Origin of the sequence: Paraburkholderia sp. BL27I4N3 (genome assembly GCF_003386115.1) — a bacterium.
Taxonomy (GTDB): domain Bacteria; phylum Pseudomonadota; class Gammaproteobacteria; order Burkholderiales; family Burkholderiaceae; genus Paraburkholderia.
The window spans coordinates 6,609,234-6,665,175 of the sequence record NZ_QREJ01000001.1 but is presented as its reverse complement, the minus strand read 5'-3'; the positions used below and the strand labels follow the sequence as shown (position 1 = coordinate 6,665,175).

The 55,942-nt window shown below is 62.3% G+C and carries 54 protein-coding genes and 1 pseudogene (2 of these 55 only partly in view); 28 read left to right on the top strand and 27 right to left on the bottom strand.

Translation table 11 applies throughout. The annotated features are described in order from the left end of the window. Together B0G71_RS30290 and B0G71_RS30285 are read left to right on the top strand one after the other, a co-directional pair. A protein-coding gene (locus B0G71_RS30290) for a nucleoside 2-deoxyribosyltransferase (RefSeq protein WP_309546276.1) crosses the window boundary here: on the top strand, window positions 1-42 show its final stretch. Its footprint begins 603 nt before the window's first position; the window shows 42 of its 645 coding nt (coding positions 604-645); its start codon lies off the left edge, out of view; it ends in the stop codon at window positions 40-42. Window positions 43-418: 376 nt separating this feature from the next. Further along, window positions 419-907 carry a hypothetical protein gene (locus B0G71_RS30285; protein WP_116146397.1) on the top strand — a complete coding sequence of 163 codons (489 nt, stop codon included), beginning with the start codon at window positions 419-421 and terminating at the stop codon, window positions 905-907. A 24-nt stretch (window positions 908-931) separates the two neighbouring features. Here B0G71_RS30285 and B0G71_RS30280 read toward each other — a convergent pair whose 3' ends face one another. After that, entirely contained in the window at window positions 932-1,378 is a 447-nt protein-coding gene (locus B0G71_RS30280; RefSeq protein WP_116146395.1) for a Fur family transcriptional regulator, read from the bottom strand. A gap of 617 nt (window positions 1,379-1,995) precedes the next feature. On the opposite strand from B0G71_RS30280, the gene B0G71_RS30275 reads away from it, so the two are divergent. Further along, a complete protein-coding gene (locus tag B0G71_RS30275) occupies window positions 1,996-3,156 on the top strand; it encodes a porin (protein ID WP_116146394.1) in 1,161 nt (386 codons plus the stop codon). Window positions 3,157-3,249: 93 nt separating this feature from the next. Here the strand turns inward: B0G71_RS30275 and B0G71_RS30270 are convergent, their stop codons facing one another. Next, window positions 3,250-3,915, bottom strand: a complete 666-nt coding sequence (locus B0G71_RS30270) for a DsbA family oxidoreductase (protein WP_116146392.1) — start codon at window positions 3,913-3,915, stop codon at window positions 3,250-3,252. A 229-nt stretch (window positions 3,916-4,144) separates the two neighbouring features. Here B0G71_RS30270 and B0G71_RS30265 point away from each other — a divergent pair, with 229 nt between their 5' ends. Next, entirely contained in the window at window positions 4,145-4,438 is a 294-nt protein-coding gene (locus B0G71_RS30265) for a DUF1330 domain-containing protein (RefSeq protein ID WP_116122916.1), read from the top strand. A 62-nt stretch (window positions 4,439-4,500) separates the two neighbouring features. On the opposite strand, the gene B0G71_RS30260 is transcribed toward B0G71_RS30265, so the two are convergent. From B0G71_RS30260 to B0G71_RS30250, 3 genes are all read right to left on the bottom strand, one after another. Continuing rightward, complete coding sequence (locus B0G71_RS30260; RefSeq protein WP_106278890.1) at window positions 4,501-5,352, bottom strand: carbohydrate ABC transporter permease; 852 nt, start codon at window positions 5,350-5,352, stop codon at window positions 4,501-4,503. After that, complete coding sequence (locus B0G71_RS30255; protein ID WP_116146391.1) at window positions 5,349-6,239, bottom strand: carbohydrate ABC transporter permease; 891 nt, start codon at window positions 6,237-6,239, stop codon at window positions 5,349-5,351. The genes B0G71_RS30260 and B0G71_RS30255 overlap by 4 nt, the downstream gene beginning before the upstream one ends. 143 nt (window positions 6,240-6,382) lie before the next feature. Continuing rightward, window positions 6,383-7,615, bottom strand: a complete 1,233-nt coding sequence (locus B0G71_RS30250) for an ABC transporter substrate-binding protein (RefSeq protein WP_012428989.1) — start codon at window positions 7,613-7,615, stop codon at window positions 6,383-6,385. A 281-nt stretch (window positions 7,616-7,896) separates the two neighbouring features. On the opposite strand from B0G71_RS30250, the gene B0G71_RS30245 reads away from it, so the two are divergent. From B0G71_RS30245 to B0G71_RS30235, 3 genes are all read left to right on the top strand, one after another. After that, complete coding sequence (locus B0G71_RS30245) at window positions 7,897-8,670, top strand: SDR family oxidoreductase (RefSeq protein WP_116146389.1); 774 nt, start codon at window positions 7,897-7,899, stop codon at window positions 8,668-8,670. Between the two features lie 65 nt (window positions 8,671-8,735). Further along, a complete protein-coding gene (locus tag B0G71_RS30240; protein ID WP_116146388.1) occupies window positions 8,736-9,818 on the top strand; it encodes an ABC transporter ATP-binding protein in 1,083 nt (360 codons plus the stop codon). A 173-nt stretch (window positions 9,819-9,991) separates the two neighbouring features. After that, a complete protein-coding gene (locus B0G71_RS30235) occupies window positions 9,992-10,855 on the top strand; it encodes a MurR/RpiR family transcriptional regulator (protein WP_012428992.1) in 864 nt (287 codons plus the stop codon). 12 nt (window positions 10,856-10,867) lie between these two features. Here B0G71_RS30235 and B0G71_RS30230 read toward each other — a convergent pair whose 3' ends face one another. Both B0G71_RS30230 and B0G71_RS30225 read right to left on the bottom strand, forming a co-directional pair. Further along, on the bottom strand, window positions 10,868-11,755 hold the full coding sequence (locus B0G71_RS30230; RefSeq protein WP_116146386.1) for an IclR family transcriptional regulator: 888 nt from the start codon (window positions 11,753-11,755) through the stop codon (window positions 10,868-10,870). After that, window positions 11,752-12,639: an IclR family transcriptional regulator gene (locus B0G71_RS30225; protein ID WP_116146385.1), complete on the bottom strand. Its 888-nt coding sequence runs from the start codon at window positions 12,637-12,639 to the stop codon at window positions 11,752-11,754. Before B0G71_RS30225 ends, B0G71_RS30230 begins: the two co-directional genes overlap by 4 nt. A 239-nt stretch (window positions 12,640-12,878) precedes the next feature. Here B0G71_RS30225 and B0G71_RS30220 point away from each other — a divergent pair, with 239 nt between their 5' ends. From B0G71_RS30220 to B0G71_RS30200, 5 genes are all read left to right on the top strand, one after another. Continuing rightward, window positions 12,879-13,838: an MBL fold metallo-hydrolase gene (locus B0G71_RS30220; protein WP_116146383.1), complete on the top strand. Its 960-nt coding sequence runs from the start codon at window positions 12,879-12,881 to the stop codon at window positions 13,836-13,838. Between the two features lie 54 nt (window positions 13,839-13,892). After that, window positions 13,893-15,602: an FAD-dependent oxidoreductase gene (locus B0G71_RS30215; protein ID WP_116146382.1), complete on the top strand. Its 1,710-nt coding sequence runs from the start codon at window positions 13,893-13,895 to the stop codon at window positions 15,600-15,602. A 54-nt stretch (window positions 15,603-15,656) separates the two neighbouring features. Then, complete coding sequence (locus B0G71_RS30210; RefSeq protein WP_116146380.1) at window positions 15,657-15,893, top strand: DUF2783 domain-containing protein; 237 nt, start codon at window positions 15,657-15,659, stop codon at window positions 15,891-15,893. A gap of 312 nt (window positions 15,894-16,205) precedes the next feature. Continuing rightward, window positions 16,206-16,682 carry a hypothetical protein gene (locus tag B0G71_RS30205; protein ID WP_116146379.1) on the top strand — a complete coding sequence of 159 codons (477 nt, stop codon included), beginning with the start codon at window positions 16,206-16,208 and terminating at the stop codon, window positions 16,680-16,682. Window positions 16,683-16,769: 87 nt separating this feature from the next. Beyond that, window positions 16,770-17,471 (top strand): 4'-phosphopantetheinyl transferase superfamily protein, encoded by a 702-nt coding sequence (locus B0G71_RS30200; protein WP_116146377.1) that lies wholly within the window; start codon window positions 16,770-16,772, stop codon window positions 17,469-17,471. A 14-nt stretch (window positions 17,472-17,485) separates the two neighbouring features. On the opposite strand, the gene B0G71_RS30195 is transcribed toward B0G71_RS30200, so the two are convergent. The 3 genes from B0G71_RS30195 to B0G71_RS30185 form a co-directional block, all read right to left on the bottom strand. Next, the gene (locus tag B0G71_RS30195) at window positions 17,486-18,322 is read right to left on the bottom strand and encodes a hypothetical protein (protein WP_116146375.1); all 837 of its coding nucleotides are present in this window, start codon (window positions 18,320-18,322) and stop codon (window positions 17,486-17,488) included. A 12-nt stretch (window positions 18,323-18,334) separates the two neighbouring features. Continuing rightward, on the bottom strand, window positions 18,335-18,814 hold the full coding sequence (locus tag B0G71_RS30190) for a hypothetical protein (RefSeq protein WP_116122927.1): 480 nt from the start codon (window positions 18,812-18,814) through the stop codon (window positions 18,335-18,337). Window positions 18,815-18,954: 140 nt separating this feature from the next. Continuing rightward, complete coding sequence (locus B0G71_RS30185) at window positions 18,955-19,617, bottom strand: nitroreductase (RefSeq protein ID WP_116146374.1); 663 nt, start codon at window positions 19,615-19,617, stop codon at window positions 18,955-18,957. A 274-nt stretch (window positions 19,618-19,891) separates the two neighbouring features. Here B0G71_RS30185 and B0G71_RS30180 point away from each other — a divergent pair, with 274 nt between their 5' ends. Further along, the gene (locus B0G71_RS30180) at window positions 19,892-21,127 is read left to right on the top strand and encodes a YbfB/YjiJ family MFS transporter (RefSeq protein WP_116146373.1); all 1,236 of its coding nucleotides are present in this window, start codon (window positions 19,892-19,894) and stop codon (window positions 21,125-21,127) included. Between the two features lie 34 nt (window positions 21,128-21,161). Here B0G71_RS30180 and B0G71_RS30175 read toward each other — a convergent pair. The 3 genes and pseudogenes from B0G71_RS30175 to B0G71_RS30165 all read right to left on the bottom strand — a co-directional run bounded on the left by B0G71_RS30175 (window position 21,162) and on the right by B0G71_RS30165 (window position 23,895). Further along, window positions 21,162-21,591, bottom strand: a pseudogene (locus B0G71_RS30175) (Lrp/AsnC family transcriptional regulator). A 436-nt stretch (window positions 21,592-22,027) separates the two neighbouring features. Beyond that, on the bottom strand, window positions 22,028-22,399 hold the full coding sequence (locus B0G71_RS30170; RefSeq protein ID WP_116146371.1) for a hypothetical protein: 372 nt from the start codon (window positions 22,397-22,399) through the stop codon (window positions 22,028-22,030). Between the two features lie 440 nt (window positions 22,400-22,839). Next, window positions 22,840-23,895, bottom strand: coding sequence for a LacI family DNA-binding transcriptional regulator (locus B0G71_RS30165; protein WP_116146370.1), 1,056 nt, complete (start codon window positions 23,893-23,895; stop codon window positions 22,840-22,842). A gap of 201 nt (window positions 23,896-24,096) precedes the next feature. Here B0G71_RS30165 and B0G71_RS30160 point away from each other — a divergent pair, with 201 nt between their 5' ends. From B0G71_RS30160 to B0G71_RS30140, 5 genes are all read left to right on the top strand, one after another. Continuing rightward, window positions 24,097-25,122 carry a TRAP transporter substrate-binding protein gene (locus tag B0G71_RS30160; RefSeq protein WP_116146368.1) on the top strand — a complete coding sequence of 342 codons (1,026 nt, stop codon included), beginning with the start codon at window positions 24,097-24,099 and terminating at the stop codon, window positions 25,120-25,122. A gap of 62 nt (window positions 25,123-25,184) precedes the next feature. Continuing rightward, window positions 25,185-27,071: a TRAP transporter large permease subunit gene (locus B0G71_RS30155; RefSeq protein ID WP_116146367.1), complete on the top strand. Its 1,887-nt coding sequence runs from the start codon at window positions 25,185-25,187 to the stop codon at window positions 27,069-27,071. Window positions 27,072-27,174: 103 nt separating this feature from the next. Further along, complete coding sequence (locus tag B0G71_RS30150; protein WP_116146365.1) at window positions 27,175-27,714, top strand: VOC family protein; 540 nt, start codon at window positions 27,175-27,177, stop codon at window positions 27,712-27,714. Continuing rightward, a complete protein-coding gene (locus tag B0G71_RS30145; RefSeq protein ID WP_116146364.1) occupies window positions 27,711-29,009 on the top strand; it encodes a ribulose-bisphosphate carboxylase large subunit family protein in 1,299 nt (432 codons plus the stop codon). Before B0G71_RS30150 ends, B0G71_RS30145 begins: the two co-directional genes overlap by 4 nt. Before the next feature lie 26 nt (window positions 29,010-29,035). After that, window positions 29,036-30,382 carry a four-carbon acid sugar kinase family protein gene (locus tag B0G71_RS30140; protein ID WP_116149002.1) on the top strand — a complete coding sequence of 449 codons (1,347 nt, stop codon included), beginning with the start codon at window positions 29,036-29,038 and terminating at the stop codon, window positions 30,380-30,382. Here B0G71_RS30140 and B0G71_RS30135 read toward each other — a convergent pair. The 13 genes from B0G71_RS30135 to B0G71_RS30075 form a co-directional block, all read right to left on the bottom strand. Beyond that, complete coding sequence (locus B0G71_RS30135) at window positions 30,379-31,179, bottom strand: SDR family oxidoreductase (protein WP_116146362.1); 801 nt, start codon at window positions 31,177-31,179, stop codon at window positions 30,379-30,381. The two genes, B0G71_RS30140 and B0G71_RS30135, sit on opposite strands and share 4 nt — an antisense overlap. 149 nt (window positions 31,180-31,328) lie before the next feature. Then, window positions 31,329-31,484 (bottom strand): DUF3309 family protein, encoded by a 156-nt coding sequence (locus tag B0G71_RS30130; RefSeq protein ID WP_012429014.1) that lies wholly within the window; start codon window positions 31,482-31,484, stop codon window positions 31,329-31,331. A 166-nt stretch (window positions 31,485-31,650) separates the two neighbouring features. Next, a complete protein-coding gene (locus B0G71_RS30125) occupies window positions 31,651-32,865 on the bottom strand; it encodes a YbfB/YjiJ family MFS transporter (RefSeq protein WP_116146360.1) in 1,215 nt (404 codons plus the stop codon). A gap of 89 nt (window positions 32,866-32,954) precedes the next feature. Next, window positions 32,955-33,569 carry a TetR/AcrR family transcriptional regulator gene (locus B0G71_RS30120; RefSeq protein WP_116146359.1) on the bottom strand — a complete coding sequence of 205 codons (615 nt, stop codon included), beginning with the start codon at window positions 33,567-33,569 and terminating at the stop codon, window positions 32,955-32,957. Window positions 33,570-33,688: 119 nt separating this feature from the next. Beyond that, complete coding sequence (locus tag B0G71_RS30115) at window positions 33,689-35,326, bottom strand: MFS transporter (RefSeq protein ID WP_116146357.1); 1,638 nt, start codon at window positions 35,324-35,326, stop codon at window positions 33,689-33,691. Window positions 35,327-35,333: 7 nt separating this feature from the next. Further along, window positions 35,334-35,621, bottom strand: a complete 288-nt coding sequence (locus tag B0G71_RS30110; protein ID WP_116146356.1) for a DUF3303 domain-containing protein — start codon at window positions 35,619-35,621, stop codon at window positions 35,334-35,336. Between the two features lie 409 nt (window positions 35,622-36,030). Continuing rightward, window positions 36,031-36,240, bottom strand: a complete 210-nt coding sequence (locus B0G71_RS30105) for a hypothetical protein (RefSeq protein WP_116146354.1) — start codon at window positions 36,238-36,240, stop codon at window positions 36,031-36,033. A gap of 183 nt (window positions 36,241-36,423) precedes the next feature. Continuing rightward, window positions 36,424-36,708, bottom strand: coding sequence for a hypothetical protein (locus B0G71_RS30100; protein ID WP_116146349.1), 285 nt, complete (start codon window positions 36,706-36,708; stop codon window positions 36,424-36,426). 88 nt (window positions 36,709-36,796) lie between these two features. After that, on the bottom strand, window positions 36,797-37,075 hold the full coding sequence (locus B0G71_RS30095; protein ID WP_012425894.1) for a hypothetical protein: 279 nt from the start codon (window positions 37,073-37,075) through the stop codon (window positions 36,797-36,799). A 376-nt stretch (window positions 37,076-37,451) separates the two neighbouring features. Beyond that, entirely contained in the window at window positions 37,452-37,658 is a 207-nt protein-coding gene (locus tag B0G71_RS30090; protein ID WP_116146352.1) for a hypothetical protein, read from the bottom strand. A gap of 317 nt (window positions 37,659-37,975) precedes the next feature. Further along, the gene (locus B0G71_RS30085) at window positions 37,976-38,185 is read right to left on the bottom strand and encodes a hypothetical protein (RefSeq protein ID WP_116146351.1); all 210 of its coding nucleotides are present in this window, start codon (window positions 38,183-38,185) and stop codon (window positions 37,976-37,978) included. A 183-nt stretch (window positions 38,186-38,368) separates the two neighbouring features. Then, entirely contained in the window at window positions 38,369-38,653 is a 285-nt protein-coding gene (locus B0G71_RS30080) for a hypothetical protein (RefSeq protein ID WP_116146349.1), read from the bottom strand. 88 nt (window positions 38,654-38,741) lie between these two features. Beyond that, window positions 38,742-39,020 (bottom strand): hypothetical protein, encoded by a 279-nt coding sequence (locus B0G71_RS30075; protein ID WP_012425894.1) that lies wholly within the window; start codon window positions 39,018-39,020, stop codon window positions 38,742-38,744. 415 nt (window positions 39,021-39,435) lie between these two features. Between B0G71_RS30075 and B0G71_RS30070 the strand changes: the two genes are divergently transcribed. After that, complete coding sequence (locus B0G71_RS30070; protein ID WP_116146348.1) at window positions 39,436-41,559, top strand: serine/threonine protein kinase; 2,124 nt, start codon at window positions 39,436-39,438, stop codon at window positions 41,557-41,559. A gap of 85 nt (window positions 41,560-41,644) precedes the next feature. Here B0G71_RS30070 and B0G71_RS30065 read toward each other — a convergent pair whose 3' ends face one another. Further along, window positions 41,645-43,609: an SUMF1/EgtB/PvdO family nonheme iron enzyme gene (locus B0G71_RS30065; protein WP_116146346.1), complete on the bottom strand. Its 1,965-nt coding sequence runs from the start codon at window positions 43,607-43,609 to the stop codon at window positions 41,645-41,647. Window positions 43,610-43,956: 347 nt separating this feature from the next. Between B0G71_RS30065 and B0G71_RS30060 the strand changes: the two genes are divergently transcribed. The 9 genes from B0G71_RS30060 to B0G71_RS30020 all read left to right on the top strand — a co-directional run. Beyond that, window positions 43,957-44,460 carry a DUF4399 domain-containing protein gene (locus B0G71_RS30060; protein WP_116146345.1) on the top strand — a complete coding sequence of 168 codons (504 nt, stop codon included), beginning with the start codon at window positions 43,957-43,959 and terminating at the stop codon, window positions 44,458-44,460. Window positions 44,461-44,507: 47 nt separating this feature from the next. Beyond that, window positions 44,508-44,942: a DUF4399 domain-containing protein gene (locus tag B0G71_RS30055; protein ID WP_116146343.1), complete on the top strand. Its 435-nt coding sequence runs from the start codon at window positions 44,508-44,510 to the stop codon at window positions 44,940-44,942. A gap of 302 nt (window positions 44,943-45,244) precedes the next feature. Continuing rightward, window positions 45,245-45,526 carry a hypothetical protein gene (locus tag B0G71_RS30050; RefSeq protein WP_116146342.1) on the top strand — a complete coding sequence of 94 codons (282 nt, stop codon included), beginning with the start codon at window positions 45,245-45,247 and terminating at the stop codon, window positions 45,524-45,526. 225 nt (window positions 45,527-45,751) lie between these two features. Then, a complete protein-coding gene (locus B0G71_RS30045; RefSeq protein ID WP_116146341.1) occupies window positions 45,752-47,206 on the top strand; it encodes an efflux transporter outer membrane subunit in 1,455 nt (484 codons plus the stop codon). A 229-nt stretch (window positions 47,207-47,435) separates the two neighbouring features. Beyond that, on the top strand, window positions 47,436-50,018 hold the full coding sequence (locus tag B0G71_RS30040; RefSeq protein ID WP_116146339.1) for an FHA domain-containing protein: 2,583 nt from the start codon (window positions 47,436-47,438) through the stop codon (window positions 50,016-50,018). Next, window positions 49,996-51,369 (top strand): HlyD family efflux transporter periplasmic adaptor subunit, encoded by a 1,374-nt coding sequence (locus B0G71_RS30035; RefSeq protein ID WP_116146338.1) that lies wholly within the window; start codon window positions 49,996-49,998, stop codon window positions 51,367-51,369. The genes B0G71_RS30040 and B0G71_RS30035 overlap by 23 nt, the downstream gene beginning before the upstream one ends. A gap of 37 nt (window positions 51,370-51,406) precedes the next feature. Then, on the top strand, window positions 51,407-52,159 hold the full coding sequence (locus B0G71_RS30030; RefSeq protein ID WP_106278795.1) for a peptidylprolyl isomerase: 753 nt from the start codon (window positions 51,407-51,409) through the stop codon (window positions 52,157-52,159). Window positions 52,160-52,225: 66 nt separating this feature from the next. Beyond that, entirely contained in the window at window positions 52,226-55,282 is a 3,057-nt protein-coding gene (locus B0G71_RS30025; protein WP_106278792.1) for a peptidase domain-containing ABC transporter, read from the top strand. Continuing rightward, a protein-coding gene (locus B0G71_RS30020) for a sigma-54-dependent Fis family transcriptional regulator (RefSeq protein WP_116146336.1) crosses the window boundary here: on the top strand, window positions 55,282-55,942 show its start. Its footprint extends 695 nt past the window's final position; only the first 661 of its 1,356 coding nucleotides appear in the window; it begins with the start codon at window positions 55,282-55,284; the stop codon falls past the right edge of the window. Before B0G71_RS30025 ends, B0G71_RS30020 begins: the two co-directional genes overlap by 1 nt.

Sequence of the window (55,942 nt, the reverse complement as noted above, 5' to 3'; positions counted from 1 at the left end):
GCGCTTGCAAAGACGCTGTACAGCGCTTTCAAGAAAACCTGAGCCTCGTTGCGCCGATGCAGATATCTCTGCGCTAGTTAAGACGAGCCGCACTCACAGAAAGAAACGGGTCCCGAGTCGCAACGCAATTCATCACACGAAAGTGGAGGTGATACCCCCACTTGACGGTGCATCTTCCGAGTGCGAGTATCGCCGCCCAATGAGCATGAATTGCTGATTCGCAGCAGGCTCCGCGCGCTGCAACACAATTGCTGAACGCTGCGGGTGCATGTGCCGCGTGCACGGATGACTGGCGAAATGGCCAGCCGCGGCACGCGTCGGCACACAAGAAAACTAAATAGAGCGGTTTGAAAAAGACCGCCTTTGGAACGTATACAAGGACCGATCCCTCACTATAGATTTTCGACGGAGGTCACTCATGCTGTTTCATGCTTCCATCCCGGCACACAATCCGGAACACGTCGCACGTGTCATTGCCGAACTGTGGGGCGGATTTCACGCACCGTTCCCTTCCTTTCCCGATTCTTGGATGGCGATTGCCGGCGACGACCGTGGCTCGATCATCGAGACTTATCCCAACGAACGCGTGCTTAGCCCCGGCGGCGAACAGGGCTCGTTTGTTGCGGAGGCGGGCACCGCCTCGCGATACAGCGCATTTCACATTGCCATCGCGAGCAAACTGTCCCCCGAGGAAGTATTGGCGATCGGCGACCGGGAGGGCTGGCGTGCGGTGCGCTGCACGCGCGGTCACGACTTTTTCGATGTGATCGAGTTGTGGATCGAAAACGTTCTGCTGATCGAAGTGCTGACGGAAGAGATGCAGAAACAGTATCTGGCCTTTGCCACGCCAGCGAACTTCCGCGCGTTTGCGGCTGCTGCGGCAGAAGCTTCAGCGGCGCAAGTATGAGTCGAGAAGCGGTGTCGCGGGTCTCTAGCTCCTGACTACGGCTTTTGCCCGCGCGCCGCTCTTTCTGCAACTGGCACACATGCCGAACAGAACCAACTGACGTCCCGTCACCGCGAAGTCGAGGCTGCTCGCGATAGACTGCTGTCGCGCCTCGATTTCCGCGTCAAAGAACTCATAGATTCGACCGCAGACCGTGCAGACGAGATGGTCGTGCCGGGTCCCGTCATTCAGTTCGTAGACCATGCGGCCGTCGCCAAAGGCCACGCCGGACAATAAATCCGCATCCACGAGTTGACCGAGCACGCGATAGACCGTGGCAAGACTCATGTTGCGCACGTCTTCGTTGAGAAGCTTATAGACCTGTTCAGCTGTGAAGTGGTCGCGAGCGTGCTCGTGAAAAAACTCCAGCACCAGGACTCGCGGGAACGTCGGCCGCAGGCGGGCTCGCTCCAGAATACGATGAATGTGCATGGATGTCGTGGCAATGGAGAACCGGCGGCTGCCCCGTAGGATTCCAGGTCGCCGCCATGAAGAAGTCGTCGGGGATCACGTCGTGCTGTTTCGGCAAGACGAACCGCGAGTGGCCGAACTATGTAAGCCGCGTCCTTAAGAGAACCTTAAGCGGCAGTTTCGGGACGCATTGGACGACCGCGGATCGATGTGCCGAAACGAGTTCTTCCCGATAAATTACGTAATCCTTTCGCGCGATTGTTGTCGTTAATCCCGCACCACACTTCCGTCACACGCCGCAACACGTTAAGCTCCCGCCCCTCATTGTTCCTTTGACGCCACGCCGCTTATTTTTTTGACGACGCATTTATTTTCATCGTCCTATGATCGGGGGGCTCGTTTCCGCCGCGCTAGCTAGCACGCGCCGACTGAGCCGACTTGAAAACCATGCAATAGATAAGCGCACACTTTGGCATAGCCATTGAAATGACGTGTCGCGCAATAAACATCCAATAATTAATTATGCTTCTCGCAGTTTGCGCAACAACCGTTTCGAATGTATTGCATGCGTGTTTACGGCGTTGGTGGAAAGAGCAATTGATACCCTCAATTACCGCTTGATCACGGAGCCAACAAGTATGAAAAAGTCTTTACTCGCGGCCGCGCTCTTCGGCGCATTTACGATGTCGGCGCATGCGCAAAGTAGCGTGACGCTCTACGGCCTCATCGATACGGGATTGGTTTACACGAACAATCAGTTTGGGCACAGCAACTGGCAGGTATTGAGCAGTTCGACCCAGAACACGGTGTTCGGTCTCAAGGGCTCGGAGGATCTGGGCGGCGGCTTGCACGCGATCTTCAAGCTCGAACAAGGGTTTCTGCTGAACAACGGGGCGCAGGCATTCTCCGGTAATGGTTTCGGTTCTCAGGCATGGGTCGGCCTGCAAAGCGATCCTTACGGCACCTTGACGTTCGGCCGCCAGTTCGACGTGATGAACGACCTCGTCGGACCGCTTACCGCAGAGTTCAACACGTGGGGCGGCAGCATGGCCGCGCATCCGTTCGAAAACGACAACCTTGCTGCGAATTCCGTCGTGATCAACAACTCGGTCAAGTACGCGAGCCCGACTTACCGCGGCGTTACGTTCGAAACGATGTATTCGTTCAGCAACAAGGCGGGCGACTTCGGGAATAACCGGTCTTACGGTTTCGGCGTTTCGTATGCGCAAGGTCCGCTGAATCTTGCCGCCGGCTATCTGCAACTGAACAACGCGGGCAATGGCAGCGGCGCGGTGACTTCGAGCGATACCAGCGCGAACTTCCTCGCAGAACGCCAGCGTATCTGGTCGCTGGGTGGTAACTACACGTTCGGGCCGGCTACGGTCGGGCTGGTTTGGAGCCACACTCAGATCGACAACGCGTCGGGCGTGTTCTCGTTCGGCACGGGCAGCTATCTCGGTTCGGGCGATACCTCCGCGGGATCGCTGGGTGGTTCGCTGCGTCTCGACAACTACGAGGTGAACGCAAAGTACGCGCTCACGCCGGCGTTGAGCGTTTCCGGCGCGTACACGTACACACATGGCGCGTATAACGGTTCCTCGCCGGGATGGAACACGGCCATGCTGCAAACCGACTACTCGATCAGCAAACGCACGGACTTCTATCTCGAAGGCGTCTATCAGAACGTGCATGGCGCGCCTGCGGACTCCGTGCTCTCGCATGCCATGATCAACACGTTGTCGCCGTCCGCGACCAACACGCAAGTGGCGGTCACCGTGGGCATGCGTCACGCGTTCTAAGCAGGCTCGCTTCAAGTGAGGTGAACACGCATGCCCTGTTTTTGCAGGGTATGCGTCGTCATGCTCGGAACGATCAGGGCACGACGTTCAGCGTTACGTGTTCTGTGAACCTTCGTCCTTCGCTTCAGCCAGAATCTGCTGGATGGCTTGCTCGAAAGTTTCGACAGGCTGTCCGCCACTCACCAGGTAGCGACGGTTGAAGATAATGGCCGGCACCGACTGAATACCCATTGCCTCGTTATTCCGTTCCTCTGCGCGAACTTCAGCGGCATAGGTTCGGTTTTGCAGTACGTCACGCGCCTTCACGGCATCGAGCCCGACGGACTGCGCTGCCTCGATTAACACTTCATGATCGCTTGGGTCTTTGCCGTCAGCGTGATACGCCTGCAGCAGCGCCAACTTGAGCGGCAACTGCTTGCCCTCGATGCCCGCCCAATGCAGCAGACGGTGCGCGTCGAAGGTGTTGTACACGCGGTTGCGCGGGCCAAAAGTAAAACCGACGCTCGCGCCGCGCTCGCGGATCGCGGCCTGCGTTTCGGCGATCTGCTCCGGCGTGCGGCCGTATTTTTTGCCGAGGTAGTCGACAATGGCCTCGCCGTCCGGTCCCATGTCGGGATTCAATTCGAACGGATGCACGACGATTTGCGCGTCGACGGCGTCGCCGAGACGCGAAATCGCGCGTTGGAGCGAGGAGAGGCCGATCGCGCACCACGGGCATGCGATATCGGAGACAAAATCGATAGTGAGCGCTTGAGTCATTGCTGTGTTCCGGTCGTGTGTCAAAGCGAAATCCGCAGACAGCGTAACCGGTATTGCCATTATTTGCAGGACCGCCCTCGTGACGTAACGCGAGCCGGCGCCTTACAATTCACCAGCCGCAGTTGAGCGATTGACCGTGCGGGCGATGGGGACGCCGCGAGGCGTCATAATCCTCGTTCGCCGTCGTGCACGACAACGACTGCTTTTCCAACGTTGAAAGGAGCCTCAAATGAGCAAGGGATACTGGGTGACGTCATATCGCGCGACGAAAGACGCGGAAAAACTGGCCGCGTATGCGCAGCTCGCCGCGCCCGCCGTGGCGGCTGCCGGCGGCAAGTTCATCGTGCGCGGTGTGGCCGAGGAGGCTCGCGAGCAGGGCTTGAAGGAGCGGACGGTCGTGATCGAATTTCCGACCTATGAGGCGGCCGTCGCCGCCTACGAGAGCGAGCCCTACAAGAAAGCGCTGGCCGCATTGGGCGACGGCGTTGAGCGCGATCTGCGGATTGTGCGCGGCACGGATTAACCCGAAAGCGAATGAAACGGCGAGCGCGAGCTGCTCATGCAGTTGTGCGCTCGCCCCAACATCTATTTCACGGCCCCTAGCGCGAGCCCCTTCACCAGATACCTCTGCAACCACGCGAACACCACAGAGACCGGCAACGTCGCGCAGAGTGTAGCGGCCATCACCAGATGCCACTGGACCACGTATTTCCCGGCAACCATGTCGGTCACCTGCACGGTCAGCGTTTTGTTCTCAGGTGAGCGGATCAAGGTGTAGACCACGGCAAACTCGTTCCACGCGTTGATGAACGTGAAGATCGCGGTGACGACGATCGCGGGCACCGCGAGCGGCAGGAACACTTTGAAGACCGCCTTGGTCCGTCCGCATCCTTCGAGCCACGCCGATTCTTCCAGATCCCGCGGCACCGTCTGAAAGTACGAAGACAGCATCCACACGGCAAACGCGATATTGAATGCAGCGTAGGACACGATCACGCCGATCTTGGAATCGACCAGGTTCCCGTCGCCGTAGGGAATCATCGCTGCCAGCCGGAACAGGCCGACCACCAGCAGAATCGGCGACAGCATCTGTGTGACGAGCAGAAACTGACGGTAGAGCCCGCGTCCGCGAAACGGGAATCTCGCCAGGGCGTAGGCCGCGGGCAAGCTGACGGCCAATGCAAGCGCGGTCGACAGCAAGCTGATCACCGTGCTGTTGCGCAGCGCCACGCCGAAATTGGCCGCCACCCACATATCGGAGAAATTGCTCCACTGCCAATGCACGGGCAGCCAGCGCGCCGGATACACAAAAATCTCGGAAGCCGGCTTCAACGCGGTGAACAGCATGACGGCAAACGGAAACAGCACCACTACGATCAGTGGCGACAACGCGAGCCAGCACCACAGCGTGCGCTTCATCTTGACGCTGAGACTCATGACGGATCCCCTTCTTTCGCGGGCTGCAGGCGCAGATAGGCGATCGAGAAAATGAACAGCATGACGAGCATGATCAGCGACACCGCCGCGGCTTCGCCGGGACGCCCGAGCCGGAAGCCGAGCTCATAAAGATACGTGACGAGAATGTGCGTGCTGTTGTCGGGGCCGCCCTGCGTCATCACCCAGATGATCGGAAACGAGTTGAACACGTAGATCACGTTCAACAGAATCGTCATGTTGATGAACGGCCGCAACAGCGGCATGGTGAGTTTGCGGAACTGCTGCCAGGCGCTTGCGCCGTCCATGCGTGCGGCTTCGTAAATATCGCCGGGCACCGAAGACAAGCCGCCCAGCAGAATCGTCACGGTAAACGGAACCGACACCAGAATGCCGACCGCGATTTCGACCGGAAACGCGAGTTCCGGCGTGGCCAGCCAATGAATCGGTCCGCTGATCAGGCCGAGCCTCTGCAACGTGACGTTGACCATGCCGTAGTCGTCGTTGAAGGCCCAGCGCCAGACCACGGCGGTCATGGTCAGCGAGACGGACCACGGCAGCATCACGATCGTACGCGCCACGCCGCGCCCATAGAAATCCTGGTTCAGCACGAGCGCAACGGGCACGGAGATCAGCACCGTGCCACCCACCACGCAGATGGTCCAGACAATGGTCCGCCTGGCTGCCGCAAGAAACGCGGGATCGCCAAAGATCGTGTAGAAATTCTGCAGACCAGTGAACTCGCGAATGGCACCGAAGCGTGAGACCTCGTGCAGCGATTGCCACACGATGTTGAAAATCGGATAGCTGATGATGAAGAGCGCCAGTACCAGGCTCGGCGCTATCAGCAACCAGGGCGCTTGCAGGCGCGAAGAAGCGGAGCGGCTCATGCGTGCTCGATCGTAAGACGCGTCCGCATCAAGGGGCGGGCGCGACGGGATGGGCCGGATAGTGCATTACGACCGAAACGCGCACCGCCTTTGCAATGACGGTGCGCGTTCCGGGTTCAGCAGATCGTTACGAGACAGCGCGATTACTTGCCAAGCGACTTGTTCGCTTGGGCGGCCGCCGCGTTCAATGCGTCGGCCGGCTTCGCCTTGCCCAAATAAATCGACTGCATTGCGTCGGTCACGGCCTTCGCGGTGTCTTCCCAGCCGGTCACGGTCGGCGCAAAGTGAGCGGTCGGCAGCAGCGCGACGAAGGCCTTGGTGTCGGGATCGTTGAACGCCGGGTCGGTCGCCTCAGCCTTGGTGGTCGGCAGGAAGCCTTCGGTCGTGGTGAACTCCACGCGCGGTTCCTTCGTGAACAGATAGTCGAGGAACTTCCACGCCGACTTCTTCACCTTCGAGTTCTTGAACATCACGATCGAGTCGGTCACGGCGTACGTAGCGTGCGTCGTGCCCATCGGAATCGGATCGATGCCGTACTTCAGGTTCGGCGCTTCCTTCTTGATCTGTTTGGCGAGGAACGGTGCGGAGATCATCATCGCAACGCGGCCTTGCTTGAACAGGTTCTGCACGTCTTCACGGCTATAGCCGGTCACGCCCGGTTGCGTCAGGCCCTGGTCGATCATCGTCTTGTACAGCGTGGCTGCCTTGATGCCGGCCGGCGAATTGAAGGCAGCCTTGCCGTCCTTGCCGACCACGTCGCCGCCGTTGGTCCACAGGGCGTAGTAATAGTAGACGTCGGTTTCGATTTCCTTGCCTTGCAGACCAAAGCCGGCAATGCCCTGCGCCTTCAGTTTCTTCGACGCTTCGATCACGTCGTTCCAGGTCTTCGGGCCGTCGGGATAGCCGACCTTGGCGAGCAGGTCTTTGTTGTAGTACAGCCCACGCGCGGACGCGGCGATCGGCAGGCCGTACACCTTGCCGTTGATCTCACCCGGTGCGAGGAATGGGCCGATGAAGCGGCTTTTGAAGTTCGCGTCCATGTAGCCGTCGAGCGGCTCGGCGACGTCGTCCTTCACGAAGTCGAGCAGCCAGCGCGTGCCGACGATCGCGAGATCGGCGTTGGCGTTGCCGGAAATGTCTGTCTGCAGTTTCTGCTGCAGCGTGTCCCAGTTCACGTCTTCGATCTTGATGGTCGTGCCGGGATTGGCCTTCTCGAAGTTGCGGGCCATTTTTTCGAAGTACGGCGCGGTCGCGTCGCTGTAGTGTGCGACGGTCACGCGAACCGTGTCGGCGTGAGCCGCGACGGCGATACCTGCAAACGCGAGCGCCACGGCAACTTTGCCTAGCGCGAGGGAAGCACGGGCATGCAACGACATTTCTCTCTCTCCTGGATGGTTTGCTGCCGTCGCCGGCCGCTTCGGGTTGAATTGTTTGTAAAAATCCTACATGACGCAAAATTGCTTGTCACGTAGGGTCTGCCATATTTTTTCCCGGCTGGTTTTGTGCATAAGATGCTGTAAAGCAGGGATATTCTGCACAACGCGATGTCACGGATACCCAATCTTCGGGATGACTAGACAACTGTATCGCGTATGGATTTGTAGGAAATTTACACGCTAATCCGGGCTGATGGCGTGGTCGAACAGCGAGGCGGACAATGAATCGTGTGGTGTTGGTAACGGGCGCTTGCGGCGGCATCGGCAGCGTGTTGTGCAAGCGCTTCGTGGAGCAGGGCGATACGGTTCTGGCGCTCGACATCGACGCCGCCGCGCTGCAGGCGTTGGGCGCGCAACTCGGCGAGGCGCACGTCACGCCGATCGCCGTCGATCTCGGCGACGCCGCCGCAGTGCAGCAAGCGGTGGCCGCTGCGGTCGAACTGCGCGGTCCGGTGGATGTGCTGGTCGCCAACGCGGGCGCCGCCGAAGGTCTGACGCTTGCCACGACCGACGTCGCGAGCTGGCAGCGCGACATTCATCTAAATCTGAACGGCACGTATCACGCGGTTGAAGCGGTGCGCGCGTCGATGATCGAGCGGCAGCGAGGCGCGCTGGTGCTGATCGGCTCGGTGAACGGCATGGCCGCGCTCGGTCATCCGGCGTACAGCGCGGCGAAGGCCGGGCTCATCAGTTACACGAAAGCGCTCGCGCTCGAACTCGGCCGCTACGGCATTCGCGCGAACATCGTGTGTCCGGGCACGGTAAAGACGCAGGCTTGGCAGGCGCGCGTCGACAAGAATCCGCAGGTCTTCGAGGATCTGAAGAAGTGGTACCCGTTGCGCGACTTCGCGACGCCTGACGACATCGCCGACGCGGTGCTGTTTCTGGCCTCGCCGATGGCGCGCGTGATTACCGGCGTCGCGCTGCCGGTCGACGGCGGCCTGATGGCCGGCAACCGTTTGATGGCGGAAGAACTGACACTCGAGTCGCTCTGACCCGCCCGCAGCGGCATTGCAAGCAGCACGAGATCGAGTCAACCAGGCAAGACGATGAGGACAGCATGGCAGCAGTGCAACTGAGCGGCATCTTCAAACGCTATGGCGACACGCAGGTGGTGCACGGCATCGATCTCGACATCGACGACGGCGAGTTCGTCGTGCTGGTCGGCCCGTCGGGCTGCGGCAAGAGCACGTTGATGCGCATGGTGGCCGGGCTCGAGGAAATCAGCGGCGGCGATCTGCTGATCGGCGGCACGCGCGCGAACAGTCTCGCGCCGCAGCAGCGCAATATCTCGATGGTGTTCCAGAGCTACGCGCTGTATCCGCATCTGTCCGTCTACGAAAACATCGCGTTCGGGCCGCGGATTCGCAAGGAGTCGTCGGCGAGTTTCAAGCCTCGGATCGAGGCCGCGGCGAAGATGCTGAACCTCGGCGGCTATCTGGACCGCTTGCCGCGCGCGCTCTCGGGTGGCCAACGGCAACGCGTGGCGATGGGCCGCGCGGTGGTGCGCGAGCCGTCGCTGTTCCTGTTCGACGAACCGCTATCCAATCTCGACGCCAAACTGCGCGTGCAGATGCGCACCGAAATCAAGGCGCTGCATCAGCGGCTGAAGAACACGGTGATCTACGTCACGCACGATCAGATCGAAGCCATGACGATGGCGGACCGCATCGTCGTCATGAACGCGGGGCGCATCGAGCAGATCGGCCGGCCGCTGGAACTGTACGACCATCCGGCGAATCTGTTCGTGGCGAGCTTTCTCGGCTCGCCGTCGATGAACTTTGCCGAAGGCGTGATCGCGAGCCGCGCGCAAGGGCAGGGCCTCGCGTTGAATCTCACGGATGGCGGCGAGATCGTGCTGGAAGGTGCGCCCGCTTCGGCGGTGATCGGCGCGAAGGTCACGCTCGGCGTGCGGCCGGAACACATCGAAACCATGACTCCTGCGCCCGACGCGACGATGGAAGTCGAAGTGGTCGAGCCGACTGGCGCGGAGACTCACTTGTACGGGAAAATAGGCGGCAGCACGTGGTGCGTGACGACACGTCAGCGCTCGAAAATCGAGCCCGGCCAGCGCGTCACGCTGCGCTTGCCGGCCGAGCATATTCATCTGTTCGATACGGAGAGTGGACGCAGGCTGGTCTGAACCGCGTGTTGCCGTTTGAGGCCGATACGAGCTTGCCTCAGGCGCACTGACGCTGCGACGCGACGCGGATTTATTTAACGCATGAGAATGCGCCGGGCCGCCCCAGGTTTTCTCACCCCATCGGGGGCCTGGCGCGAAGCGACAGGTCTGGGGGCGCTTTGAAGGAACACCGGGTGTCCGCACCGAACTTGATTCCCCACATCCGCAGCGCACTCGCCAATTTGCGGCCCGCCGAGCGCAAGGTCGCCGAGATGGTGCTGAGCGACGTCGACTTCGCGATGCGAGCGAGCATTACCGAACTCGCACAGCGCGCCGAGGTGTCCGAGCCTTCCGTCACGCGCTTTTGCCGCGCCATCGGCGCGCATGGTCTGCGCGACTTCAAGATGCAACTGGCGCAGAGCGTGGCGGGCGGGCTGCCGTATGCATCCACGGCGGTGGCGCGCGACGACGACGTGCAGACGCTCATGGACAAGGTGGGCGAGGCGGCGGTCGACGGCATCACCCATGCGCGTGGCGCGCTGGATCCGGCGGTGGTCGAGAGTGCGATCGCGGCGTTGTCGAGCGCGCGGCGGGTGTTTTTCTTCGGTGTGGGTTCAGGCTCGGGGCTCGTCGCGCAAGATGCGGCGCTGCGGTTTCTGCGGCTCGATATTGCATCCACGGCGTTTACGGATGGGCATTTGCAGCGTCTTTACGCAGGCCTGATGGAGCCCGGCGATGTGGCTTTCGCGATTTCGCATTCGGGCCGCAGTGTCGAAGTCAACGAGAGCATCCAGATTGCCAAGGAGCGTGGCGCGACTACGATCGCGCTGACCAATGTCGGCTCGCGGTTGGCGTGGCTAGTGGATATACCGCTACTGCTGCGCGTGCCGAGCCCGATCGATCCGAACACGCCGGGCGTGTCGCGGCTCGTGCATCTTTGCATCATGGACGCGCTGGCGATCGGCGTCGCGCTCAAGGCCGGGCCGAAGACGCTCGAGAAGATGCGGCACGCGAAGGCGAGGCTGGCGTCGCATGAGCCGGAGGCGGCGGGGGATTGAGAGGCCGCGGGGCTATGCCATCCATCCAAACCGCCGCGACAACCTCGAGGTCGCGGCGCGCAAAGTCTGCGCCGGACCACCCGCCAATTCACTGTCGAAGCTGCCGCTCGGGCCCATCAACGCAAGAACGAGGCAGATGCTGCCCGTATGATCCAGCACCGGCGCGGCGAGCGTATCAATGCCCGGGACAGGCCGGCTGAGCGCCGTATCGATCCCATCCGCGCGGATTTGCGCAAGACGCTGCGCGTACGCTTGCGTTAGTGGCGGCAATGCCGACGCCGTGTCCGTGCCGCTCGCCGCTTTACCTCTGCTCGCAGGCACAGGCTTTCCTGCAAAAACCTCCGCCGCGTCCGCGCCCGCCAACCGCAGATGATCCTGCACCAGCAAACCCGCGCGCACATCGTCCGCGACATAGGCGGCGAACACGCGGCCGATCGCCGTATTCGCCAGCGACATCACCGTGCCGACACGCAGGCTCACATGCAGCGGCCGCGCCGATTCCTCCAGACGCACGACGGTCGGCCCGAGCGGACCGAGCACGGCCATCGCGACGCTCATGCCCGTCGACGTCGCCAGTTCGACCACCTCGGGCTCCGCTTCACGCGTCGGCGACAAGCGCTGCAAGCCGATCAAACCCAACTCCAGCGCGAGCGGCCCGGCTTCGAAACAGCCCGATGCATCGCGATTGAGCAAGCCGATTTTCAGCAGGCTCACCAGATGCGGAAACGCCTTTGCCGGCGGCATGCCCGCCGCGCCCGCAAGATCGCGCAGGTTCAACGGCCGCGCCGCCGCGACCAGCGCCGCCAACAATTCGCCCGTGCTATCGAGCGACTGGATGCCGCGCTGCGGTTTCGCATCAGCGGAGGAATAAGCTTGAGAAGTGTCGAGCGAATCGGTCACGATGCGGAAGAAGCCAGCAAGGAAGGGGCGATAGCCAGTTCAGCGCCGATGTCGCGCGCCGTCGCAAGCAGTGCACGCGCGATCGGACCGTCGGCGGCGACGTCGATCGCGCCGGTCGAGCCGATCACCGTCAGCGCCAGCGCCAAGCGGCCGTCGGCATCCAGCACGGGCGCGCTCAGGCTGCTGATGCCCGGACTCGGCACATCCACGCTGCACTCCAGCCCGCGCGCGCGGATCGCGTCCAGCGTGGCTTCAAAGACGGCGCTTTCGTCGGGCTGCGTCATGGCATTGCCGATCGCGCCCGATTGATTCGCCCACATTGCGTCAAGCACCTCGCGTCGCGAATAAGCGCAAAACACCCGCCCCGTCGACGTAGCCGGCAGCGACATCACCGTGCCCACATGCAAATTGACGTGCAACGGAAAGCCCGCATGTTCATAGCGAACGATAGTCGGCCCTTGCGGCCCGGCAATACAGATCGCGACGCTGAAGCCGACCGCTTCGGCCAACGCGGTCACGCGCGGCACTGCGGCGCGAAATGCCGGCTGGTTTTCCAGATGCAGCAAACCGAGCCGCAACGACAGCGGGCCGGGCTCGTAACGGCCCGACAGTTCGTCGCGCTTGATCAAACCCAGCCGGCTCAAGCTCACCAGGTAGGCGTGCGCCTGCCCCGGCGCGATCTGCGCCGCGCCGGCGAGGTCGGAGAGAGCGAGCGGCGTGCGCGCCTGCGCCAGCGCCAGCAACACGCGGCCGCCCACTTCGACGCTCTGAATGCCGCGCTGCGTCTTGCCGCCGTCCGCCGTCTCACTGCCGCCCGCGCCTTTGCCCGTGGCCGATTTCGCTGCTTTGCTCACACCCGCGCTCGTCCGTGAAAAAGGGTCCATGTTAACCGAAGGCCTGTGCCTTCCAGTCCTCATCTTAGGCTTCGCAAGATTTGCGTATAGCGATACATTTCGCTATTGACAAATAATCGGACGCCGTCCTAATATGCATTCACCCCGACATACCGGCGCAGTTATAGAGTCAAGAAACGGGGCGAGACAATCCTGCAATACCGTCAGCCCGCGCGGCCTTCGCGCAGCCGGCCGTCTCGCCTCACGTCCAATTTTTGAGGGAGACAAGCATGGCAAAGGCATTCGCATCCCAGGCCGATCTGGAAGTCAAGAAAGTCACGTGGACCAAGCTGTCCGAGAACGCCTACGCGTACACCGCCGAGGGCGATCCGAACTCGGGCGTGATCATCGGCGACGACGGCGTGCTGATCGTCGACACCACCGCCACGCCGGCCATGGCGCAAGACCTCATCGCGAAGATTCGCAGTGTCACGGATAAGCCGATCAAATATGTCGTGCTGTCGCATTACCACGCGGTGCGCGTGCTCGGTGCATCGGCGTATTTCGAGGAAGGCGCGCAGGAGGTGATCGCGAGCCGCGGCACGTACGAGATGATCGTCGAGCGCGGCGAAGCGGACATGAAGTCGGAAATTGAACGCTTCCCGCGTCTGTTCGCCGGTGTCGAAACGGTGCCGGGCCTGACGTGGCCCACGCTCGTGTTCGAAAAGGAAATCACGCTGTTCCTCGGCAAGCTCGAAGTGCGCATCGCGCATCTCGGCGCGGGTCATACGAAGGGCGATACGGTAGTGTGGCTGCCGTCGCAGAAGGTGCTGTTCTCCGGCGATCTGGTCGAATACGACGCGGCCTGCTATTGCGGCGACGCGCAGCTCGAACAATGGCCGGCCACGCTCGAGGCATTGCGCGCGCTGAAGGCCGACAAACTCGTGCCGGGCCGCGGCCCCGCGCTGACCACGCCGGAAGATGTCGAAAAAGGTCTGGACTACACGAAAGATTTCGTCACCACGCTGCTGCAACAAGGCCGTGAAGCCGTCGAACAGAAGCTCGATCTGAAGGCCGCGATGGAACACACGCGCAAGGCCATGGACCCGAAGTTCGGTCACGTTTTCATCTACGAGCACTGTCTGCCGTTCGACGTGTCGCGCGCTTTCGATGAAGCAAGCGGTATCACGCATCCGCGCATCTGGACCGCGCAGCGCGACAAGGAAATGTGGGACGCACTGCAAGCCTGATAAGAACAGACGCACAGCAAGACGAGGCAAAGCGGAGAAGGACGGAGACACAAGATGAGCATCAACTACCAGACGCTGTCGTTCGAATACCGGCCGTGCCGTGAGCAGAGCGCACAGGGCGGCGCGAACCAGGCGGCCTATCCGGTGATTGTGGTCGGCGCGGGCCCGGTGGGTCTCGCCACCGCGATCGATCTCGCGCAGCAGGGCGTGCCGGTCGTGCTGGTCGACGACGATTGTTCGTTGTCCACGGGATCGCGCGCGATCTGCTTTTCGAAGCGTTCGCTCGATATTTTCGATCGCCTGGGGTGTGGTCAGCGGATGGTGGACAAGGGCGTCAGCTGGAATGTCGGCAAGGTGTTCCTGAAAGACGAGTTGGTGTACACGTTCAATCTGCAACCGGAAGCGGGCCACAACCGGCCCGCGTTCATCAACCTGCAGCAATACTACGTTGAAGGTTTCCTGCTCGAACGCGCGCAGGAGATGCCGAACCTCGAGATCCGCTGGAAAAGCAAAGTGGTCGGCGTGCGGCAAGATGGTGCGCCCGGCACGCGCGACGCCGGCGTGACGCTGACAGTCGACACGCCCGATGGCGAGTACGCATTGCGCGGCCGCTACGTGGTCGCCGCCGACGGCTCGCGCAGCCCGATCCGCAATTTGATGGGACTCGACAGCAAAGGTGTGACGTTCAAAGATCGTTTCCTGATCGCCGACGTCAAGATGGAAGCAGAATTTCCGACTGAACGCTGGTTCTGGTTCGATCCGCCGTTTCATCCGAATCAATCGGTGCTGCTGCATCGTCAGCCGGATAACGTGTGGCGAATCGATTTCCAGTTAGGCTGGGACGCCGATCCGGTGCTGGAAAAAACACCGGAGCGCGTCATCCCGCGCGTGCGCGCGTTGCTCGGGCCTGACGCGAAGTTCGAGCTGGAATGGGTCAGCGTGTACACGTTTTCGTGTTTGCGCATGGAGCGCTTCCGGCACGGCAACGTGCTGTTCGCCGGCGACTCAGCGCATGGCGTGTCACCGTTCGGCGCGCGGGGTGCGAATAGCGGCGTGCAGGACGCGGAAAACCTCGCATGGAAACTGGCGATGGTGCTCGAAGGCAAAGCCGCGGACGCCTTGCTCGACACCTATGCAAGCGAACGCGAATACGCCGCTGATGAAAACATCCGCAACTCCACGCGCTCCACCGATTTCATTACGCCGAAGACTCCTGTCAGCCGCGTGTTCCGCGATGCGGTGCTGAAGCTCTCGCGGCGTCATCCGTTTGCGCGGCAGTTGGCCAATAGCGGCCGGTTGTCCGTGCCGGCGGTGTTGCGTGATTCTCCGCTGAATACAGCGGACTGTGACGAGTTTGAAGGGGCGATGGTGCCGGGGGCGCCGTGCGTCGATGCACCGGTGCGAGTCGCGGCACAACCGGCATGGCTGCTGCAGCAACTCGGCCAGCAATTCACCGGCGTGCTGTTCTGCGGCGAACAAGGAATCGATCAGTCGATTCAGGCCGCGTTGGACACGTTGCGTGCGGGACCGATTTTGTTGAAGCTCGTCGTGGTGACGTGTGGCGATCCGCAGACCGTTGCGTCTACGGGCGCGCAACTCGTACACGATACCGAAGGGCTGGCTCACTCACGCTACGACGCAAAGCCCGGCACGTTCTATCTGATCCGTCCGGACCAGCATGTTTGCGCGCGTTGGCGGCAACTCGATGCGGGTGATGTCGGGAATGCGTTGAAACGCGCGTTGTGCGTCGAAGGTACCGCTTGAACGGGTGACGAAGGCCGCTCGTGGCATCAACGAAAAAAATGGCTGGAGACAAACATGACACTCAACACGCAACCGAATCTCGGCCGCCCCGATGATTTCTACGAGGCATTGATCGATATGCATCGCGATCTGGACGATGCGCAGAGCCAGTCGGCCAATGCTCAATTAATCCTGCTGCTCGCCAACCATATCGGCGATCACGCCACGCTGCTCGAAGCGCTACGGCATGCCCGCGAGGGCGCAACTGACATGCCGGCCCGAAATGGTGAAACGCAGCCGCGGGCCGCTTAAGCAACTCGCGCGACCAAAAAATTATCCTCGCGTAAGGCGGATGTCGGGAGACGTCGATAGTAACGATTTGTTGCACGCGTTTCCTCTAAAACTCGCGGTTGATAACCCGTGACTTCTCTCACTTTTTTCTTTCCGACTATCGGATTCTTCTTAGCAAAGCGGCTGGTGCTCTGCCTCATACTAGCTGGCTTGTTGAGCTAGGATGCATAGGGTGTGACGTTCCGGTGGGCCACATTGTTTCGTGCCGGCGCACCATGTCCTCGTGCGTTGCCGGTGGGAAATTTCCCGCGTTCGGCTGGAAAGAGACACGAGATGAAATTGTTTTTGATAAGCGACCTTGTCGTTCAGGAGTTGGCGTCGATGAAAGTCGACGGAAAATGGCTTTCTCCAGCGCTGTTTGCCGAATCGGCGTTGCTCTGGATCAACCATTACGCGCCCGGTCTGGACGTGCCTGAAGCCTTTTTTTCCGAAGTCGAGTGCGAAGTGCTGCAGATAGCCACGCAACTCGCGGTCAAAGAATTGGCGGCAGTCGAAGATTCGCCGTTATCGCAGTTATTCGGCGACTATCCAACGGTAAATTACGCGCATCCTTTGAGCGCGAAAGCGTTGGCCGCGACGCTTGCAGCATGCCGCGAAAAAATCTCGAGTGGTTCTGAGACGGCATCGTCGAATGATGCATTCTGGTCGCGACAGTTCGCGAGCTGTGTGAGGAACGCGCCGCAGCGTCTTGGGTGTCACCCCACCCTTTGTCACTTGATGGGCCATGTCAGCGATACGTCGAAGACATGAAGCGTCGCTGAAGATCGAAGGCTTCGGACGTTATATCGGGTAGAGTCGCGGCTATGCGTCCGCGATTGCACCCATCACGTCCGAACCATGCATTCCATCGACCCTGTTCCTCTGCCTCACGACGGCCCGCCCGACATTGCATTGTGGCGGATCGACATCGACTTCACTGCGTCGCTCGACGCACCTGCCTTCGCCTCCCTCAGCGACGACGAACGCACCCGCGCTCATCACTTTCGCCGCCATGAAGACGCGTTGCGCTTCGCCAGCGTGCGCGCCGTGCTGCGTGAAGAGCTCGCGCGGCGGCTCGACATCGCGGCGCACGCCGTGCGTTTTGCGCTCGACGCCAATCACCGCCCTCATCTCGCGGATTCGGACCGCTTCGATTTCAATGTATCGCATGCGGGCGCGCACGGGCTGATCGCGATGTCGCCGGTTCGGCGCGTCGGCGTGGATATCGAGCAGCGCAGCGACAAATTCGATTGGCGTTCGATCGCGGCCTTGACGCTCGACGAGGAAGAGGCCGCGTGGATCGCACGTCTCGACGCGGGACAGCAGAGCGCTGCGTTTTACGACGCGTGGGTCGCCAAGGAAGCGCTCGTTAAAACGACGGGCGTAGGCCTAACGCGCGGGTTGCAGCATCTGAGAGTGCTGCCGCGTGAAAGCGCCTGCGTGACGCTGCGCGAACAGATTCCCGCGGATATGCGCGGTGTCGCCGCACACTGGCTCGCCCCACCGGCCGCCTACGCAGCGTGCGTGGCGTGGTCGGTGACCACATTGCGGCAAGCGTAAAGAAACTGAGCGCCCTAATCGTTGGCCTGCCCGAACGCCAAAGCCTTCGGCCAGCCGAACGTATGCACGTGGGTGAGCGGCTGCGTGGCCGGCTGCGCAAGCGCGACCGCCGCGCGAATCTTGCCGGCCATCGGGATATCGAGCACATGCCAACGGCCATGTTCTGCGAGATTGAACGCACCGGTTGCGGTGTGGCTGAACAGCAGTTCGATATCGATGTCGACGGGCGCGTAACGCAAAGCATTGCACAGACTGCCGTAGCGAGCGCGCCGCCGCGAGGCTTCCGGCGTTTCGTCGGGCGCCGCGCCGGGCGAGGGCACGACGACGCTCAATCCCAGCGTCGCCGATGCAACGCCGATCACGATCCAGATGCCGCCGTACGCGATATCGATCGTGATACTGCGGCCGTCGCGAGGATGACGCGCCTGCAACTTCTCGTTGCCGTCGTCTCGCAGATCCACTGCGTTCGGCTCGCAGTCGAACAGATTCCCGACGATCCAGCGCACCACCACGCGCGCGCTGATAAAGCGTTTGCGCAACGCGGCGTTCGGATGCAGCCGCGCGCGCTCGCGTTCGCTCTTCGACAACCAGGTATCGCCTTCCTGCACCGGCACCGGCAGCCATTCGCAGCGGAATCGCCAAAGATGCAGTTCGCCTGCGCGTGGCGCGGCGACGTTGTACGGATAGCTGCGCGTCAGCGGATGGCACAGGAAGGCTGCGGCGGGAGGTGCGACGCTGGCGGGCTGCACGGCAGATTCGCCGGCGCTGCGTTCAGCTGCGACTTCGCGCGACTCGCGGCTGCCGCGCTCAGGCGAAGTCGCCGGGCAAGCCTGGTCCAGTTCCAATGACATAGGCCTGCTTCCTCAATGCATGTAGGTGACGCGCCGTGCTTGCACGTCGAGTTCGACGCCGGCGTCGAGCAGGTCGATGGCGAACCAGCGAATCAGCTTCAGGACGCCACTCACCGCGGGCGCGGGAAGCCATTCGTTCAGCAGGCGCAAGGCTGCGCCGCTATGCGTTTTTTGCAGCAACGCGATGGTTTGCAGAATCACGGCTTCGTCCTTGCCGAGGTCGCTTGCGCAACGGCAGCGCATATCGAGCGGACGATACGACACGTGCATCAGCGAACGCATCAGCAGATCGAAGTGTTCGATGCCGTCCTGCCGCAGACCGACGCCGCTGAGAACGTCGCGCCAATGCACGCCGCCGCGCGCCGTTTCGCAAGCGGGCCGCAGCCATGTGCGCACGGCGCTCAGGACGGTGCGGTCGGGCGCGTTGGCGGTGTCGGTCGGATGATCGTCGATCAGTTCCGGACGGCTGCTGTGCTGAGAGCGAAAGTTCATCGATGCTCCTGGATGGACACGGTCCAATGAATCGCGCTGCCCGGACGGGACGGGTGCCGCGTCGCAGGCCAGCGCTTGTCGCGTGCGACGAATGGGCGATGACGCAGAGCCTGCGTCGGGTGCTTATGCGTTGGTCGCGGTTACCGCGGAGGTTGCGCCGGCTGCCATTCGCGCACGTGCGCGCTGCGCGCCGCACGCACCGGTGCTTGCCCCAGTGTTTTCGGTGTACCGACAAAGAGGAAGCCGAGCAGCCGCTCGTTCGCAGCGAAACCCAGCGCGTCGTGCAGGCGTGCTTCGTAACTGTCCGGTCCCGTGGACCAGAAGCCGCCGTAGCCGAGCGCGTGGATCGCGTTGAGCATGTTCATTGCCGCCGCGCCGGCAGCCAGCAGCTGCTCGATCTCGGGCACCTTGGGATGCGCCGAGATCGCCGCGCCGAGCGCGATCACCAGCGGCGCCGCGAATGCTTTCTGCCGGCGATGCGCATGCGCCGAACGCGGCTCGTCCGGTGAGCGGGCGTTGGCGAGGTCGACCAGTACGTCGCCGAGTGAGCCGCGCGCATCGCCGCGAATCGTCACGAAGCGCCAGGGACGCAGATTGCCGTGATCGGGTGCGCGCAAGGCAGCGTCGAAAATCAGGTCGAGTTCGGCGTCCGCCGGGCCGGGCTCGGTCAGCGGCCATTGCGATTGACGCGACAGCAGAACGTCGAGCGCCGCCGAAGCATGCGGGCCGGCGCCAGTGGCAGGCGTTGCCACCGCTGGGCGCGGGCTTTCGGTTTCGGGGCGGCTGATGTCTAGCGTCGTCATGATTTCGGGTTCGGCGGATGGTATGGGCGGAATAATGAGCTAATTTTCACGTAAATGCAAATCATTCGCATTTAGAAAATGGTTTCTTGGTCGGGTTTCGCGTCTGTCCGATGCTCCGCGCCATACGGGAACGGTGTCTCCAGCCAAAGCGGTAAGCCGTTGACGCAACTAACGGTCAACCGCGCCCGGCGTCCGCGGATATGATGACGAAGTGCCGAATTCAGCCCTTCTGGCAAAAGCGGCTCGTAGCCTCCTTGCCCACTTTCGCTCGCCCATGCCGATAAAAACACTCGACGCCGCATCGACTTCTGAGGCGACCGAAGCAGCGCAACGACTCCCCACGCTGATGCTCGCCGCGTCTCTATCGCTGGGCAGCGCGATCGCGCTCGGCCTCGCCCGCTTCGCGTACGCGTTGCTGTTGCCGCCGATGAAACTCGACCTCGGCTGGAGTTTCGCGCAAGCGGGCGCGATGAATACGGCCAACGCGTTGGGCTATCTGCTCGGCGCGCTGGCTTTCCCGCGCCTTGCGCGCCGCTGGTCGGCTGGTGCATTGTTCGGCGGCGGTTGCGTGGCGACGGCGCTGCTGATGGCAGGCAGCGGTCTGCTTGCCGACACGAACGCGCTGCTCACCTTGCGCGTGATCACCGGCGTGAGCAGCGCGGCGATCTTTATCAGCGGCGGCGTGTTGGCGGCGCGGCTTGCATCGGCGAGACCGCACGATGCGGGCCTCGTCCTCGGCTTGTATTACGGCGGCACGGGGTGGGGCATTGTGGCGTCGTCGCTGCTGGTGCCGCTGACTATTTTCAACGTCCCGCACGGCTGGCAGTTCGCGTGGTTCGCACTCGCGCTCGCGTGTGCGGCGCTCGCGGCGGTGGCCGTCGGCGCGGCGCGAAAAATCGAACGCGTGCACGCGATGGCATCGTCGGCCACGCAATCACACGCCGCCGCCGATGCACCCCGCTGGCCGCGATTCAGTCTGGCGCTGGCGGGCTACACGCTGTTTGGCGTCGGTTATATCGGCTACATGACGTTTATCGTCGCGCTGCTGCGCAATGCGGGCATGAGCGCGGCTGTTGTCACGTGCTTCTATCTGTTGCTCGGCGTGGCGACCGTGATCTCCGCGCGACTGTGGTCGGGATTGCTGGATCGCATGCGCGGCGGCCAGGCGCTCGCGGTGCTGAACACTTTGCTCGCGATCGCGACATTGCTGCCCGCGCTGTTCACGCAGCCGTGGGTGGCTTTCGTGTCCGGTGTGTTGTTCGGCGCGACATTCCTTTCCGCCGTAGCGTCGACCACGGCTTTCGTGCGCCACAATCTGCCCGCGAGTCATTGGGCCAAGGGCATCAGCGCATTCACGATCGTGTTTGCGTTCGGGCAGATTGTCGGGCCGATGGTGATCGGTTGGGTCTCGGACGGCGCGGGTCTCGCACGCGGGCTGGTCTATTCCGCGCTGCTGCTCGCGGCGGGCGCGGTGCTGGCGGCGTGTCAGAAAGCATTGCGCCGAATATGAGTCCACGCATTCAGGCCCGCGCGCTGCACGCTTTTCACACCTGCACGGACGGGATGCTCTTCATGCAACGCAAGGCGAACATCGAGCGGCTATGACGGATGCCGGCGATCTTGTAGAGCTTCTCACGCAGAAAAACGCTCGTAGCCCGCCGTGCCGTCGACCGCAACCTTCACCAGATAATCGTAATCGCCCGATACGAGATACGCCTCCAGCACTTCGGTTAGCGTCGCCAGTTCGGCGCCGAAGCGGGCGAGGGCGTCGTCGTCGTGACGGTCGAGCGTGACTTCGAGCAGGACGATGTCCGCGAAGCCGAGCTTCTGCTGATCGAGCAGCGCGACATAGCCGCGGATATATCCCTCGGTTTCCAATTGACGCGTGCGATTCCAGCATGCGGTGGTCGACATGCCGACCAGTTCCGCCAATTCGGCATTGCTCAGACGCGCGTTTTTTTGCAACTCGCGCATGATCTTGCGATCCTGGTTGTCGAGCGGGCGATTTCGGATGGTCGTGGCCGTCACTGGAAGTTTATCCCTGAAAATTGCATTCTAAAGGAAGATCGTCCCGACATCGTGCGGGAAGCCTGTTGCTTTAAGAAGCCTATCCAGCCGGCGTCCCGGTATATTTTCAGGGTGCATTCATGCCCGGGACAACCGTCCGGGCCGCGGGCCTCGTGCCCGCAGCCTCGCGCGGCCACAAGCTGCCGTCCGGTGTCTCGCCGTCTTTCACAGGAAGGACGGCACGCGGGCGAATTGCGGCGTCATCAGCGCCGCAAGACGCGCTCGCCGGGCGTGGATGCATGTTCCCGACCGATGCTTGTCAACAAGACCGTCCGCGCGACAACCGACCCCCGCCCCGCATCGATTGAGGCAGTGCATTGGCAAGCGACGCGCGGCCGCTCAATCAACCTCGTTTGGTCGGCGCTTTGGCCGCACTCTGTACAGCGACACTGCGATAGACGTCGCGGCAAAATTGCATGCCGCCTTGTTGCGTGCCGTTGACACCCGCCGCGATGCGTACCGTTCCCTCCACATGCTGAGGCCCCGGCGGATTCACGATAGCGGCGTCGATCGCGAACGGATCAGTAGGCGAAGCGCGCATGATGCCAATGCCCTTGATCGTCACGTTAAGGCAAGGGTCCGGGAGTTGCGCAGCGTGCCCGGCCGCGACGTCGAACTGGATGTTCAACGTCCAGAAACCCTCGTGAATATCCTGATGAATAATGACGGCCTTCACCACGTCCTGGTGTGACAGCGTGTACTCATTGCTTGCCATCGGTCCCTCCTTGCTCGTACGCATGCTGAGCGCACGTGTGCAGAAATGGCAATTTGCGCGGACTAGGAAAGGTTAGTTTTACGCGCCATCGCTTGCGGTACAAGCGGAAAGATGCGCGGGTCCATACGTCGACAAAACGAGCATCGCACAGACGCGAAAGGCGACGCCCGGACGCTGGCATCGCCTTTCGCGCCGTAGCCGGAAGGGCCGCGGCGCGGTAGAACGGAACCTCCAATCAACCGCGCTTGCGAGTATGTAGCAACGATTAATGGAAGATGAGGTACAGGATGACCAGTACGATCAACGGGACGCCAAGCAGCCAGCCGAGAAGGTAAGGCATGATGTGATCTCCTTTCGTATCGAGGTTGGAATACGAAGTTGATTGAGCATCCCGCGTGCCTGACGTGGTGGTCTGAGCCGTCGGCATGGCCACGGCAACGTCAAGGCAGATTCTCCCGCAGAACAATGCTGAATTGCACTGGCTTAACGTCGCTCATCGCGTCACGCTTCTCGCGCACGTTGCGGAATATGCGCAGACAATTTCCCACCATGGCTTGTGGCGTTTGCGTGATCAACGCATCCATGGTGCCGTCGATCAACAACGCTCGCGTGTCAGGCGTCAAGCCATGGCCGACAAACAGAATCTTCTGCTCTGAGCGCGCTTCGACGATCGCGCGCGCCACGCCATCCGATCCGCCGCCACTGTTGTAAATGCCGGCAAGGTCGGGATGCTGCTCCAACAGCTTGCGCGTTTGCATATAGTTTCGTTCGCTATCGTCGTGTCCCTCGCGCAATCCGATCACGCGCACTTGTGGAAACGTCGATTCGATCAAATGCAGAAAACCGATCTCGCGCTCTTCATGGCCACGATAGTTGAGACTGCCCGCGAGCATCGCGATCTTTCCGTTCGGCCGCGGGCCCATGAAGCGCCCGAGCAGCAACGCCGCCGTGCGTCCCGCCGAACGATTGTCGATGCCCACATAAGCCAGTCGCCGCGCATTCGATAAATCAGAAATCAGCGTGATGGCCGGCACGCCCTGATCCGCTAATGCATTCACGGCGTCGCGCACTACGGGATGTTCGAGCGCCATGAACACCACCCCATCCGCACGCTGTCCGTAGTGCAACAGACGGTCGGCCAATTCCTTCGGGTTGAAACTCTCGACGTAGTGCACGCGGCATTTCATGTCCAGCGCGTTCCACTGATCGTGTGCGAAGTCGATGTAGTCGCCGAGCATGTGCAAGTAGCGATTGGTGCCGGCAGGCAGCAGGAACGCGATGCGCATCGGCTTCGAGGCGGGCACGACGGGCGCCTCGGGCGTGAGCAGATAGCCGAGTTGGGCGGCCGCTTGCAGCACGCGTTGCGCCGTCACGGCGCGCACGCCTTCACGGCGATTGAGCACGCGATCCACCGTGGCGGTCGACACACCGGCGGCCCGCGCAATGTCGGGAATGCGGGCACGCGCGGCGGCGGTGAGGAGAAGCGTATCGGACATGGCAGTCCTTCCTTCGCAGAACGGAAGTCCATCAAAAAACATCAGGTTCGCGGTTTGACAGCGCTAGCCGCGCACGCCTAGTCTTGCAGCTATCACACGACGACGCGGCACCGGTGACTATAAATCAGCGCGCAGCGAGGGACGATGATGGTTTTTGATGGATTCAACAGTCACATCAATTATAAGCAAGGAGACGCTCAAATGACCAACCTCGCGAGACGCACCCTGCTGCGTGCGGCAGCCGCCGTGCCGGTAGCCAGCGCGCTGGGCTTTCCGGCGATCGTGCGCGCGGCGTCCGGCCCGGAGTTCGTGTTCAAGTACGGCAACAACCTGCCGCTCACGCATCCGCTGAACGTGCGCTCGCAGGAAGCGGCCAATCAGATCAAAGAGGCGTCGAAAGGGCGCATGGAGATCCGGATATTCCCTAACAACCAGTTAGGCGGCGACACCGACATGCTCGCGCAGGTGCGCAGCGGCGGCATCGAGATGTTCACGCCGTCGGCGCTGGTGGTATCGACGCTCGCGCCGTCGGTCGCGATCAACGCGGTGGGCTTTGCGTTCAGCGACTACAACCAGGTGTGGGGCGCGATGGACGGCAAGCTCGGCGCTTACGTGCGCGCCGCGATGCAGAAGGCCGGCCTCGAATCGTTCGAAAAGATGTGGGACAACGGCTTTCGTCAAACCACAACGAGCAACGGTCCCATTACGAGCGCGCAGAACATGCGCGGTCTGAAGATTCGCGTGCCGGTGAGTCCGCTCAGCATCGATATGTTCAAGGGCCTCGGCGCTTCGCCGACCAGCCTGCAATTCAGCGAAGTTTATTCGTCGCTGCAAACGCATATCGTCGACGCGCAGGAAAATCCTCTGCCGATCGTGCAGGTCGCGAAACTCTACGAAGTGCAGAAGTACTGCTCGCTCACCAATCACATGTGGGACGGCTACTGGTTCGTGCTGAATCCGCGCGCGTGGCAGCGCTTGCCGAAGGATCTGCAAGGCATTGCCAGCGATGCGTTCAACCAGTCGGCGTTGAAGCAGCGCGAAGACGTGCGCAAGCTGAACGACGCGGCGGTCGCGGATCTGCAAAGCAAGGGTCTGTCGATCAATCGTCCCATGCCGGACACGTTCCGCGCGGCGCTACGTCAGGCGGGTTTTTACGCCGAATGGAAGAGCAAGTTTGGCAATCAGGCGTGGGACCTGCTCGAACAATCGGTTGGCAAGCTGGCCTGATCGTGCTGCATGCGGGTGAGCCTGAGACGAAGCGCGGCGAGCCGCCGCGAGGAGGCAGCAGGATGTCGAATCACGCATTGAATCCGGCGGACGCGGGCGTGCCATTGCACGCGGCGAGCACGTCGCGGCGCTGGCTGAGGAGTTTCGATCGCGGTCTGATCGCGCTCGTCGAAGTCTGCGCGGCGGCGCTGCTTGCGATGGAAATCGTCGTGATGTTGGCGGGCGTGGTGTGCCGCTATGTGCTGCATCAACCGCTAGTCTGGTCGGATGAACTGGCCGGCATTCTGTTCCTGTGGCTCGCCATGCTCGGCGCCGTGCTCGCGTTGCGGCGCGGCGAACATATGCGGATGACGGCGTTGGTCAGCCGCCTGTCGCCGCAGCGGCGCGCGTTCGTCGATACGCTGGCGATCGCGGCATCGATCGGCTTGCTTGCGCTGTTGATCGCACCAGCGTACGACTATGCGTCCGGCGAGGCGGCAATCGTGACGCCCGCTCTGCAGATCAGCAACGCGTGGCGCGCGCTCGCCTTGCCGGTCGGTGCGGCGCTCATGCTGCTGGTCGGCCTGATTCGTCTTGCTCAGGTGAGCCGCATGCGCGACGTCCTGATCGTGCTCGCGATCGCCGCTGTATTGGCCGCGGTTGCCGTGTTTGCCGGCCCGTGGTTTCAGACGCTCGGCAAAACCAATCTGGTGATCTTTTTCGTCGGCGTGGTGGGGATCGGGATTTTTTCGGGCGTGCCCATCGGGTTTTCGTTTGCGCTCGCTACGTTCGGTTATCTCGGTCTCTCGACCTTTACGCCGCTCGAAGTCGTGGTCGGCCGCATGGACGAAGGCATGTCGCATCTCGTGCTGCTCGCGGTGCCGCTATTCGTCTTCCTCGGCTTGCTGATCGAAATGACCGGCATGGCGCGCGCGATGATCGAGTTTCTCGCGAGCCTTGTGGGTCATGTGCATGGCGGCCTGTCGTTCGTATTGATCGGCGCGATGTATCTGGTGTCGGGCATCTCCGGTTCGAAAGTCGCGGACATGGCGGCCATCGCGCCGGTGTTGTTTCCGGAGATGAAAAAACGCGGCGCTTCCGAAGGCGATCTGGTCGCGCTGCTCGCCACGACCGGCGCACAAAGCGAAACCATTCCACCGAGCATCGTGCTGATCACGATCGGTTCGGTGACGGGGTTGTCCATCTCCGCGCTCTTCACTGCGGGCATGCTGCCGGGCGCGGTGCTCGCGCTGATTCTGTGCGTGGTGGTGTGGTGGCGTTATCGCAAGGAAGATCTGAGCGGCGCGCAGCGCTTCAGCAAGCGGCAGATCGGGCGACTGTTCGTCGTGTCGCTGCCGGCGCTGGCGTTGCCGTTCCTGATTCGCATGGCCGTGGTTGAAGGCGTGGCAACGGCGACAGAGGTCTCCACCATCGGCATCGCTTACTCGATGCTGATCGGTCTGCTGGTGTATCGCCGTTTCGAATGGCGGCGGCTCGGCCGCATGCTGGTGGATGCGGCGACGTTGTCGGGCGCGATTCTTTTTATCATCGGCTGCGCCACGGCGATGGCCTGGGCGCTCACGCAATCCGGCTTTTCGCAGGACCTCGCGCAGTTCATGGGCTCGATGCCCGGCGGCGCTTACGGTTTTCTCGCCGTGTCGATCGTCGTGTTCGTGATGCTCGGCAGCGTGCTCGAAGGAATTCCCGCCATTGTGCTGTTCGGGCCGCTGCTGTTTCCCATCGCGCGGCTCGCGGGCGTGCATGAAGTGCATTACGCGATCGTCGTGATTCTTTCGATGGGCGTGGGCCTCTTCTCACCGCCGTTCGGGGTCGGCTACTACTCGGCGTGCGCGATCAGCAAGGTCAATCCTGATGCGGGCATTCGTCCGATTGTCGGCTATATGGGCGCATTGCTCGTCGGCCTGATTCTGGTCGCGGCGATTCCCTGGATTTCGATCGGGTTTCTTTAAGCAGATATCTCAAGTTCATTAGCAGGTTCGACCTTCGGGTGCTGCGTCATCGCCGCGCCGGGGCGTCGCTCGTCTTTCAACCCCGCAGCATCGGGAGAGTTTCATGAGTCGTTTCTTTGGCGAAATCCGGCAGGCAGGATACGTGGTGCGGGATATCGAAGCCGCGATGGACTACTGGAGCCGCGTGCTCGGCGTGGGTCCGTGGTTCTACAACGAACGCGTGCCGATCGAGAACTACACCTACCGTGGGCAATCGTACGAGGTGCATAACTCGGTGGCGTTGGCGAACTCGGGGCCGCTGCAGGTGGAACTGATTCAGACACGCAACGACGCGCCGTCCATGTATCGCGACTTTCTCGCCGCCGGCCATACCGGCTTGCAGCACAACGCGTACTGGACCACTTCTTTCGACGCGGATCTCGCGCGACTGCGGGAGCAGGGTTTCAAAGTCGCCATGAGCGGCGAAGTGGGGCGCAACGGACGCTTCGTGTACTTCGATACGGAAAATCATCCGGGCACCGTGATCGAGTTGTCCGAGATCGCCGGGCCGAAAGGCAAGCTCTTCGACATGATCTACGCGGCGTCGCGCGATTGGGACGGCCGCGAGCCGGTGCGCCGTTTCCCCGATCTGGGCACGTTATGAGCGAGACGCTGCAACAGCAAGCGGTCGATAACGACACGCTCGAGGCCGACTATCTGATCGAGACGCCGCTTGATCCCGCACGCGTCGCCGACGTCATGGCCGGCGAGCAATCGAGCGGCACCTTCGTGCGCGTCGCCAACGAATCCGATGCGCTGCGCGCACGCAGCCGCGCGAGCGTGTTGCGCGTCGAAGAACTCGAAGCAGCGGCGCGGCCCAGCTTGCCGAACGCCTGGCTCGAGCGTCAAGGCACGCCAGGGCCGTGGCGGCGCGCGCGCATTACGCTGTCGTTTCCGCTCGCCAATATCGATGCGAACCTGCCCACGCTGGCCGCGACCGTCGCCGGCAATCTGTACGATCTCGGCGAAGTGACCGGCATGCGGCTGCTGTCGTTGCGCTTGCCGGCTTCGTACCGCAAGCGTTTCGAATTGCCGCGTCATGGCGTGGCCGGCACGCGCGCGCTGACGGAGGTGAAGGACAGGCCGATGATCGGCACGATCATCAAGCCGAACGTCGGCCTGAGCGCGGCGGAAACGGCGGCACTGGTGCGCGATCTGTGCGAAGCAGGCGTCGATTTCATCAAGGATGACGAAGTATGCGCGAACCCCGCGCATGCGCCGCTGGCGGAACGCGTGCGCGCGGTGATGTCCGAAGTGCGCCGCTACCGTGAGCGCAGCGGCCGCCCCGTAATGGTCGCGTTCAATATCACCGACGACCTCGACGCCATGCGCCGTCACGCGGAACTGGTCGAGCGCGAAGGCGGCAGTTGCGTGATGGCGAGCATCAACTGGTGCGGCTTTTCCGCGATCCAGACACTGCGCCGCGCGACGCCGCTCGTGCTGCACGCGCACCGTAACGGCTACGGCATGATGTCGCGCGATCCGGCGCTGGGCATGTCGTTTCAAGCGTATCAGACGCTCTGGCGTTTGAGCGGCGTCGATCATATGCATGTGCACGGTCTCGCCGGCAAATTCGCGCAGAGCGACGCCGAAGTAATCGAGTCGGCGCGCGACTGCGCGACGCCGCTTGCCCCGGGTTGCGACGATACGGTGCTGCCCGCGTTTTCGTCTGGGCAATGGGCCGGCACCGTGCAAGCGACCTTCGACGCGGTGCGCTCCACCGACCTGCTGTTCATGTCGGGCGGCGGTATTCTCGCGCATCCGGATGGCCCGGCAGCAGGCGTCACGAGTGTGTGCCAGGCATGGGCGGCGGTGCAGGCCGGCACACCGCTGCCGGTGTACGCCGAGCACATGCCGGAACTGCGGCGCGCGCTGGCGTTTTTCGGCAGCCGCACGTGAACGCTTCGGGCGAGACGGACCAAAAGATGAGCGACGAAGCAAACAGCAGCGGTCCGGCTTACGCTTTCTACGGCGACGACTTCACCGGCGCAACCGACACGCTGGCGCATCTCGCCCGCGCCGGTTTGCGCACCATGCTCTTCTTCGCACCACCGGATGCCGCGCGTCTTTCGATGCTCGGCCGTCTCGACGCGATTGGCGTTGCCGGGGCCGCGCGGGCCATGGCGCCCGCGGTGCAGCGACAGGAACTCGAACGCGTCGGCGCCGCCTTCGCCGCGCTCGGCGTACGGGTGATGCACTACAAAGTGTGCTCGACGTTCGATAGCGCGCCGGAAACCGGCAGCATCGGCGTGGCGATTCGTACGTTGCGCGAGTACTGCGCGAACGAACTCGTCGCGGTGGTCGGCGGTCAGCCGAATTTGCGGCGCTATTGCGTGTTCGGTGAACTGTTTGCGGCAGCCGGCGCGGACAATAGCGCGCAGTCGATCTATCGCATCGATCGTCATCCGACCATGAGCCGCCATCCGGTCACGCCGATGAACGAAGCGGATTTGCGCGTGCATCTTGTGCGGCAAGGTGTGAAGAATGTGCAATCGATCGACTGGCGCTGCTACGCGCGCGGTGCCGCCGAATTGCAGGAAGAAGTGCAGCGCCGGCTCGATTCGAAACCCGACGCCGTGCTGTTCGACGTACTCGACGATTCGCATCTGCAAGCTGTTGGCCGCGTGATCGTGCGTCATGCCGCCGTGACGGCGCCATTGCTCGCGGTCGGTGCGAGCAGCGTTGCGCAGGCTTATGTGTTGGCGCGTGAAACTCCCGCCGAGCCCGGCGTTTTACAGACCCGAACCACGCCGCCACTGGCGCGCGCGCACGGCCCCGTGTTCGTGCTTGCAGGCAGCCTCTCGCCATTGACCGAAATACAGATCGGTGCCGCGCAATCCTATCTGCATGTGGAACTGGACCCGCTGAAAATGACCGGCGACGCAGCCTCAGACTATCTGGTGGAACGCGTGGCGGCGATAGCCGGCCCCTTGCGCGACGGACGCAATGTGCTCGCTTTCACGACACGCCGCGCGCCGAGCGAAGCCGGCGCGTTGCCGCAACTCGCGCACGCCTGTGCGTCACTGCTGCAACAGGTGCTCGGTGCCGTGCGCTTGCAACGCATCGGCATTGCGGGCGGCGACACGTCGAGTTTTGCCGTGCACGCACTCGGCGCTTGGGGATTGTCGTATCTCGCGCCGTTATCGGCGGGCGTTACCGTGTGCCGTCTCCATGCCGATCAAGCGGAACTCGACGGTATGGAAATCATGCTTAAGGGCGGCCAAATGGGCAACGCGGATCTATTCGAGCAACTGCTCGACGGCAACGGCTAACCGTTGTCGGCGAAACCGGGATAGAGCGTCATGCCGCCGTCGACGAACAACGTCGTGCCGACCACGTAGTCGCTTTCATCCGATGCGAGCCAGACGGCCGCCTTGCCGATGTCGTCCGCTTCGCCCACACGCCCGTAGGGAATCAGCTTCAATAGTTTCTGCAGCGCGGTTTCGGTGTCCCATGCGTCCTTGTTGATCGGCGTGCGGATCGCGCCCGGCGCAATGGAATTGACGCGAATGCGTTCGGGCGCGACCTCCTGCGCGAGCGATTTCATGAACATCTGAATGCCGCCTTTGGACGCCGCGTAATTGACGTGCCCCGCCCACGGAATGACTTCGTGAACCGAGCTCATGCAGATGATCTTGCCGAGCGCTTTGGACGTTGTCGTCGGGCCGCGTCGCCGAAACTCTTTCACGGCCGCCTGTGCCGTCAGGAACTGGCCGGTGAGATTGGTCGCCAGCACCTGCTGCCAGTCGTCCAGCGTCATATCGGCAAATGCATTGTCTTTCTGCACGCCCGAATTCGCGACCACGATATCCACGCTGCCGAAACGCGCGCGGCATGCCGCGAACATCTTCTCGACCTGCGTGGGGTTGGCGACGTCGGCCTGCACCGCGAGAGTGGCGCCGCCGGCTTTCTCGATCTCGGCGCAAAGTTGCTCCGCCCCTTCGGCATGTGAGTGATAGTTCACGACGACGGCCGCGCCCGCATCCGCGAGCGCTTTGGCGACGCCTGAACCAATGCCCGAACTGGCGCCCGTGACCAGAGCGACCTGATTCGCGAGTAACTTTTCCATTGCTGCTCCCAGGGTGACAAGATAAGGATGTGCATCGACCGTCGACATAGCAAGGCCGCCGGATATCCGTGCAGCGAACTGCTCGGATATCCGGCGGCCGGCCCGCTTTCAAGCAGTGCGGGTACTACGCGACGCCATGGCAATTAAGGCTATATGACGCCGACGACCAGCAACACGATCACCACGATCACGACGAGTCCGAGACCGCCGGTGGGACCGTAACCCCACGCGCGGCTATGCGGCCACGTGGGGAGCGCACCGATGAGGAGAAGAATCAGCACGACTAGAAGAATAGTTCCCAACATATGAATGACCTCCGCCTGGTTGATTGGATCTGCCTTCACGACAGCCGCGCAAGCCCCGCATGGCGAGTGTTCTTGCGAAAGGCAGTATCGGTGTCACTGCTGAGCAAACCGCATGCCCAAGGCGAAAAGCCGAGCCGGAAGCGGCGTGGAACCGTCACGCCGCCGTTTAGCGGGCGGTGCTGATACGCGACGCAATCAAATCCCCGACGAAGGCGAGAGCGAGCGCAGCCGCGCCGCAAGTGAAGATCAACGCGTAGTCGTTATGCGTATGCGAGAAGAGATACGAATACCCATAGCCGCCGAGCGCCTGGAACAGCGCGAAGGCTGTCGTCGCGCGACTCCATGCGGCTCGCTGTTCGGTGTGATCGTGTGGCACGAGTTCGTGAATGCGGCCGAGCACGAGCGGCACGATGCCCGGTGTGAAGATGCCGAGAATCACGGTCGATGCAGCCAGCACCAACGTGCTGCCCGAGAACGCGAGCATGGCGACGGCGGCCGCTTGCAGAATCAATCCGACGCGATAGGCCTTGCCGAAGCCGATGCGATCGGCCACGTTGCCGCAGATCACCGGGCCGGCGATTGCAGCGAGGCCGTACAGCACCCAGTAGTCCGCGCCGATAGCGGCGCCGCGTCCCAGGCCACGAGCGATATAGTCGACGAGCAGCACCATCGCCGGGACGAGGCCGAGTGCGTTTGCCGCGTATTGCGCATACAGCACGCGAAGCGTCAAGCCGTGAGGGCGCGCTGCGTGATGCGCACCGGAAGGCGCGACCGGCGCGGGCGGATTCGTCGAAGGCCAGCCGAACCAGCTCACCGCCGTCAACACCAGCGCCACGACACCGAGACCGATCCACGTAGTTTGCAAGCCATAGTGCAGCAGTTTTGGAATCAAGGTGCCGGATGCCGCAATGCCGAGACCGAGTCCAAGAAAGATCATGCCGCTCACGAAGCCACGCCGTGGCACGGGAATGTGCGGAAGAATCGACGTCGCCACCAGCACCATGATGGCGCCGCCGGAAATGCCCGACAACAAGCGCCACGCGAAAAACCAGCTCACCGAAAGCGGATACGCGCAGGCGAAGAAGGCGGCGGTCACGACCGCCATCAGCAGGCGCAACGCGCTGCGGTTCGACAGTACGGATGCGAGCGGACGGCCGATCAACGCGCCGACCAGATAGCCGGCGAAGTTCGCCGCGCCGAGCGTTACCGCTTGCGACGAGGTGAACCAATGCGCCTGGATCAGCGAGGGAATCAACGGCGTGTACGCGAAGCGCGCGAGGCCAATGGCGACCAGACTGCCGCACAGACCCGCGAGCGTTGCGAAGAGCGCGCGGGCATCGAGTGAGACCGGACTAGCTGACGTTATCGGAGCAGCGGACATGACGGTTCCTTTACCGGTGCGCGCGCTGGTGGCGGCGCTGCCGGATGTCGGTGGGAAAACGAAGGGGCGCGCCTTGTCAGGCGCGTGGCTCAGGCGTCGGAGCGGGTCGGCGGTAGGGCAGGCAAACCAAGTAGCAGCAACACGGGCGCGATCGCGCCGACAAGCAGCGTTTGTTGCGGATTGACCCGCGCGAGAACGCGAACGCCGATTAGCGTGGCAAGCAGGTGAGTGGCGGCGTCATCGGCGGAAACGGCTGTGGTGATTTCACCGCTCTCGCTGGCAGCAATCATGCGGCGGTAGAAAAACGCGCGCATTTCCGAGAATTCCGTGGCGACGATCGCGCGGAATGCTTCGTCCTCCGATGTGGTTTCCAGCGCCGAGTTCACCAGCATGCAGCCACGTTGCGCGGGATCGGCGAGCGATCGTTCAAGGATCTCGTGGAAGAACATCGTGATGCCTAGAGCCGGCGATACGGTCTGCACTAAACGCCTGATCCGTTCGCGCAACGTGTGCTCCAGATAATGCTCGAGCGCGCGCAGATACAGCGTGCGCTTGTCGCCGAACGCGTTGTAGAGACTCGGCTGCGTCAGACCGGTGGATTTAACCAGGTCGCGCGTGGAGGTCGCGTCATAGCCCTTCGTCCAGAATGCGGCGCTGGCGGCTTCCAGCACCTCTTGTTCGTCGAATTGGCGGGGTCTTGCCATGATGAATATCCTTCCGGCGTCACTGAGGACTGGTTCTGTATCGGTCGATATAAAAAGCGATTATATATCGACTGATACAGAACGCAAGAAGAAGATTCGAGGGTGTACCGGCAGCGCGCTCAAAGTACGCTGCGGTGCGGAGGAATGGCGTCGGCGGATGGTTGCCCATCCGGCGCGAGTTCGGTTTCCGGATAGCTGATGCGCACGGGCGGCACGAACCAGGCGAGGCACAGACCGGTCAACGCGGCGGCGCCGGCCACCAGAATGCCGATGTGAATGGACTGCACCAGCGCCTCGCGCGCGGAGCGCATCATGGCGTCGCCCGACTGGCCGGCACTCACCAGACGATTGATCAGCGCGGCCTGTTCCGCGCGATCCACCAGCAACTCGGGACTGGCGAAGGACTTGAACCACTGCGTCGCCTGGTAGGAATCGAGCGAGCGATGCACCCCACGCGAATAGAGGTGGCCGAGCAACGCGCCCGTCATCACCGTGCCGAGCATGCCGCCGAATGTCCGCAGCGATTGAAGCAGCGCGGTGGCCGCGCCGACATGGTCCCGTCCGACGATCTGCTGTGAGCAGACGGTCAGGCTGGTCGCCACCAGACCGAGGCCGAGCCCGCTGATGCCCATGCACGAGGCCCACACCAGATGCGGTTCCGTGCCGCGCAGGACGACCACGCTCAGACAGGCGAGCGCGGACAGCGCAAAGCCGACATACATGATGCCGTTCGCGCGGCGGACTCGTGTGACGATACGATTGTTGAGCACGCTGCCCACCGTTGTGCCGAGCAGCAATGGTGTGATCAGCATGCCCGAGTCATGCGCGGACATCGCGTAGCCGCCCTGGAACAGCAGCGGCACATAGAACACCAGCGAAAAGAGCGCGAAGCCGCCGAGCACCGACATCGCGAACAGCGCGGAGAGCTTGCGGTCCATCAGCATATCGACCGGCACGATCGGATAGCCGATGCGCCTCTCCCATAGCCAGAGAATCAGTCCACAAGTCACCGCTACGACGGTCAGCACGATGGTAGTCGTATCGACGCCGCGCCTTGGAAACAGTTCGATCAGCACTTGCAGCGAGCCGAACGTAACGGCGAGCACGAAGGCACCGAGCCAGTCGAGCCGCACGGGACCTTTGCGCCGCAGGTGAAGCAGCGGTGGCAGAAAGCACTGCACGAACAGCAGCGAGACAAGCCCGACCGGCACGTTGACGAAAAACACCAGCCGCCAGCCGCCATACTGCGTCAACATTCCGCCGAGCGTCGGCCCGACCATGTTGGACAAGCCGAAGGCGGACGTGACGAACACGAGCCAACGCAGCCGCAGTTTCGGATTCGGGAACAGATCGGCGACGGTGGCGAACACCGTGCCGATCAGAATGCCGCCGCCAATCCCTTGCAGTCCGCGCGAAACCACCAGCAACAACATGCTGCTGGCAAAGCCGCACAACACAGAGGCGCCGGTGAACAACAGGATCGCCGCGATCAGGAACCGCTTGCGGCCAAACAGATCGCCTAACCGCCCAAAGATGGGAATCGTGATCACGGAGGCCAGCATGTACGATGTCGCGACCCACGCGTACAGGTCGAAGCCCTTCAGATCGGCGACGATGCGCGGCAGCGCGGTGCCGACGATGGTTTGATCCAGCGCCACCAGCATCGCGACGAAAGCGATGCCGAGCATCGCAAGCAGCGATTCGCGGAACGGCAGCAGTTGCCCGCTCGGAGGCGGCGCGGTGAACCTGGTGCTCATGGCGTGCTTACTTGTTGCCCGTGGCCATATGCTTGCCGAGCGCGGCGCCCAGGTCTTCGTCGGTCAGGGCCGGGGAGATGTCCATCGTCAGCAGGTCGCCCCATCCGAGCGCCAGCGCCGCGATCGCACGGGTGTCGTCGGCCTCCACGATTGCAACACCGCGCAAGCCGCCTATAGCATGCCAGCGTCCCAGCAATTTGACGCCGTCCGGCACCTGGCCGCCGGTCTTCATGAAACGTTCTATAACGGAACTCTCTGCGGTCGGCAGACCGTTCCATAGGACGATAAATTTCATTGCGTTCCTCCAATCCGGGAATGGCGATGCCGGCTCGTGGCGCGCTGCCATCGTCGCTTATGGGTACGGCGCGTCGCGGATGCGGTGCGTCGTGTTCAGTTCTGCGCCAGCAAGCTGTCCGGATAGAGCGTGCTATTGGCGGACAGCGAAAAAAACCACGTGGCGTCCTAAGCATCATAGGTGAGCGTAGAGCGCGCGGCGTCGCCGCGTGCGGACATTCGCCAGGCTAATTGCACAAGCCAACTTTCATGGCGAAAAAGCGGAGAGCGCTGTCGCCAGAGGGGAATATTTCGTAGGTCGTTTGCGTTAATGGGTTGCGGCGCTGCGCTTCTGCCGACAACAAAAGCAAACGGCACGCGTGTGTAACGCGTGCCGTTGCTGTGACTGTGCAACGCCGAAGCGGGGCGCGCTATGTTTTGCGCTGCATGGCCGCTTTGGCAATCGTCTGATGCGCGGCGGCGAAGCCCGGCGGATATTCGACCACGCGTGCCGAAGCCGGCACCAGTGGCACGGCCGCGTTCAGCCGCGCGCCGATACGCGCGCCGCCGACGATGGCCGTCATTGCCTGACGATCGAGTTCGACGCTGTCGGTGAGGTCCCTGATGATCAGCCTGGCCATGATGGCTCCGGAAATGAAATCGGGCGGTGGGCCGGTGCAATGCGCCGGCCGCCGCCCGGATGTGTCGTGAAATGTGCTGCGGTCTCCCCGCACAATCAGTATAGGAAATCTCGCTGCGACTCGCCGGCCGGCGATGATCTGCCGGCATGGTTGAGGCCCCCCGGCCCTCGCGACGCCAAGCGGTCAGACGTTGGCGTAGTTAGCGCCCCACAGCGACGGGCTGACGTTCAGGTGCAGCGGCACGAAGCCCGCGCCGATCACGCCGACGTTGTTGAGTGCGGCGACGTTGACGTACTGCATCTGGTTGAGGTTCTGGTTGATCGAGACGTTGACGTTGGCAATGCCGCCGAGGCCGGCGGCCGAGGGCAGGCCGGGCACGCTGCTGCCGGTGCCGCCGGCCACCGCCGACATGGCGCGGCGGTCGAGCTCGCGGGTGCCGGACAGATCGCGAATCATGAGGGATGACATGGTGCTTCTCCAAAGGTGCGCGGAAGACGGAGGTAATCGTCGGCGGACGAAGCGCACCGGCGAGCCGGGCGCCCCGTGTCGCGACGTATTACACGTGGATGTTGTTGCTGGTCGTGACGTACGGGTTGACCGTCGAGCTGATGCCGGTGGCGAACGCGACGTTGTTGCCGTTGGCGTTCTGCAGGTTCAGCTGGTTGTTGATCAGCTGGGTGGCGTCGACCTTCTTGCTGTCGTTCGGAGCAAAGACGGGGCTGAAGTTGAAGTACGACGAGGACGGATAGTAGCCGGTGCCGCCGCGCACGGCGCTCATGGCGCGGCTGTCGAGTTGTTCGGTGATGGACAGGTCTTTGATCATCAGTGCGTTCATGGTGAGTCTCCAGAGGGTAAAGGTCAGGGTGCTGCGATCGGGTGCGAGCAACTTGTCTGCTCGGGTGTCACTCATGCACAGGCTGTGCCAGTTTTATTCAAGGTTCCTAAGAAAGTTCAAGAAGGCTTGCGGCGTAAGGGTTTCGCGTCGAGATGCTGCCACGGCGCCAGTCGATGGTCACACGTGAGCCGCGAACGAGTGACGGCGCACACCCGACAGACCACCGCATGCTGTTGGAGATCGCGCGACACGGGCCGCGGCGACGGTATTCGACCTGACCAGAGCGTTGAAATCAGAATCCCATCAATGAACAGGCCCCGTCCAACGGCAAAGATGTGAAGGGGGCCTGTTTCTAATTGCGGACACCTCGTGCGTCCTATAAGTAAGGCCCTTTGATACGTCCTTCAAAGATGGCGGTGTTGATTCCAAAGTCGTCGACCTGGCCGAGAGGGCCATGATCGACGGTGACAATGACGGAACGGCCGCCGCGCACAGCCTTCATCTGCGCGGCAGTGAGTGTCGTTTCGTCGTCTGGACGATCCGCGGAACGTGGCAGATCCTTGATGATGACGATGGATTTCATGGCAATACTCCTGAGGGTGGATGAGTGAGCACGGTGTGGTGCTCGACCGTGGTTCTGCAAGGGGCATGCCAATTTCTATGAGCAATAAACGAGGAACAGAATGCGGGGCGGCGACGCAAGGCCAGCAGGCAATAGACGATTTGCGTTCTTCGAATATGGCGTTAAGTGAGCTTGAGATTCGGAGAAACTGTTCGGCGAGTTCCCACCAATCGAGGGTGGGATGTCGGCTTATGGCGCTCCGCCGACAACAAAAGCAAACGGCACGCGTGTGTAACGCGTGCCGTTGCTGTGACTGTGCAACGCCGAAGCGGGGCGCGCTATGTTTTGCGCTGCATGGCCGCCTTGGTAATCGTCTGATGCGCGGCGGGGAAGCCCGGCGGATATTCGACCACGCGTGCCGAAGCCGGCACCAGTGGCACGGCCGCGTTCAGCCGCGCGCCGATACGCGCGCCGCCGACGATGGCCGTCATTGCCTGACGATCGAGTTCGACGCTGTCGGTGAGGTCCCTGATGATCAGCCTGGCCATGATGGCTCCGGAAATGAAATCGGGCGGTGGGCCGGTGCAATGCGCCGGCCGCCGCCCGGATGTGTCGTGAAATGTGCTGCGGTCTCCCCGCACAATCAGTATAGGAAATCTCGCTGCGACTCGCCGGCCGGCGATGATCTGCCGGCATGGTTGAGGCCCCCCGGCCCTCGCGACGCCAAGCGGTCAGACGTTGGCGTAGTTAGCGCCCCACAGCGACGGGCTGACGTTCAGGTGCAGCGGCACGAAGCCCGCGCCGATCACGCCGACGTTGTTGAGTGCGGCGACGTTGACGTACTGCATCTGGTTGAGGTTCTGGTTGATCGAGACGTTGACGTTGGCAATGCCGCCGAGGCCGGCGGCCGAGGGCAGGCCGGGCACGCTGCTGCCGGTGCCGCCGGCCACCGCCGACATGGCGCGGCGGTCGAGCTCGCGGGTGCCGGACAGATCGCGAATCATGAGGGATGACATGGTGCTTCTCCAAAGGTGCGCGGAAGACGGAGGTAATCGTCGGCGGACGAAGCGCACCGGCGAGCCGGGCGCCCCGTGTCGCGACGTATTACACGTGGATGTTGTTGCTGGTCGTGACGTACGGGTTGACCGTCGAGCTGATGCCGGTGGCGAACGCGACGTTGTTGCCGTTGGCGTTCTGCAGGTTCAGCTGGTTGTTGATCAGCTGGGTGGCGTCGACCTTCTTGCTGTCGTTCGGAGCAAAGACGGGGCTGAAGTTGAAGTACGACGAGGACGGATAGTAGCCGGTGCCGCCGCGCACGGCGCTCATGGCGCGGCTGTCGAGTTGTTCGGTGATGGACAGGTCTTTGATCATCAGTGCGTTCATGGTGAGTCTCCAGAGGGTAAAGGTCAGGGTGCTGCGATCGGGTGCGAGCAACTTGTCTGCTCGGGTGTCACTCATGCACAGGCTGTGCCAGTTTTATTCAAGGTTCCTAAGAAAGTTGGGGAAGGCTTGCGGCATAAGGGTTTCGCGTCGTCGTGCCGGGTGCCCGCAAACGCACTGCAACGCGGACGCGATGACCAGCCGACGGCATGGGCCCGACAGACCACCGCATGCTGTCGGATATCGCCCGACACCGGCGCACCGCGTCGGCAGCGGGGCAATCCTGGTTTGCGAAAGATCGGAGCGGGAGCTAGTATCGAAGCGGCACATGTAACTGGTTACGAAAGGTTCTCTATCAGCCCGACAGGCCTGGGTCGCACACGACCCGGCCCAACGGCAGCGGCGGCGCTTCGCACATATGGCTAGCCTTGCGCGTGTGATTCACGACTTTCAGAACGGCGAGCTGTCCCGTGACGAGTTCGTGGCTCAACTCGACAGCACGCTGACCACCGAAGGACTCGGCCCCACGCAGCTGCTCGACATGCTTGGCGCGGCACATCGCAAGGCGCCGCTCCCCGACGATCTCTACGTGGAAGTGCGGCGGCGCATCGAGCAGTTGCGCGTCTCGAACGTGGCCGCGGGCGGCGACGAAACCGGCATCCAGACTACCGTCGAGATTCCGTCGATAAGGTCAGCGAGTGCGGGCAGCGCGGCGAATGCAGCGGGCGCCCCCAATACCACGGGCCACGACCAGATCAAAGGTACTGGCGACACGCTCAACAACCGCTTCGTGCTCGAGGAATGCCTCGGCGTGGGCGGCATGGGTACGGTCTACAAGGCGCTGGATCTGCGCAAGCTCGAGGCATCGGATCGCAAACCGTATCTCGCGATCAAGGTGCTCAACGTCCAGTTCCGCGGCAACCCGAATTCACTCGTCGCGTTGCAGCGCGAGGCGCGCAAGGCGCAAGTGCTCGCGCATCGCAACATCATCACGGTGTACGACTTCGACCGCGACGGGCCGATCGTCTACCTCACAATGGAGTACCTGTCCGGCAAGCCGCTCAGTCAGTTGCTGCGCACGCCGGGCTATCAGGGCATGCCGGTGCGCGCGGCGCTGCCGATCGTGCGCGGCATGTGCAGCGCGCTTGCCTACGCGCATGAACGCGGCTTCGTGCATTGCGACTTCAAACCCGCCAACGTGTTTCTCACGACGGACGCCGAAGTGAAAGTGATCGACTTCGGCATTGCACGCGTGTTCCAGCGTCCGGAAGAAGAGAGCGATGCAACCGTCTTCGATCCGGGCAGCCTCGGTGCGTTGACGCCCGCGTATGCCAGCCCGGAAATGATCGAGCACCGCGAGCCGGATCCGCGCGACGACATTTACGCGCTCGGCTGCATCACGTATGAGTTGCTGACCGGCCACCATCCGTTCGACCGCTTGTCCGCGACGCAAGCCCGCAACTCCGATTTCAAACCGCAGCGGCCGGCCAACCTCGATTCAAAACAATGGCGCGCGCTGCGGGCCGCGCTGTCGTTCGATCGCAATACGCGCATGCCGAGCGTGGCGCGCTTCATCGCCGAGTTCGATAACGAGGCGCGCGCAGAAAAGTCGGGCACGCTGGCGAAGGTCGCGCTCGCGAGTTTCGCGGTGGTGTGCGCCGCGGCGGTCGGCGTGTTCGCGTTCCGCTCGGGGGCGAACCGGCATAACGGAGCACAGACGGAAGCAGGCGCATCGCAGGCTTTGACGGAGCAGGCGGCTTCGTCGATTTCGGAAGGGACAGTGACCGCGCCGCCCGTGGCACCGCCGGCAAGTCCGGTCGCGGCAGTGCCCGCCACGCCACCGGCGGCGCCCGCGCCGAAGCCGGCGCTGACGCTCGCCGCCGTCACACCGGTGCTAACGCAAGTGCCTTGTTCCGCGCTATCCGCCTCAGCACAGGATCACTCGTTGACGGTGCGGGGCTACGTCTCGCAACGCTATGGCGCGGCGCATCTGAAGGACACGCTCGCGGCGTTGCCGGGCGTCGATACACTGACGCTCCAGGTCGAGCCGCTCGCCGACGACAAATGCGACACCATCAAGGCGTTCGCGCCCTACTGGATTCACAACATGCAGGCGGGCCACCTCGCGGCCTTGCATGTGCGGCCGCCGGGCGGTCAGCTGAGCGACGGCGATCCGCTGGTGGTCGACATCACCACGCCCGGCTATGACTCGTATGTGAACCTCGACTACTACCAGCTCGACGGCAGCGTCGTGCACATGGTGCCGAGCCCGCGCGCGAAGGACAATCAGGCGCCGCCTCACTATGCCGCGACGGTCGGCGGCGCCGGTGACTGGATCATTTCGAAGCCGTTCGGATCGGAGATGGTGGTGCTGCTGATCACGCCGGCGCCGCTATTCGACAAGCCACGCCCGGAGAGCGAGTCGCGCGCCGATTATCTGCGGGCGCTCGATGCGCGCCTCGCGCAGATCGGCGGCAAATACGGCCGCGATCACATCGTCGCCGATTTCGCGCCGATCACGACGAAACCGCGCTCGCCCTGACAGGAGCGGGAACGCGGTTTCTCTCGTATTCACTCGTAATAGGCTGTGAGTCCGATCGAGACTCGAACGCGGCCCCCCCGGCAAGTCACTTCAGATCTTTGACCACGCGGAAGCCGTCCTGCGATTGGCGCACGCCCGCGCTGTACTTGAAGCGCGTCGCGCTAAGCATGTAGCCGCCGCCTTCGCGCCACGAACCGCCACGAATCACGCGCATGTCGCAGCCGGGGCTGTCCCATGCATGACCATCGGCGGGCGCGCCCTGGTAGGAGTTGTGCCAGCAATCGGCGGTCCATTCCCAGACGCTGCCGTTCATGTCGTACAGGCCGAGCGGATTCGGTGCGAACGACCCGGCGGCCTCGGGTCCTTCCTTGTGCCACGGGTCGCCGCAGTCCTTGCAATTGGCGTTGCCCTTGCGCATCTGGTCGCCCCACCAGTAGGCGCTGGTGGTGCCGCCGCGATCCGCGTATTCCCATTCCGCTTCGGTGGGCAGACGGTACGGTTTGCCGGTGGCCTTGCTCAGCCATTTCACGTATTGCTGCGCGTCGTCCCAACTGAGGTCGCGCGCCGGTGCGGCTTTATTGGTGTTGCTCTCCGGTGTGAGTTTCTGGCACGCATTGGCGGCGACGCACGCGTTCCATTGGTCGATCGTTACCTCATACTTGCCGATCGCGAACGGCGCGCCGATGGTCACGTGATGAACGGGCTTTTCGGACGGGTCGTCGGTACTGCTGCCCATCGAGAACGAACCGGCGGGCACGGCAATCATGATCGGACAGGTCGCGCAGTCGCGGCTTTCGCCGGCAACCGGCGTATGCGTGACGGGCTTTTGCGCGACCGCCGCCGCGGGTGGTGCAGCGGGTGGGGCGGCGCTCGGAGCGGGCTTGGGTGCCGGGGTACTGGCCGACGGCGTCGGCCGTGCGGCCTGTGGCGCGGGTGCTGCTGAAGGGGTGGCGGCGGATGGTGCATTCGGGGCCGCGGCGGCACGCAAACGGTCTATGCGCGCATGAGCGAGCGTGGCGAAGCGGCCGTTCGGATAGGCCTTCAAGTAGGCCTCGTAGTCGCCTGGGTAGTTGCTGTCCTTGATCGAGTTCCAGAACGTGATTTCGTATTGTTCGCTGCTGTCTTTCGGCAGAATGCCTCTACTGTGCAGCGTGACAAGGGGATTGTCCCGCGCTGTGGATGCGGCATCGGCCGTCAGCAAGGACCGAGGAAGCGACGAGGCAAGCCACGGCGATTGCTGGCCGCCGGTGGCGTCGCGTACCTGTGCTGCGACACGCTGCAACAGGTCCGCCAGCGTTAGCGACGGCGCGCTGTCGAGCACGTGCAGCCATGCATTCGTATAGACGCCGTGCAGCGTACCGTCCGCAGCGAAACCGCCGGGCGCGGTCGCGTAGGTGACCACCGTATTGGCGGGAAGCGCGGATGTATCGTGCGTCGGGTTCGCGGAGAATGGATTGTTCAGACACGTATCGAGAATCACGAGATTGAGCCGGCCGTCTTGCGGTCCGCGCATCGCCTGCAATACGGTGTGCAGATCGACACCGTTGCTCACGATCGCCGCCGGTGAGCGAGCATCGAGTCCTGCGGGAATGAGCAGTGTTTGCGGGCCGATCCGCATGCCGTGTCCCGCGAAATAAAAGAGACCGACACCGCCTGCCTGCAAGCGCCGATGGAATTCGCCTATGGCCTCGCGCATTTGCCGCGGCGTCGCGTTTGTGCGCACGATGACGTCAAAGCCAAGCGTCTGGAGCCTATCGCGCATGGCGGCGGCGTCGCGTGGCGCGTTCTCCCGCAGTGCATCCACTTGTGAGCCATCGCGACCCGCACCGACCACACCGTCCGCACCATAAGCACCATTGCCGATCACAAGCGCGATCCGGGGAAAACGCGCGTTGCCTGGTTGCGGCGCGAACGGAGTAACCAGTGAGAGCGGCAAGCTCGTTGCAGTCGCACCCCGCTCGGCACCCTCACGTTGTTGCGCTGCAAACGCATCGCCCCAATGCGTTTGCATTGCCCCGGCCACGCACACCAGCATGAATATTCGCCACATCTTCACATCCTGTTTGTTCCGGACAGAACATAGGCAATCGAGGACCGCACAACTCGCGGCCGCCGCCGGAATGAATCGCGCGAAACACCGACGCCCCTTATCGACCATCCATCTGCAACCTCTTAATAACGATAGCACGCGCTTTGCGCGCCACAACTGTCCGCGTGCCCCGAATGCGTCATACGGTTAACGAGCGTGGCGTATCTTTTTGGCAAGTTACGTCCTAAGCTAGTTTCACAAAGTAGGGCGGCAAGCTCGTTTTAAGCAGGTGGCCGTCCAATCTCGCGCACATCCGCAACATCCAGCCGAACGCCATTGGCCGTGACCACTCTTCGGGAGAGTGCGCTATGCGAAGAACCGTTACCCCTGTTGTTCTCGAGGCGTGCCATGGATCGAATGGGCGTCGCGACGCATTGCGCCGAACGTTGCGCGCAACGCTGCTCCTCATGGTCGGCAACATGGTGCCGAGCGTCTTTGCGGCGGCCGAGCATACGGCGTCGCCGCCGGGCGCCGAGGAATACATCATCTGGCCATCGGACGGCACCGTGATTCACGGCGGCAAGTTGTGGGTGCGCATGGGACTGCGGAATATGGGTGTGTGCCCGAAGGGCGTCGTGTTCCCGAACACCGGCCATCATCATTTGCTGATCGACACCGACCTGCCGCCGCTCGATCAGGAGATCCCGTCGGATCGCAATCATCTGCACTTCGGTGCGGGCGAGACGGACGCGCGTATCGAGTTGCCGCCGGGCAAGCACACGTTGCAGCTCATTCTCGGCGACCACAACCACGTGCCGCATGTGCCGCCTGTGTATTCGAAAAAGATCACCATCACCGTGCTAAAAGACTAGCGCGATCCGTTCGTTCAAAGCGAATCCGTCAGGACGGAGAGACCTTCATGTACAAGATCATCGCGGTCGCGGCGCTCGTCATGTCGGCGGCATTGGCTTCGCCGAATGCCACCCTTGCAGGTACGACGCCGGCGCCGGCCGGCGCCTATGCGTATATCGGCTATCCCAATGACGGCCAGGTGGTGCCTGCCAACAAGCCGTTCAAGGTGTGGTTCGGCCTGCGGTACATGGGCGTGGCGCCGAAAGGTGTCAAGTTTCCGAATACCGGCCACCATCACTTGCTGATCGACACGGACTTGCCGCCGATGGATCAGGAGATTCCGTCGGATCGCAATCATCTGCACTTCGGCGCGGGTGAAACGGAGACCATGATTCAACTCCCGCCAGGCAAGCACACACTGCAGTTGCTGATGGGCGACGACATGCATGTGCCGCACAATCCACCGGTGTATTCGAAGAAGATCACCGTCATCGCGCGGTGACGCGCGCTTGTTCATTGCGCGGCTTGACGCGGCGCGCTGGCTAACGCCTCAGTGTCACGCCGCAACCAACAATTTCGCGCGGGTTGTTGGCCACGATCCACCATCCTCCGCGCGCCGTTTCACCGTTCCATCTCGCGTTCAATGTCCCTGCGGCTCCGCAACCCTTTATCCACGGCATTCAGGCACATTTCTTAGGATAGGAAAACAATCCTGGCACAGCCCATGCATTAGTGACACTCGAGCAGACAAGTTGCTCGAACCCAACCGCAAACTGTGCTGTATTCCCTTCCAGGAGATTTACCATGAACACGCTGATGATCAAAGACCTGTCCATCACCGAACAACTCGACAGCAAGGCCATGAGCGCCGTGCGTGGCGGTACCGGCTACTATCCGTCCTCGTCGTACTTCAACTTCATGCCGGTGTATGCGCCGAACAACAGCAAGACCGTCGACGCCACCCAACTGATCAACACGACGATGAACATCCAGAACGCCAACGGCAACAACGCAGCGTTCGTCGCCGGCATCTCGAGCACGATCGACCCGCACGTGACCGCGAGCAACAACATCAACGTGCACTAAACGGCGCAGGCCGCCGCGGAGGCGCGACAGCCTCCGCGGACGCTTACCGGCCGCTCCTCAAAAAGATTTCACAGCCAATCGTTCTTTTCACGCCACCCCCGTTCCACCGCCCGATTCCCGCGCCGATCTTCCCGCCTCGCTTCGATGGTGAAGCCGCGCAGGAGATGCTTTACTTAAAGGGCGCGTGCTTCTCGTGCAACGAAGTGGGCGTCATCGGAGACCATCGTGTCAGCGTTGCTTTCGTCAGCTCGTCAGCGCTTTTTCCGCAGGACATCCGCACTGCGCAGCGTTTGCGCGGCGACGGTATGCGCGCTCTCGCTGTCGGCCTGCATCGATGTCAGCATGCCCGACTACAAGCGTCCCGACACGCCCGCCAAAGCCTCGTGGTCGGATCAGAAAGGCTCGCCCGTCTCGGCCGCCGCGACGATCGAACCCGACTGGTGGAAAGGCTTCCACGATCCCTATCTCGACACGCTGATTGCAAAGGCGATTGCCGGCAACTTCGATATCAAGGTGCTGGCCGCGCGTATCGACGTGGCCGGCACGCAGATCGGCGAAGCCAGGGCCGGCGCCTTGCCGACCATGGATATCGGCGCCGGCGCCGATTTCGAAAAGACCACGCATCAAACTTTCTCCAAGCAGTACAACCTCGCGACGCAGGTGAACTGGGACATCGACATCTGGGGCAAAGTCGAAAAAGGCGTGCAGGCGCAGAAGGCGGAATTTCACGCCAGCGAGGCCGACTGGCGCGCCGGCTATCTTGAGTTGGTATCGAACGTATCGAGCACCTACTTCCAGATTCTGCAATTCGACGACCAGATCGAACAACAACAGAAAACGCTCGAAACGAACCGGCAAATCCTCGCCATTTACGACGGGCAGCGCCGCAACGGGCTCGTGCCGCAAACCCAGGTGTTGCGCCAGCAGGCCGAGATCAACCGCCTGACCAATCAGTTGCTCGACCTGCGCCGTTCGCGCGCGCTCGCCAACAACGCGCTCTGTACATTGATCGGCGTGCCGGCGGGCGAATTCCAGATGCCCAAAGGGCATTTGCAGCAGCGCGTGCAACTGCCGTCCGTGCCGGACGGCTTGCCCGCGCAACTGCTCGCGCGGCGTCCAGACGTGGTGGCCGCCGAGTTCAGAGTGCTGGAAGCGTACGACCTCGTCGGGCAGGCCAAGCTCGCGCAACTGCCGACCATCAGCCTGACCGGCCACGCCGGCACCGCGAGTTTCGCGTTGACCGATCTGCTGAAATCGTTCACGTATGGCTTCATGCCCAGCATCAACATTCCGGTGCTCGATCCCGGCGTGCGGGCGCATGTGAAAGTCACCAAAGCGCAATCGACGGTGGCCGAGCAACAGTATCGCGTGGCAGTGATGGGTGCGTTCGAGGAAGTGGAAAACGCGCTGGTCAACCTGAATTCGCACAAGCAGCAGCGTGTGGAATTGGAGCAGGAGGTGTCGCGGCTGCAGATCGTCGCGGATCAGATCCAGTCGCAATTGCGCCTCGGCGTGGTGTCGCAACTGGAGGTATTCGAAACCGAACGGACCTTGCTGGAGGCGCAGCAGGAACTGCTTGCCAACCATCAACAGATTCTGTCCGACACGGTGCTGCTTTATAAGGCGCTGGGCGGAGGTTGGCCGAGCGTCGACGTGCAGGCACAAGTAAAGGAACACTGAGCTAATCCGCAACGTGGCGTGCAGCGTGGGGTATTTCGGCTGCATTCGACGCACTTGTTGCGTTCATAACCGATGATCTGAAAATTGACACTCGCCATGTGTGACTTACAATCATTAAGGAGTCGGCTTTTGCACGGCTCACGTGAACAATGTCTTTTCGCCGTAGTCCTTCGTCCCGTTTCCGTTGCGCTCTCGCCGCAACGGGTAAACGCTTAGTGATCCAGATAAAATGGCCGCCGGCGAAGCTCCGATTGCTGAGATGCGCGCGACAGAAGACGCCGCGTTCAACGTGGTGCTGTCGCCGGTCGCGTCCGCGCAACGTCCCGCGCTCGACGCGATTCGTATCGTCGACAACCTGTTTGCAATCGGGCGCAGCGAAGCACCTTTTACCGATTATCCCGCCGAACGGATTGCGCGCCTGTCGCGCCGTCATGCGCGGGTTTTCACGGAACACGGCGCGATCTACGTCGCCGACCTCGGCAGCAAGAACGGCACGACGGTGAACGGCGTGGCGGTGCGGCAGACTCCGGCGCGTCTGCGCGCCGGCGACGAACTGTGCTTTGGTGGCGAACTCTGCTACCGCGTGAGCATCGAACCGCGCGCGCGTATCGTGGCGGCCGCCAGTCCTTCCGCCGCGCCGGGATTGCTGCTGGTGCCGCAGCGCGACGATCTCGGCCTGCAACCTATCGAGGTGCAGGCATTCCCGTTTCTCGTCAGTAAAACAGACGACGTCTTTGCGCGCTACAAGGACCGCTATCCGCATCAGGTCAACTACATCTCACGCCGTCACGCGCACATCTTTCGGAAGGGCGGCGAGCTCTACGTCGAGGATCTCGGTAGTACCAACGGCACATTTGTCGGTGGAAAGCGGCTGGATGAATCCGCGCTGCCGCTGGTCGAAGGAGACCTCGTTGCATTTGGCGGAGACCACTTCGTCTACAGGGTGACGCTGCAGAAACCCCCTGAAGTCGAGCCCACCGTGACACAACTATTCGTCAATCCGGCCGCCGACGAAGCGGTGGATCCCGACAAGACCACTTTCGTCGGCGCCGCGCATTCATTCCTCGATATCTTTTGCGTCGACCCTGGCCTCCAACGTGAAGATGAAGTCAACGAGGCGGCACAGCCCGCGTCCGCGCATGCGAAGCGCGACACGCCCACCGGCTCGGCAAAAGCGGCGACCGGCACGAACGGAACCAACGGTGCGCATGGCGCTGCCAACGCGGCTGCCGCGAAGGGCCGGCCGCGCCGTTGGCGCTTGCTCGCGGGCGAACTCGGCAAGGCGTTTGCGATCGACGATCGCGCGAGCGTACGGCGCATGGCGACATGGGGCGGCGTGGGCGTCGTGGTGTTGGCGGCGATTGGAACCACGCTGTATATGCGCGGTTCCTCGGAGCGCGAGTTGAAGAATCTGCTGGCGAACGGCGATTACACGAGCGCGGTCACGGCGGCGTCGGGCTATCTGGCGAGCCATCCCACCGACACTAAAGTCAGCGCGCTCGCGAGCGAAGCGTTGTTGAAGGCGAAGCTCCCTAGTTGGCTGAATGCGCTACAAAAGGCGCAGTTCGATCAGGCCGACGCGTTGCTCACGGAAATGCGTTCATTGAGCGCGAATAACGCGGACGCCGCGTCGCTGATCAACGAATTGCAATGGGTAGGCGATCTGGAGCGTTTCGTCGCGGCGCGCGGCGGCATGGACGCGCCGATTCGCATGTACGCGGACGAGGGCACGATCAACAACCTGCTGCAACGCTGGGAAGACGACGCGAAGAGCCACCAGCGCGCGCTCGACCGCATCGCCTCCTACGTGCCCGTGTTCGCCGATCCCTATGCGCAGGCGCTGAGCCATCTGCGCAAACTGGAAAGCGACGATTCGGTGTATCTCGCCGCCATCGACCGTCTGAATGGGACGATCCGCACCGAACTGGCGCGCGATAAGCCCGACGCGCTGCCGCCCGTGCTCGACGATTACGCGCAGCGTTACCCGCGTCTCGCGGGCATCGATCGGGTGCGTCAGGATTTGCGCCGATACACCGATTTGTTGAACGCCGCGCTGAGCCGGCAACTGGTGCCGTTGCTCGCGATGTTGAAAACGGCGCGCTTCAGCACGCCGCCGTTTCAGGCGCAGTTTCAACAGCTGGCGGCGAGCCGTTTGCCTTCGCCGGACGTGATTGCTCGCCACGATGCGGTGACGGCGGCCTGGCAACGCGGCGACGCGCAACAGGCACTCGCCGGTCTGCAGGCCATGCCCGCAGGGCCGTGGTCCGACGTGCTCGCGGCGGAACTGGCGCACAAGAAGGCATTGCTCGAACACTACGCACAGTTGCAGAAGACGCGCGGCGACAAGGATTACGACCAGCGTCTGCTGTCGTTCTACGCCAGCCTCGATCCGGCAACGGACGTGTGGTTCCTGCAGTCGATCCAGAAAGACGTCGCCGCCTTGCATGACAAAGCGCTCGCGCGTGCGCAAGATCTGCTGCTGCGCGCCCAGAGCCTGTGGAAGCAGTATCGCGCGGGCGGATCGATCGGCGGTACGCAGCGGCTCGAAGCCGGCATTTCACCGGGATTTCGCAGTGAAGCGCGTCTGCTTTCGGATGCGCAAACGTCGGCGCAACAGGGCATGCGTATCTACACGCAACTGAAGGCGGATCATCCGGCCGACTTCGACCGTCTGCTGGCGGACATCGAAGCCGAAGCGAATTTGCAGCGCCGGTCGCTAACGGAGTTGCGCATGGTGCTAGACCCGGGCCTTCTGAAAGCGAAGCTGGCATTGATCGGAGGCGAGCAGAGTGAAACGCGACAATCACCCTAGGCCGTTGTCGGAGGCGCTGGAAGATCACAGCGTCGAGGGCATCGCGATCCTGATGGCGGAGCCGGTGCGGCTCGCGCGCGCGCTGATCTGGGCGATGGTCGCGCTGGTCGTGGTCGGGCTGTTGTGGTCGTTCGTGGGGCGGGCCGACGTGATCGTCAGCGCGCAAGGCACCTTGTCGCCGGAATCGGAGGTGCGCCGCATCTATGCGCCGATCGACGGCGAACTCGCCGATCTGTATATCGCCGAAGGGCAGCCGGTGCAGAAAGGCGATGTGCTGGCGCGCCTGAATGCGCGCGGCGCAATCGAGGCCGCCAGCAATGCATTGCAAGCACAGCTCAAACTGGAAGACGCCGAGCGCGACTGGAAGCAGTTCCCCGAGAAGAAAGCGCTCATGGAGCGTAAGGCCGCCGCGCTCAAAACGCAGATGGAAGTGGAGGCCCGCCAGCACGAGACGCGCGTCTCCGAAGGCACGACCAAACTAGCGGAGGGACAGAAGGCCGAACTCGACGAGGCGCGCAGCATGCTCGACAACGCCCGGCGCACGCGCGAAGCGGCGCGCCAGGAACTGGACCGCTACTCGCGGCTCTTCGCGCAGCCGGGTGGCGGCGGCATTGCCGAATTGCAGGTGGAGCAAAAACGCACGGCGGCAATGGAGGCGGACAACGCGTACCGTGTCGCCCAATCGAAACTCGCGGAGCTGGATTTCCGCTTGAGCCACGAATACACGCAGGCGAACGCGCAACTGGAAACCAGCGGCCAGCAGACCACCGACCTGCAGCTTCAATACGATTCGGCGGTGCGCGACATTACCGACGCTGAAGACAAGTTGCGCCTGCAACTGCAAAGCGCACGGTTGGTGTCCGAAGCGGCTGCGCGGATTCGCTTCGAGAACATCGACAAAGACAATTTCCTGCTGATTCTCGCGCCGGTTTCGGGTGTCATCACGGACGTGACGTCGACCCAGCGTGGCGACAAGATTCAGGCAAACGCGCCGCTTGGTGGCATTGCGCCCAAAGACGCACGGCCCGTGCTGAAGATCGAAATTGCCGAACACGATCGTGCGTTTCTGCACGAGGGCTTGCCCGTCAAACTGAAATTCAACGCTTTCCCGTATCAACGCTACGGGCTGATCAGCGGCACGCTGGCCTATATTTCGCCGGCCACCAAGCCGTCGGCGACGGACAAGCAGCCGGTCTACGAAGGCCGCGTCACGCTCGACAAAAATTACTACCAGATTGCCGACACGCGCTATCCGTTGCGCTACGGCATGACGGCAAGCGCTGAGATCGTGGTGCGCGAACGGCGCCTGATCGATCTGGGTCTCGATCCGTTCAGGCAGGTGGCGGGATGACCGCACGGATCACACGTCAATTAAAGGAGCGGAAGAGATGACCGCGATAGTGCGAATCGATGACGAAGTCGTGGACGTGGCCGAGTTCATTCGTCTTCTGAAACTGACCGGCCAGTTCGAGAGCCTGATCGAGCAGATCGTGCGCGACAAGCTCACGGTTCACGCAGCGAAGAAGCAGGGCATTACCGTGACCGCCGATGAAATCCAGCAACGCGCCGATCAGTTCCGCCGCGTGCGCGGCCTGCATCGCGCGACGGATATGAATCAGTATCTCGACGCCCTGAATGTCAGTCTCGACGAATTCGAGGTCTTCATTACGGACGGGTTGTATCAGGAGAAGATGCTCGACGAGATCGGTAACGAGGCCGCGATCAAGGATTACTTCGCGCTCAATTCGCCGAAGTTCGACGCGATCGAGGTGAGCCACATCGTGCTGGACAGCGAGGGCAAGGCGAAAGAAATGATTTCGTACCTGCACGACGATCCCGACAGTTTCGCCGACATGGCGCGCGAGCATTCCATCGCGGATACGCGCGAGGCGGGCGGCGTGATCGGCAAGGTGCTGCGCGGCTCGTTGAAGCCCGATATCGAAGCGAAGATTTTCAACGCGGCTGTGGGCGATCTGCTGGGACCGTTTCCGTCGGCGGATCGTTCGTGCTTCGAGATTTTCGCCGTGACGGCCAAATATCCGGCGACGCTCGACGCCGACGTGGCCTCCGAAGTCCGGCGCCTGCTGCGCGAAAGCTGGTTGATCTCACGCGCCCAGGAGCACGTGATCGAAGCGCGCTAGCCCGTCCGAGACCACGCGCCGTATTGAAACAACACCGCGACACGCCGATTCGAGGTCCGTAAGCACATGGATGCACCCCAGACCGCGCCCTCCGCAGCCGAGTTTCTCACCTCGGTGGAAATTTTTTCGCCGTTTTCGCGCGACGAGATCGAGCGTCTTGCCGAATATGCGCAAGCGCGCTTCTATTCGTTCGGAGAAACGGTTTGCTCAGCGGGCGAGACGGCTGACGGGCTGTATGTGATTCGTTCGGGTTCCGTGCGGATATTTACTGAGGAGCACGGTAAGGAAACCAGCATGGGGGTGCGCAAGTCGGGCGAGATCTTCGCCGATATCGCGATGTTGCGCACCTATGTCCACGAAGCGTCGGTGCGGTCGTCGGCGAAAACCGAGTTGCTGTTCATTCCGCGCGCCGCGATCGAGCCTGTGATCGCGGGCAATCAGGCCGCGTTGGCGTTCGTTGCCAGCTATGTGGCGATCAATTCGGCGGGCGGTTTCGTCGCGCAGTTATTCGATCTGCGCGGCAAACTGAACAAGGCCGAACTCGAAGAGTATGTGCGCAGCGTCGGCGTGAAACGGGTGGCCGCGGGCAAGGAAATCCTCAAGCAGGACGGACGCGAGGACCGGCGCCTTTACGTGGTGCGCCATGGCGAAGTGCGTATCGTGCGGCACGAGGAGGGGCATGACTACACGCTCGCCACGCTCGGAGAGGGCGAGATATTCGGCGAAAAAGCGTGTTTGATGCGCCAGGAGCAGATGGCGTCGGTGGTCGCGACGACCGATACGCGGCTGCTGGTGATTCCAGAGCGTACGGTTCACTTCATTCTCGAACGCAATCCGAAACTGCGCGAAGTGCTCGACGAGCGGATTCGCTACGGCGACCGTGAATTGCAGCGGCAAAAGCGGGTCGAGCAGCGGCGCAAGCTGCCGCTGATGCTCGATTTGCAAAGCAAGCCCGAGTTCGGCGAGAAAGTTATCAAACGCTTCGCGCTGGTCGAGCAGGCGGAAGAAATGGATTGCGGTGCGGCGTGCCTTGCGATGGTATGCCGCCACTACAGTATTCCAATGACGCTTGGCAAATTGCGCGAGCTCGCCAACGTCACGACCCAGGGCGCGACGCTCGACAGTCTGGCGCGCGCCGGCGAATCGCTCGGCTTTACAGCGCGCGGCGTGCAATGCACATTCGATTCGTTGCGCGGTTTCGATCTGCCGTTCATCGTCCACTGGGAGGGCTATCACTACGTCGTGGTGTACGGGCTCTCCAAGGATTACGTGTGGGTCGCGGATCCGGCGGTCGGCTTCAAGAAAATGACGGTCGAAGATTTCGAGCGCGGCTGGAGCGGCACCTGCCTGCTGTTTACCGGCGGACCGCATCTGCTGCAGATGTCCGCCGCGCGCTCGCCGTGGATTCGCTTTGTCGGCTACCTCAAGCCGTACAAGAAGATTCTCGGCCACCTGTTTCTCGCCACTTTCGTGATTCAGGTATTGGGCGTGATTCCGCCGCTGATTATCCAGAACATTCTCGACGGCGTGATCGTGCATCAGAATGTCAGCCTGCTGCATCTGCTGATCGGCGGCCTGATCATCGCCAATGTCTTTTCGCAATTGATGTCGTCGATTCGCGCGTATCTGGCGAACTTCATGGTGCGCAACATGGACTTCGCGATGATGTCGCAGTTCTTCAAGCACACCATGTCACTGCCGTTCTCGTTTTTCGCCAAGCGCAAAACCGGTGACATTTTCGCGCGCTTTCAGGAGAACCAGACGATCCGTGCATTCCTCACCGAGTCCACTGTCACTACCGCGTTGAACCTGCTGATGGTCTTCATCTACTTCACGATCATGTTCGTGTACAACGTGAAGATGACGCTGGTGCTGATTGCTTTCGTCATTCCGATCATGGCCCTGACCGCGATCGCCACGCCGAAGATCAAAGGCTATGCGCGCGAAGTGTTCACCGCGTCGACCGAATCGAAGTCGTTTCTGATGGAAGCGCTCGCCGGCGTGGAAACCATCAAGGGCATGGGTATCGAGCGGCCGGTGCGCTTGCGCTGGGAGAAGAAATACGCGAAGGCGCTCGAAGTGCAATATCGCGCGCACGCGTTCAACATTCTCGTGGGACTCGGCAGTCAGTTGCTGAACGCCGCGACGACGATCGCGATTCTGTGGGTCGGCGCGAATCTCGTGCTGGCGCGTGAAATGACGATTGGTCAGTTGATCGCGTTCAATGCATTCATGGGGAGCGTGCTCGGTCCGCTCATGGGCCTGGTCGGTTTATGGAGCATGTTGAACGACGCGGGCGTGGCGATGGAGCGCCTGGGCGATGTGCTCGATATCGAACCCGAGCAGAAGCCTCAGGATTTGCCGTCGCGCGTGATGTTGCCCGAACTGCAAGGCGAGATCAGCCTCAGCGGCGTCTATTTCCGTTATGGCGAAAACGACTCGGCATACGTGCTCGAAAACATCAGCTTCGATATCAAGCCCGGCGAACTGGTGGCGATTGTCGGACGCAGCGGGTCGGGCAAGACCACGCTCGCCAAATTGCTGGTCGGCTTCTATACGCCGACTGAAGGCAAGATGACGATCGACGGCTACGATCTCGGCGTGGTCGATAAAGCCTATTACCGTGCGCAGATCGGCTATGTGATGCAGAGCAATCTGCTGTTCTCCGGCACGATTTCCGAGAACATCGCGAGCGGCGACGACGCGCCCGACCGGCGCCGCATCGAGGAGGTCGCGAAGATGGCCGACGCGCACGGATTCATCAGCAAGATGCCGCTCGGCTATGAGCAGATTGTCGGCGAGCGCGGCATCGGCTTGTCGGGCGGGCAGATCCAGCGGCTGTGCATTGCGCGGGCGCTGTATCACGACCCGCGTCTGCTCGTATTCGACGAAGCGACCTCGGCACTGGACTCGCAATCGGAGAGCAATATCCTCGGCAATATGCACGACATTCTGAAGGGCCGCACGGCGGTGATCATCGCGCACCGGCTCAGCACGATCATGCGTGCCGACAAGATTCTCGTGCTGTATGAAGGGGCGATTGTCGAACAGGGGCGCCACGATGAGCTGATCCAGCGCGGCGGCATGTATTACCAACTGGTACAGAAACAGTTGAGTGCGTGATGATGAAGATACTCGACCAGATTGAAGAGGCCAGCCCCGCGATTTCTTACGCAGGCCTGATCGAGCGGATCGAGATTCTACGCTCGACACTGCGCTGGTCGTCGCGGCTGGAGCGCGCGGACATCGACAAGCTGCTCCGGCAAGCCACCTCGCTGCGCGACGAGGTGATGCAGCTTTCGCACAAGGAGCGCTTCGTGCAGGCGGCGGTGGCCGCGGAGCCGCAGGAGCGCGCCGACCTGTCGCGTGGTGCGCGTCGCAAGGCGTTGCTCGAACGCAGTTTCATATTTGAGGGGACGTTCGGCGACAATCCACGCCTGCTCGAATCGCTTGAAATCGCCGAGAAAGCCGCGCCGACTGATTTACCGGTATTGATCGACGGCGAAAGCGGCACCGGCAAGGAGCTGATGGCAAAGGTGATTCACGCCAACGGTTCGCGTTCCGACAAACCCTTCATTTCCGTGAACTGCGGCGCGATTCCTGACAACCTGCTGGAGTCGGAATTGTTCGGGCATCGCAAGGGCGCGTTCACGGGCGCTTCGAACGACCGCAAGGGCAAATTCGAAAGCGCGCATACGGGTACGATCTTTCTCGACGAAATCGGCGAATTGCCGCTTGCCGGCCAGGTGAAGCTGCTGCGCGTGCTGGAAGCGCATGAGATTC

What these genes read in the sequence shown, in the direction of transcription:
- B0G71_RS30260 (WP_106278890.1), bottom strand. Translation starts at nt 5,352, where the DNA reads ATGAGTCTCAGCGTCAAGATGAAGCGCACGCTGTGGTGCTGGCTCGCG.
- B0G71_RS30040 (WP_116146339.1), top strand. Translation starts at nt 47,436, where the DNA reads ATGGCCGCCGGCGAAGCTCCGATTGCTGAGATGCGCGCGACAGAAGAC.
- B0G71_RS30050 (WP_116146342.1), top strand. Translation starts at nt 45,245, where the DNA reads ATGAACACGCTGATGATCAAAGACCTGTCCATCACCGAACAACTCGAC.
- B0G71_RS30165 (WP_116146370.1), bottom strand. Translation starts at nt 23,895, where the DNA reads ATGTCCGATACGCTTCTCCTCACCGCCGCCGCGCGTGCCCGCATTCCC.
- B0G71_RS30060 (WP_116146345.1), top strand. Translation starts at nt 43,957, where the DNA reads ATGCGAAGAACCGTTACCCCTGTTGTTCTCGAGGCGTGCCATGGATCG.
- B0G71_RS30090 (WP_116146352.1), bottom strand. Translation starts at nt 37,658, where the DNA reads ATGAAATCCATCGTCATCATCAAGGATCTGCCACGTTCCGCGGATCGT.
- B0G71_RS30160 (WP_116146368.1), top strand. Translation starts at nt 24,097, where the DNA reads ATGACCAACCTCGCGAGACGCACCCTGCTGCGTGCGGCAGCCGCCGTG.
- B0G71_RS30180 (WP_116146373.1), top strand. Translation starts at nt 19,892, where the DNA reads ATGCCGATAAAAACACTCGACGCCGCATCGACTTCTGAGGCGACCGAA.
- B0G71_RS30280 (WP_116146395.1), bottom strand. Translation starts at nt 1,378, where the DNA reads ATGCACATTCATCGTATTCTGGAGCGAGCCCGCCTGCGGCCGACGTTC.
- B0G71_RS30155 (WP_116146367.1), top strand. Translation starts at nt 25,185, where the DNA reads ATGTCGAATCACGCATTGAATCCGGCGGACGCGGGCGTGCCATTGCAC.
- B0G71_RS30140 (WP_116149002.1), top strand. Translation starts at nt 29,036, where the DNA reads ATGAGCGACGAAGCAAACAGCAGCGGTCCGGCTTACGCTTTCTACGGC.
- B0G71_RS30215 (WP_116146382.1), top strand. Translation starts at nt 13,893, where the DNA reads ATGAGCATCAACTACCAGACGCTGTCGTTCGAATACCGGCCGTGCCGT.
- B0G71_RS30080 (WP_116146349.1), bottom strand. Translation starts at nt 38,653, where the DNA reads ATGTCATCCCTCATGATTCGCGATCTGTCCGGCACCCGCGAGCTCGAC.
- B0G71_RS30270 (WP_116146392.1), bottom strand. Translation starts at nt 3,915, where the DNA reads ATGACTCAAGCGCTCACTATCGATTTTGTCTCCGATATCGCATGCCCG.
- B0G71_RS30130 (WP_012429014.1), bottom strand. Translation starts at nt 31,484, where the DNA reads ATGTTGGGAACTATTCTTCTAGTCGTGCTGATTCTTCTCCTCATCGGT.
- B0G71_RS30065 (WP_116146346.1), bottom strand. Translation starts at nt 43,609, where the DNA reads ATGTGGCGAATATTCATGCTGGTGTGCGTGGCCGGGGCAATGCAAACG.
- B0G71_RS30200 (WP_116146377.1), top strand. Translation starts at nt 16,770, where the DNA reads ATGCATTCCATCGACCCTGTTCCTCTGCCTCACGACGGCCCGCCCGAC.
- B0G71_RS30105 (WP_116146354.1), bottom strand. Translation starts at nt 36,240, where the DNA reads ATGGCCAGGCTGATCATCAGGGACCTCACCGACAGCGTCGAACTCGAT.
- B0G71_RS30240 (WP_116146388.1), top strand. Translation starts at nt 8,736, where the DNA reads ATGGCAGCAGTGCAACTGAGCGGCATCTTCAAACGCTATGGCGACACG.
- B0G71_RS30190 (WP_116122927.1), bottom strand. Translation starts at nt 18,814, where the DNA reads ATGAACTTTCGCTCTCAGCACAGCAGCCGTCCGGAACTGATCGACGAT.
- B0G71_RS30250 (WP_012428989.1), bottom strand. Translation starts at nt 7,615, where the DNA reads ATGTCGTTGCATGCCCGTGCTTCCCTCGCGCTAGGCAAAGTTGCCGTG.
- B0G71_RS30025 (WP_106278792.1), top strand. Translation starts at nt 52,226, where the DNA reads ATGGATGCACCCCAGACCGCGCCCTCCGCAGCCGAGTTTCTCACCTCG.
- B0G71_RS30195 (WP_116146375.1), bottom strand. Translation starts at nt 18,322, where the DNA reads ATGTCATTGGAACTGGACCAGGCTTGCCCGGCGACTTCGCCTGAGCGC.
- B0G71_RS30265 (WP_116122916.1), top strand. Translation starts at nt 4,145, where the DNA reads ATGAGCAAGGGATACTGGGTGACGTCATATCGCGCGACGAAAGACGCG.
- B0G71_RS30095 (WP_012425894.1), bottom strand. Translation starts at nt 37,075, where the DNA reads ATGAACGCACTGATGATCAAAGACCTGTCCATCACCGAACAACTCGAC.
- B0G71_RS30205 (WP_116146379.1), top strand. Translation starts at nt 16,206, where the DNA reads ATGAAATTGTTTTTGATAAGCGACCTTGTCGTTCAGGAGTTGGCGTCG.
- B0G71_RS30150 (WP_116146365.1), top strand. Translation starts at nt 27,175, where the DNA reads ATGAGTCGTTTCTTTGGCGAAATCCGGCAGGCAGGATACGTGGTGCGG.
- B0G71_RS30170 (WP_116146371.1), bottom strand. Translation starts at nt 22,399, where the DNA reads ATGGCAAGCAATGAGTACACGCTGTCACACCAGGACGTGGTGAAGGCC.
- B0G71_RS30145 (WP_116146364.1), top strand. Translation starts at nt 27,711, where the DNA reads ATGAGCGAGACGCTGCAACAGCAAGCGGTCGATAACGACACGCTCGAG.
- B0G71_RS30055 (WP_116146343.1), top strand. Translation starts at nt 44,508, where the DNA reads ATGTACAAGATCATCGCGGTCGCGGCGCTCGTCATGTCGGCGGCATTG.
- B0G71_RS30075 (WP_012425894.1), bottom strand. Translation starts at nt 39,020, where the DNA reads ATGAACGCACTGATGATCAAAGACCTGTCCATCACCGAACAACTCGAC.
- B0G71_RS30225 (WP_116146385.1), bottom strand. Translation starts at nt 12,639, where the DNA reads ATGGACCCTTTTTCACGGACGAGCGCGGGTGTGAGCAAAGCAGCGAAA.
- B0G71_RS30110 (WP_116146356.1), bottom strand. Translation starts at nt 35,621, where the DNA reads ATGAAATTTATCGTCCTATGGAACGGTCTGCCGACCGCAGAGAGTTCC.
- B0G71_RS30285 (WP_116146397.1), top strand. Translation starts at nt 419, where the DNA reads ATGCTGTTTCATGCTTCCATCCCGGCACACAATCCGGAACACGTCGCA.
- B0G71_RS30220 (WP_116146383.1), top strand. Translation starts at nt 12,879, where the DNA reads ATGGCAAAGGCATTCGCATCCCAGGCCGATCTGGAAGTCAAGAAAGTC.
- B0G71_RS30255 (WP_116146391.1), bottom strand. Translation starts at nt 6,239, where the DNA reads ATGAGCCGCTCCGCTTCTTCGCGCCTGCAAGCGCCCTGGTTGCTGATA.
- B0G71_RS30135 (WP_116146362.1), bottom strand. Translation starts at nt 31,179, where the DNA reads ATGGAAAAGTTACTCGCGAATCAGGTCGCTCTGGTCACGGGCGCCAGT.
- B0G71_RS30070 (WP_116146348.1), top strand. Translation starts at nt 39,436, where the DNA reads ATGGCTAGCCTTGCGCGTGTGATTCACGACTTTCAGAACGGCGAGCTG.
- B0G71_RS30185 (WP_116146374.1), bottom strand. Translation starts at nt 19,617, where the DNA reads ATGACGACGCTAGACATCAGCCGCCCCGAAACCGAAAGCCCGCGCCCA.
- B0G71_RS30100 (WP_116146349.1), bottom strand. Translation starts at nt 36,708, where the DNA reads ATGTCATCCCTCATGATTCGCGATCTGTCCGGCACCCGCGAGCTCGAC.
- B0G71_RS30245 (WP_116146389.1), top strand. Translation starts at nt 7,897, where the DNA reads ATGAATCGTGTGGTGTTGGTAACGGGCGCTTGCGGCGGCATCGGCAGC.
- B0G71_RS30120 (WP_116146359.1), bottom strand. Translation starts at nt 33,569, where the DNA reads ATGGCAAGACCCCGCCAATTCGACGAACAAGAGGTGCTGGAAGCCGCC.
- B0G71_RS30210 (WP_116146380.1), top strand. Translation starts at nt 15,657, where the DNA reads ATGACACTCAACACGCAACCGAATCTCGGCCGCCCCGATGATTTCTAC.
- B0G71_RS30085 (WP_116146351.1), bottom strand. Translation starts at nt 38,185, where the DNA reads ATGGCCAGGCTGATCATCAGGGACCTCACCGACAGCGTCGAACTCGAT.
- B0G71_RS30030 (WP_106278795.1), top strand. Translation starts at nt 51,407, where the DNA reads ATGACCGCGATAGTGCGAATCGATGACGAAGTCGTGGACGTGGCCGAG.
- B0G71_RS30115 (WP_116146357.1), bottom strand. Translation starts at nt 35,326, where the DNA reads ATGAGCACCAGGTTCACCGCGCCGCCTCCGAGCGGGCAACTGCTGCCG.
- B0G71_RS30125 (WP_116146360.1), bottom strand. Translation starts at nt 32,865, where the DNA reads ATGTCCGCTGCTCCGATAACGTCAGCTAGTCCGGTCTCACTCGATGCC.
- B0G71_RS30275 (WP_116146394.1), top strand. Translation starts at nt 1,996, where the DNA reads ATGAAAAAGTCTTTACTCGCGGCCGCGCTCTTCGGCGCATTTACGATG.